This window comes from Lyngbya sp. PCC 8106, assembly GCF_000169095.1.
Lineage (GTDB): Bacteria > Cyanobacteriota > Cyanobacteriia > Cyanobacteriales > Microcoleaceae > Capilliphycus.
Window position 1 is genome coordinate 1 of sequence record NZ_AAVU01000029.1, and the last position, 57671, is coordinate 57671.

47 protein-coding genes (1 of these 47 running past the window's edge) are annotated in these 57671 nt (G+C 40.7%); 19 read left to right on the forward strand and 28 right to left on the reverse strand.

The features are described 5' to 3' along the window. From L8106_RS18440 to L8106_RS18450, 3 genes are all read left to right on the forward strand, one after another. Positions 1-1195: RNA-guided endonuclease TnpB family protein (locus tag L8106_RS18440; RefSeq protein ID WP_071941417.1), on the forward strand; the 1195-nt coding region annotated here is incomplete at its 5' end. Between the two features lie 182 nt (positions 1196-1377). Continuing rightward, entirely contained in the window at positions 1378-1920 is a 543-nt protein-coding gene (locus L8106_RS18445) for an NADPH-dependent FMN reductase (protein WP_009785916.1), read from the forward strand. A gap of 177 nt (positions 1921-2097) precedes the next feature. Continuing rightward, the gene (locus tag L8106_RS18450; protein ID WP_009785917.1) at positions 2098-3690 is read left to right on the forward strand and encodes a heme peroxidase family protein; all 1593 of its coding nucleotides are present in this window, start codon (positions 2098-2100) and stop codon (positions 3688-3690) included. Between the two features lie 149 nt (positions 3691-3839). Here L8106_RS18450 and L8106_RS18455 read toward each other — a convergent pair whose 3' ends face one another. Further along, a complete protein-coding gene (locus L8106_RS18455; protein WP_009785918.1) occupies positions 3840-4580 on the reverse strand; it encodes a hypothetical protein in 741 nt (246 codons plus the stop codon). A 49-nt stretch (positions 4581-4629) separates the two neighbouring features. On the opposite strand from L8106_RS18455, the gene L8106_RS18460 reads away from it, so the two are divergent. Further along, entirely contained in the window at positions 4630-5232 is a 603-nt protein-coding gene (locus tag L8106_RS18460) for a 2OG-Fe(II) oxygenase (RefSeq protein WP_009785919.1), read from the forward strand. 146 nt (positions 5233-5378) lie between these two features. Here L8106_RS18460 and L8106_RS18465 read toward each other — a convergent pair whose 3' ends face one another. From L8106_RS18465 to L8106_RS18475, 3 genes are read right to left on the reverse strand one after another with little or no spacing between them, the layout of a single operon-like run. After that, a complete protein-coding gene (locus tag L8106_RS18465) occupies positions 5379-5795 on the reverse strand; it encodes a type II toxin-antitoxin system VapC family toxin (protein ID WP_009785920.1) in 417 nt (138 codons plus the stop codon). Then, on the reverse strand, positions 5795-6097 hold the full coding sequence (locus L8106_RS18470) for a type II toxin-antitoxin system HicB family antitoxin (RefSeq protein WP_009785921.1): 303 nt from the start codon (positions 6095-6097) through the stop codon (positions 5795-5797). Before L8106_RS18470 ends, L8106_RS18465 begins: the two co-directional genes overlap by 1 nt. Then, entirely contained in the window at positions 6087-8525 is a 2439-nt protein-coding gene (locus L8106_RS18475; protein ID WP_009785922.1) for an NACHT domain-containing NTPase, read from the reverse strand. Before L8106_RS18475 ends, L8106_RS18470 begins: the two co-directional genes overlap by 11 nt. A 143-nt stretch (positions 8526-8668) precedes the next feature. Here L8106_RS18475 and L8106_RS18480 point away from each other — a divergent pair, with 143 nt between their 5' ends. Next, positions 8669-9349 (forward strand): hypothetical protein, encoded by a 681-nt coding sequence (locus L8106_RS18480; protein ID WP_009785923.1) that lies wholly within the window; start codon positions 8669-8671, stop codon positions 9347-9349. Between the two features lie 55 nt (positions 9350-9404). On the opposite strand, the gene L8106_RS18485 is transcribed toward L8106_RS18480, so the two are convergent. From L8106_RS18485 to L8106_RS18495, 3 genes are all read right to left on the reverse strand, one after another. Continuing rightward, positions 9405-9977 (reverse strand): Uma2 family endonuclease, encoded by a 573-nt coding sequence (locus L8106_RS18485; RefSeq protein ID WP_009785924.1) that lies wholly within the window; start codon positions 9975-9977, stop codon positions 9405-9407. Between the two features lie 71 nt (positions 9978-10048). Continuing rightward, positions 10049-11992, reverse strand: a complete 1944-nt coding sequence (locus tag L8106_RS18490) for a sodium:proton antiporter (RefSeq protein ID WP_009785925.1) — start codon at positions 11990-11992, stop codon at positions 10049-10051. Positions 11993-12736: 744 nt separating this feature from the next. Beyond that, a complete protein-coding gene (locus L8106_RS18495) occupies positions 12737-14044 on the reverse strand; it encodes a GH25 family lysozyme (protein WP_009785926.1) in 1308 nt (435 codons plus the stop codon). 159 nt (positions 14045-14203) lie between these two features. On the opposite strand from L8106_RS18495, the gene L8106_RS30795 reads away from it, so the two are divergent. Then, positions 14204-14596 carry a macro domain-containing protein gene (locus tag L8106_RS30795; protein WP_198012974.1) on the forward strand — a complete coding sequence of 131 codons (393 nt, stop codon included), beginning with the start codon at positions 14204-14206 and terminating at the stop codon, positions 14594-14596. A 7-nt stretch (positions 14597-14603) separates the two neighbouring features. On the opposite strand, the gene L8106_RS18500 is transcribed toward L8106_RS30795, so the two are convergent. After that, positions 14604-15263 (reverse strand): class I SAM-dependent methyltransferase, encoded by a 660-nt coding sequence (locus tag L8106_RS18500; RefSeq protein ID WP_009785927.1) that lies wholly within the window; start codon positions 15261-15263, stop codon positions 14604-14606. Between the two features lie 188 nt (positions 15264-15451). Here L8106_RS18500 and trxB point away from each other — a divergent pair, with 188 nt between their 5' ends. Beyond that, a complete protein-coding gene (gene trxB, locus L8106_RS18505) occupies positions 15452-16819 on the forward strand; it encodes a thioredoxin-disulfide reductase (protein WP_009785928.1) in 1368 nt (455 codons plus the stop codon). Between the two features lie 89 nt (positions 16820-16908). Here trxB and L8106_RS18510 read toward each other — a convergent pair whose 3' ends face one another. Both L8106_RS18510 and L8106_RS18515 read right to left on the reverse strand, forming a co-directional pair. Beyond that, entirely contained in the window at positions 16909-18108 is a 1200-nt protein-coding gene (locus L8106_RS18510) for a WecB/TagA/CpsF family glycosyltransferase (RefSeq protein WP_232228524.1), read from the reverse strand. Positions 18109-18648: 540 nt separating this feature from the next. Further along, positions 18649-19776, reverse strand: coding sequence for a HetZ-related protein 2 (locus L8106_RS18515; protein ID WP_009785930.1), 1128 nt, complete (start codon positions 19774-19776; stop codon positions 18649-18651). A 380-nt stretch (positions 19777-20156) separates the two neighbouring features. Here L8106_RS18515 and L8106_RS18520 point away from each other — a divergent pair, with 380 nt between their 5' ends. The 5 genes from L8106_RS18520 to L8106_RS18540 all read left to right on the forward strand — a co-directional run bounded on the left by L8106_RS18520 (position 20157) and on the right by L8106_RS18540 (position 27828). Beyond that, complete coding sequence (locus L8106_RS18520; protein ID WP_009785932.1) at positions 20157-20930, forward strand: hypothetical protein; 774 nt, start codon at positions 20157-20159, stop codon at positions 20928-20930. Between the two features lie 194 nt (positions 20931-21124). After that, positions 21125-24163 (forward strand): SpoIIE family protein phosphatase, encoded by a 3039-nt coding sequence (locus tag L8106_RS29780; RefSeq protein WP_009785933.1) that lies wholly within the window; start codon positions 21125-21127, stop codon positions 24161-24163. 268 nt (positions 24164-24431) lie between these two features. Then, entirely contained in the window at positions 24432-25190 is a 759-nt protein-coding gene (locus L8106_RS18530) for a choice-of-anchor W domain-containing protein (protein ID WP_009785934.1), read from the forward strand. Between the two features lie 151 nt (positions 25191-25341). Beyond that, positions 25342-26868, forward strand: coding sequence for a histidine kinase dimerization/phospho-acceptor domain-containing protein (locus tag L8106_RS18535; protein ID WP_009785935.1), 1527 nt, complete (start codon positions 25342-25344; stop codon positions 26866-26868). Between the two features lie 84 nt (positions 26869-26952). Beyond that, positions 26953-27828, forward strand: a complete 876-nt coding sequence (locus L8106_RS18540) for a tetratricopeptide repeat protein (protein ID WP_050779145.1) — start codon at positions 26953-26955, stop codon at positions 27826-27828. 91 nt (positions 27829-27919) lie between these two features. On the opposite strand, the gene L8106_RS18545 is transcribed toward L8106_RS18540, so the two are convergent. Beyond that, positions 27920-28318, reverse strand: a complete 399-nt coding sequence (locus L8106_RS18545; protein WP_009785937.1) for a response regulator — start codon at positions 28316-28318, stop codon at positions 27920-27922. Between the two features lie 782 nt (positions 28319-29100). Here L8106_RS18545 and L8106_RS18550 point away from each other — a divergent pair. From L8106_RS18550 to L8106_RS18560, 3 genes are all read left to right on the forward strand, one after another. Beyond that, positions 29101-31668: a DNA topoisomerase (ATP-hydrolyzing) subunit A gene (locus L8106_RS18550; protein WP_009785938.1), complete on the forward strand. Its 2568-nt coding sequence runs from the start codon at positions 29101-29103 to the stop codon at positions 31666-31668. Positions 31669-31916: 248 nt separating this feature from the next. Beyond that, entirely contained in the window at positions 31917-33233 is a 1317-nt protein-coding gene (locus tag L8106_RS18555) for an ABC transporter ATP-binding protein (RefSeq protein WP_009785939.1), read from the forward strand. Between the two features lie 155 nt (positions 33234-33388). Further along, positions 33389-33541 carry a hypothetical protein gene (locus L8106_RS18560; RefSeq protein WP_009785940.1) on the forward strand — a complete coding sequence of 51 codons (153 nt, stop codon included), beginning with the start codon at positions 33389-33391 and terminating at the stop codon, positions 33539-33541. Between the two features lie 245 nt (positions 33542-33786). On the opposite strand, the gene rpoD is transcribed toward L8106_RS18560, so the two are convergent. Together rpoD and L8106_RS18570 are read right to left on the reverse strand one after the other, a co-directional pair. Beyond that, entirely contained in the window at positions 33787-34962 is a 1176-nt protein-coding gene (gene rpoD / locus L8106_RS18565; RefSeq protein WP_009785941.1) for an RNA polymerase sigma factor RpoD, read from the reverse strand. Between the two features lie 869 nt (positions 34963-35831). Beyond that, complete coding sequence (locus L8106_RS18570; RefSeq protein ID WP_009785943.1) at positions 35832-36716, reverse strand: ABC transporter permease; 885 nt, start codon at positions 36714-36716, stop codon at positions 35832-35834. Between the two features lie 211 nt (positions 36717-36927). Between L8106_RS18570 and L8106_RS18575 the strand changes: the two genes are divergently transcribed. Continuing rightward, the gene (locus L8106_RS18575; protein WP_050779146.1) at positions 36928-37443 is read left to right on the forward strand and encodes a type IV pilin-like G/H family protein; all 516 of its coding nucleotides are present in this window, start codon (positions 36928-36930) and stop codon (positions 37441-37443) included. Here the strand turns inward: L8106_RS18575 and L8106_RS18580 are convergent. The 3 genes from L8106_RS18580 to L8106_RS18590 form a co-directional block, all read right to left on the reverse strand. Next, entirely contained in the window at positions 37440-37955 is a 516-nt protein-coding gene (locus tag L8106_RS18580; protein ID WP_009785945.1) for a hypothetical protein, read from the reverse strand. The genes L8106_RS18575 and L8106_RS18580 overlap by 4 nt on opposite strands. Before the next feature lie 209 nt (positions 37956-38164). Next, on the reverse strand, positions 38165-38494 hold the full coding sequence (locus tag L8106_RS18585; RefSeq protein ID WP_009785946.1) for a heavy metal-binding domain-containing protein: 330 nt from the start codon (positions 38492-38494) through the stop codon (positions 38165-38167). 104 nt (positions 38495-38598) lie between these two features. After that, a complete protein-coding gene (locus L8106_RS18590; RefSeq protein WP_255348896.1) occupies positions 38599-40101 on the reverse strand; it encodes an RNA-guided endonuclease TnpB family protein in 1503 nt (500 codons plus the stop codon). Between the two features lie 119 nt (positions 40102-40220). On the opposite strand from L8106_RS18590, the gene tnpA reads away from it, so the two are divergent. Then, positions 40221-40625: an IS200/IS605 family transposase gene (tnpA, locus tag L8106_RS18595; RefSeq protein WP_039896665.1), complete on the forward strand. Its 405-nt coding sequence runs from the start codon at positions 40221-40223 to the stop codon at positions 40623-40625. A gap of 1246 nt (positions 40626-41871) precedes the next feature. Here the strand turns inward: tnpA and L8106_RS18600 are convergent. The 7 genes from L8106_RS18600 to L8106_RS18630 form a co-directional block, all read right to left on the reverse strand. Continuing rightward, positions 41872-42102, reverse strand: a complete 231-nt coding sequence (locus tag L8106_RS18600; protein ID WP_009785949.1) for a photosystem II protein, Psb35-related — start codon at positions 42100-42102, stop codon at positions 41872-41874. A gap of 494 nt (positions 42103-42596) precedes the next feature. Then, positions 42597-43676 (reverse strand): Gfo/Idh/MocA family protein, encoded by a 1080-nt coding sequence (locus tag L8106_RS18605; RefSeq protein ID WP_009785950.1) that lies wholly within the window; start codon positions 43674-43676, stop codon positions 42597-42599. A 186-nt stretch (positions 43677-43862) separates the two neighbouring features. After that, positions 43863-44213 carry a phenylpyruvate tautomerase MIF-related protein gene (locus L8106_RS18610; protein ID WP_009785951.1) on the reverse strand — a complete coding sequence of 117 codons (351 nt, stop codon included), beginning with the start codon at positions 44211-44213 and terminating at the stop codon, positions 43863-43865. A 60-nt stretch (positions 44214-44273) separates the two neighbouring features. Further along, positions 44274-44753, reverse strand: a complete 480-nt coding sequence (locus tag L8106_RS18615; protein ID WP_009785952.1) for a flavin reductase family protein — start codon at positions 44751-44753, stop codon at positions 44274-44276. 139 nt (positions 44754-44892) lie between these two features. After that, the gene (locus L8106_RS18620) at positions 44893-46035 is read right to left on the reverse strand and encodes a succinylglutamate desuccinylase/aspartoacylase family protein (RefSeq protein WP_009785953.1); all 1143 of its coding nucleotides are present in this window, start codon (positions 46033-46035) and stop codon (positions 44893-44895) included. Continuing rightward, positions 46036-46458, reverse strand: coding sequence for a hypothetical protein (locus L8106_RS18625; RefSeq protein WP_009785954.1), 423 nt, complete (start codon positions 46456-46458; stop codon positions 46036-46038). 40 nt (positions 46459-46498) lie between these two features. Next, complete coding sequence (locus L8106_RS18630) at positions 46499-46903, reverse strand: NIL domain-containing protein (RefSeq protein ID WP_009785955.1); 405 nt, start codon at positions 46901-46903, stop codon at positions 46499-46501. 267 nt (positions 46904-47170) lie between these two features. On the opposite strand from L8106_RS18630, the gene L8106_RS18635 reads away from it, so the two are divergent. After that, a complete protein-coding gene (locus L8106_RS18635) occupies positions 47171-48991 on the forward strand; it encodes an SLBB domain-containing protein (protein WP_009785956.1) in 1821 nt (606 codons plus the stop codon). 91 nt (positions 48992-49082) lie between these two features. Next, positions 49083-51347 carry a polysaccharide biosynthesis tyrosine autokinase gene (locus L8106_RS18640; RefSeq protein WP_009785957.1) on the forward strand — a complete coding sequence of 755 codons (2265 nt, stop codon included), beginning with the start codon at positions 49083-49085 and terminating at the stop codon, positions 51345-51347. 18 nt (positions 51348-51365) lie between these two features. Here the strand turns inward: L8106_RS18640 and L8106_RS18645 are convergent, their stop codons facing one another. The 5 genes from L8106_RS18645 to L8106_RS18665 all read right to left on the reverse strand — a co-directional run. After that, positions 51366-53177 (reverse strand): glycoside hydrolase family 55 protein, encoded by a 1812-nt coding sequence (locus tag L8106_RS18645; protein WP_009785958.1) that lies wholly within the window; start codon positions 53175-53177, stop codon positions 51366-51368. Between the two features lie 206 nt (positions 53178-53383). After that, the gene (locus L8106_RS18650) at positions 53384-54826 is read right to left on the reverse strand and encodes a hypothetical protein (RefSeq protein WP_009785959.1); all 1443 of its coding nucleotides are present in this window, start codon (positions 54824-54826) and stop codon (positions 53384-53386) included. A 30-nt stretch (positions 54827-54856) separates the two neighbouring features. Further along, entirely contained in the window at positions 54857-56023 is a 1167-nt protein-coding gene (locus tag L8106_RS18655) for a glycosyltransferase (RefSeq protein WP_009785960.1), read from the reverse strand. Then, positions 56024-57187, reverse strand: a complete 1164-nt coding sequence (locus L8106_RS18660; protein ID WP_009785961.1) for a glycosyltransferase — start codon at positions 57185-57187, stop codon at positions 56024-56026. It lies immediately after the preceding gene. A gap of 25 nt (positions 57188-57212) precedes the next feature. Beyond that, positions 57213-57671 carry the 3' end of a glycosyltransferase family 4 protein gene (locus L8106_RS18665; protein WP_009785962.1) on the reverse strand. Its footprint extends 771 nt past the window's final position, so the window shows 459 of its 1230 coding nt (coding positions 772-1230); its start codon lies beyond the right edge, outside the window; its stop codon occupies positions 57213-57215.

The following is a 57671-nucleotide window of genomic DNA, read 5'->3' on the forward strand; positions in this document are numbered from 1 at the left end:
GAACTACACTTACCGCATTTACCCCAGTGCCGCTCAACAGAAATCAATGTTGAGTTGGCTGGAGACTTGTAGACGACTATACAATCGTTGTCTGCGAGACTTGAAAGATTGGATGAATAGTCGGAAGTGTACGATTGATAGGTGTTCTCTGGATAGAGAATACATTATGCCGACCGAGACTCCTTTCCCCGGTTACATAGAGCAAAAGCGACAGTTAACGCAATGGAAAAAGACCAACCCTTACTTAAAAGAAGTTCACTCTCAAGTCACTCAAGATGTAGTCAAAAGATTACATAACTCTTGGGAATCTTTCAGACAAAGAGGACGAGGTTTTCCACGCTACAAGAAATATGGTCGCTATCAATCATTTTTGTTTCCTCAATTCAAAAACAATCCAATCGAAGGGAATCAGATTAAACTCCCTAAGTTTGGTCTTGTAGATATCAACCTGCACCGTGAAATCCCTCAAGGATTTAGTATTAAAGGGGTGCGAGTTGTATCAAGATGCAGAGGAACAAAATGGTTTGTTGTGATCACAATTCAAGCTGATGTTTCGATACCAGATACACCTTCTTTTGGGAGAGCTATCGGGATCGACTTAGGGTTGATCGATCTTGTGGCTACATCAGATGGACTAACCATTCCTAGACCTAAGTTTTTTGTAGAGCTACAAAGCAAGCTTAAATTGCTGCAACGTAGAGCATCTCGAAAACAGAAACGGTCTAAAAATTGGGAGAAAGAACAAGTTAAAGTAGCACGATTACATAACAGAATTGCCAACACCCGCAAGGATTTTCACCTAAAAACAGCCCATCAACTTTGTGATCAAGCTGACTCAATATTTGTTGAAGACATTGATTTTAGAGTGATGGCAAAAGGTTTTCTGGGTAAGCATTCTCTAGATGCAGGGTTTGGGCAGTTCAGAGACTTATTAAAATGGGTGTGTTGGAAACGAGGAAAGTTCTTTTCCGTTGTTGATCACAGAGGAACATCTAAGCAGTGTCCTAGCTGTGGCAGTGAATGGAATAACAACCTTTCAGTTCGTTGGCATACCTGTGATGAATGTGACTATTCAAACAACAGAGATATTGCCTCAGCCGAGGTAATTTGTAATCGTGGAATCGAAAAGTACCCAAGGATCATTGGGGAACGGAAACCGCCTACTGAATGCGTACTGTCGGGGGAGAAATCCTAGACAAGTGCAACGTAGGAAATCTTGATTGCGAGGTCAAGAAGCCCGCGTTATATTGCTAGGCAATTAACGCCGGGAGAATGTCACATAGATGTTAATTGTAGAGATAGCGCAACTACAAACTTGTGTTATATTAAACGTAGTCGGAATGAGTACGACTTAGCAATCAAGTTTGGGATCATAGTATGGTAAAAATTGTAGGAATTGGTGGGAGTCTGCGTTGGGAGTCCTACAGTCAGCAGGCGTTAAAAATAGCAGCGCAACGGGTAGAAGTCTTGGGTGCGGAAGTAGAAATATTAGACTTGCGCCAGATGCGTCTACCTTTTTGTGATGGGGGAAAAGAATATCCCGACTATCCCGACGTGGAAAAATTACGAGAAACCGTTAAGCAAGCAGATGGGTTAATTTTAGCAACACCAGAATATCACGGTAGCGTTAGTGGTGTGATTAAAAATGCCTTAGATTTAATGAGTTTTGAGCAGCTTGACGGTAAAGTAGCTGGTTTAATCAGTGTGTTGGGGGGTCAAGTTAATAGTAATGCTTTAAATGACCTGAGATTAATTATGCGATGGGTTCATGCTTGGGTTATTCCCGAACAAATTGCCATTGGTCAAGCTTGGGGTGCTTTTAACGAAGAAGGAAAGTTACTCGATGAAAAGTTATCTCAACGGTTTGATGGATTTGCTCAAAGTTTAGTAGATAATACCACAAAATTACGTGGAAATTAGTTAATAATTATAGAGACGTTCTCATCGGGGAGCGTCTCCAAAATAGATGAGCATAACCAGACTAAGTACAAGAGCTTACTCCAAATGAGTGACACACAAACGGGCGATGTGCTATCGGACAATTATTGACTAAAATGAGACATAATCTTTTTTGTTCTGATTTTAGGGAAAAAGTCAATGCTAAAAAATATCAGTCATGCCGGGGGAGTCAACCCACAAGCAAAAGAGAGAAGGGAACAAACCGAAGAAATTCTATTTAGTACACCTTTTGGTTATATGTTCCCCGACTTGGTAATGGGGGAAAATACAGAGGCGAATAAATTACCTGTAGCCAGCAACACGGTTCCTGCTTTAAAGATGCTAGGAGACGCCATGGCTGACTTAGGAGAAGCGGGGGCAGAAATGAAGAAATTCAACTCTAATATTCCTTCTGTTTTTACCTATTTAGGTCAGTTTATTGATCACGATATTACCGCTCGAACAGATCGGGAAACAGAGATCAGTATGATTAGTATTGGTGATAATGCCAATGATGAATTAAAACCGATTGACCCACAAATTATTATCAATAAGCTCAAAAATGGGCGGCGTCCTCAGCTTGATCTCGATAGTCTTTATGGTGACGGGCCAGCATTAATACCGGGCGGAAAAGTTGGAGCAAATACAGAAGCTCAGTTTCTTTATGAGGATGAAAGCTTACTGTTAAAAGTTCAAGATTTGGGTAAATTTGTGGATTTACCTCGGGCTGATCGCAAAGCCAAAATTGCGGATATGCGTAATGATGAAAACGTGATTATTAGTCAGCTTCATGCTGCTTTTTTAAAGTTTCATAATGTAATTGCTTGTACTTTACCGAAACATTTATCTCCTCAAAGTCGGTATATTTATGCTCGTCAGTTTGTGCGTTGGTGTTATCAGTATGTTGTCATCAATGACTATCTCAGATCAGTTTGCGACCCCAATATTGTAGACGATATTCTGCTCAACGGGCCGCGTTTTTATCTCCCTGGCTTTAGTGGAAATTCGGTTTTTATGCCGCTAGAATTCTCCGTCGCCGGATTTCGGTTTGGTCACTCGATGATTCGTCCGTTTTATCAACTTAATCGTCAGTCTCAAGTCAAAATTATGAATCTCTTGGGTGTTTCCAAAGATCGACCTCAAGAGTCTGATTTGCTAGAAAAGAACGGTGATAATTATCAACTCAAGAAAAGTTTTAGTGTTGACTGGGAAAACTTTGTCAGATTTGTACCGGATGAACCGATTCCTAACGTCGCTCGTAAAATCGATCCGCAGATTTCTCAAGGCTTATTTGATCTTCAACTCGACGGAGTAAGAGCGAATACATTCATGTCTCATTTAGCTCAACGAAATCTAGTCAGAGGTTATTCATTGAGTTTACCAACTGGACAAAAACTAGCTAAAGCATTTGGTTTTCAACCCCTAACAAGAGAAGATTTAATCGATAAAGAACCGAATGAAAAACTAAAGCAAGCACTTGAATATGGGAATTTTGGAGACAGAACACCTTTATGGTATTACATTCTCAAAGAAGCCGCATTACAAACAGGAGGAAACACGTTAGGAGCTGTAGGAAGTAGTATTGTTGCAGAGACTTTAATTGGGTTAGTCAAACAAGATCCCAACAGCTATTTAAACCATTTGCATAATCCGGCTGTACGACCCAATGGAATTCGCATTCCTCGGCTTTATGGTCGTGCTTCAATCATTAACTCGATTGGAGATATTTTATCCTGTGCAGGAGTTCGTTAGAGATTAATTAAAATCAGTTAGAATCTGAGTTTTAACTCTGTCTATGTTAAAAGTTTGTCTCCTATTCATCTGGATGAAAAAGTTAAAGGTTGTCAAAATCTTTCTCTCATTCAGATGATATTTTTATGGGTTGCTATCTATAAAACCGCTTATAAAATTAACCAAATCGCTAAACCCCAAAAGGGAACAAATCTTAACCCTCGCTTTCGACTATCAACGGGTTCAATACTTCCCATTAAGATGATTTGGAAAATATAAAATAAAACCACATCAACACAAAAAGCAATCGTAACGCGATTACTCATAAAATTTCCGATAAAAAATTCTGTTTTAGCCGGAATATCTCCAAATTCAGGTCGAGCAAAAACAGCCCAAAAAACAGAGACTATTCCCACAATTAAGCCAATATAACCAAATATTTTCGCTAATAAACCTTTAGTTTGTTTTTCTTCGGGTTGTAGTTCAGGAACAGTAAATCGCCACGCCATATAAGGAAGTAAAAAAGTATTGGTGAGGAACATTGCCAAACTCCAAATGATAATTTTTGGGAGTTCTTTACCTTTAGAATCAAGCAGTAATAAAGGCAAAAACATCAAAATCCAGGCTTCCGCAAAGTTGAATAAACTCTCAATCCACGGATGAACAATTGGGGCTTGCATAGATTTAATCCCCACTGCATTGAAAAGTGGTAAAATAAAGAAAAAATTAATTGATTCGTTGACAATTTCCTTAAGAGTTTCCGGTTGAACAGCCCAAATGGGTTCACCAGGAAGGAGTTGTTGGGACGGAGAAAGCAGTAAAATATAAATGTAGATAGCCGAGAGTAGCCACAATAATGCAGAAATTAAACGTTGAGACGGTTGGAGTTTGGTAAAATTTGATTGTGCCATTGAGTAACCTAACTGATCTCTCACAAATTTTAAACGATTCGATCCAGAAATGAACTATTTTTCTCAAAAACAAAATGCTTTTTCTCTAACCTATCTCAACTCGCTGCGCGGAGAAATTCTGGCTTGTCCTTATCTCGCTATCAACAACCTTAACCGTGATTTTATCGACACAAAAGGGTTTTCAGTGGTGTTTAAACGCTCGAAACAGGCGGAAGTCGAACGGCGCTTTCCTTTCTTTAAAAGCTATCTAGAACAGGCGTTAAAGCCTTCTTGTAATGCTTTTTATCTTAACCCTCTGGTGTTACAAGCGGGTTCAAGAGTTGATCCTCATATTGATCGATCTTTACGATCTTATTGCAAAACCGTTGAACCGCCTGCATTTGTGAGTGTTTTATATGTGCAAGTTCCTGATTATTTACAAGGGGGAGAACTGGTTTTACGTTCTTATAAAAAGCAAGTCGGACAGATTAAACCTCAAGTGAATACTTTACTGTTTTTTCAGGGAAATCTCACCCATTCTGTGAATGCGGTTAAAACAACTGGAACTCGTTTGAGTTTAGTTTGTGAACAATATAATTTGAGTGAAACTGAATTGCAAGAAATTCCAGAGTTTACGATAGAATCAAGAGCAGCAAAGACCAAACGGAAGTAAGTCTAGACCTACGCCATTTAATCAGAGTGATTACACATTTATAGAAAACTTATAGAGATCATCTTTCGGGGTTCAATACAACCCATCGACGGAATAGTTCAACGATTATTTTCCAATGATTTCCAGTAAGGTGATGGAATAATATTTTATTCCTCTTGTAATAAAATGATAAATCCCTCTTGGGTAAAATGTTTATCATTGGTTAGCACTTCAATAATATCTAATTGACGCATAGTCTGCATTGAGATACAGTCTGTTAAACTATATCCTTTGTCAGGTCTATTTTTATAGAGATTTAAACCATCCATAAATGATTCGTGTGTTTGTTGAATTACCCGAACATTCGGATTAATAATAATTCCCTCAACCAGTTTAACAATACGTTGACGCATTTGATATCCGTATGTTGAAAAGAAGGTTAGCACTTCAACTAAAACTTCTTCAGTTGTCACCAGATTAGCCCGTTGCAAAGTCTTAGTAATTTCTAAAACTCTGTTATGCCAGTTATCGGCTGGGTTTATTGAAGCAACCCAGTAAAATGTATCAGCAAATATAGTTTTCATCAATCTTGTTTCGGAGTCTTGTAAATATAATGATTGTGTTGTTCAGCACCATCTTTGGGAAGCTGTTTAATTTCCTCATCCGTCATATCACCTGTAACCTGTTCAAAAAGTTCTAGCAAAGATTGTCCTGTTGTTTGAGGTTCGACAGTCTGTTGAACTAAATAAGCTTTGATAGCTTCTTTAATTTGGTCAATTACTCCGTCTAGAGAGTTATCCTCAACTCGACATCCAGCAATTTCTGGACTATACGCAGAATATCCGGTTTCATTTTGTTCGATTTGAATACTGATTTTAGTGTTCATCTTTTCTCCTTGATTTCCACTTTTCAATTTCCTCTATAGGCAATAATAACGTTTCTTCTATCTCTTGTCGAACCTCTCGACTCACATAACAATCACTGTTTAAACATTCAACAAGCAACAAATTAGCATCATAATACTGTTGTAATAGCTTCTTTTGTTCATTATTAAATTTCCAGTTATGTCCAATATTACGCCACAGAATCATTAAGCTTCTGATATCTTCGCACCATATTGGACGAACAGAAGCCCATAATTTTTGAAATTTTTCTTGTTCTTGATGAGGGTCAGGAAACTCTCTAAGCAGATTCTTCAATTTTGTTTTAATAATTTGTAATTTTATTTTAATATCTGAACTAAAAGTATAGTGCTTGCAAATATCATCAATGCTGGTTATGATAGCATCTTTAGGTAAAAAAGATGAAGAATCACGGAATTGATTTAACAGATAAAGCTCATGATCTAAAGAAAGTTCAGGCTCGCACTGAATATCAACATGAAATTCTTTCTGAATATCAACGTGAAATTCTTTTACCATCTCAATAAGTTGAGCCTCGTAAAAAATGCGAAATGAATAAATGAATTCAGCACAGAAGTAAAAAATTCTTATTGATAAATTATGACTGGATCTGATTTTTATAGAGTCTGCTTTGTGATCTAGCCATAGGAGAAATTTCTGTACTTTTTCATTATTCTGTACTAATAAATCTATTGATGTTTTTAAATTTAGTAAAAAACTGTCAGCACTATCTAACATCTGAACGGTCAGAAGAAATACCTCTCGCCAGTTAGGTTCTGTAATATGACTAACTAATTCTCTCAAAGTTGGATCATTAATATCGTATTGATTACAATTGGTGACAATCTTACGAGCAGTTAAATACTCGTGAAATGTTAGATGGGAAAAAGAATAAATATTTCTGGCTCGTTCTACTAATAAGCCGTGCTGTGCTTCTATAGATTTTAACACAGCTTCACTGTCTAACTCTAATGCTTTAGGATCAGTCTTTGCATTGGGTAAATTTTGAATATATTCACTAATATAACGTTCTATTTCCCGTTTTTTAAAAAAGTAGTCACCCGCTTGAAAAGTTGTGTGAGCGATTCGACTCAGTAAGTCTTCCTTCCGTTTTAGGGATAATCCTTTATAAACTTGATCGCGTTCAATATTACGGTTTACATCCCATGTTTTCAGCAAAACATCAAGTCCAATTTCATAAAGTTCAGCACGATTACTGGGAAAACTACCCACATTTTCAAACACCAAACACAACAAAGTTAGGAGTAGAGGATTGGTTGCAAGTTCGAGAATGGGTTCATCTTGTTTTAGCTTTTCGAGAAAACGTTCTGCTTTTACTGGATCGTTTTTACTGTGAAACCATTTTTGAGAAAAATTAGCAATTTGTTCTTCGTTAAAATCAGCAACTTCAACTTCAGTAAATTTTTCAAATGTGTATTCTTTTGCTGCAATCCGACAGGTGATTACAAATTGGTTTTGAGGAAATTGCTGTGAAAGCTGTTTAATCTCTCTCAAGATTCGGCTAGAGTCAATTTCTCTAACTTCGTCCAAGCCATCTAATAAAACGAAAAATTTTCCTGCTTTTAACAGACTTGTTAGAGTTGAAATATCTTCCATTTCATTAGAATAACCTTTCAATAAACGTTGAAGGTATTCCAATAAATTCGGGTGTTCCTTAATATCTGCAAAATCTTTTAACGTGATAAATACTGGAACTCGTTCGGCTTGAAACGCTCCACCTATACACTGAATTGCCAAGTGTTTGAGAAATGTTGTTTTTCCCGCCCCTGGTTTTCCCAATATCATCAACTTCGAGAACTTTTCAGCCGCTTCTATACCGGGAATTCTTTCTTCTTTTACTGTACCCCGACCCCAACGTTCAAAATTTTCTCGACTAACTTTTTCTTGCAATTGGGCGATTTCCCGCCAAGTTCGTCCCGTAATTTTCTCTAAAATATTAACGTTTGTATAGATTTTCCCTAACTCAATGGGTTGCGTCATATCAAGTACCCGCATCGTACCGCAACATTCTTGAATATAGGGCTGAATTTGCTGGCGTGTCTTCTTTACTAATGTTTGGATACTTACGTCTGTGTTCTCAATAAACAATGAGCTATTAGAGTTCTCTGCTTGCCAACGTTGATATCGGTTGGTGAGATAATCCTTCAATCTACTTTCTTTTCCTGGGCCTTTCCCACCAATTTGAAACTTCTTGTAAATTCCACGCAAATGCTCTTTAAGAGAGCCTTCACTAATATTTAATTGCAGTGTAATTTGTATTCTACTCAGATCATCTCCGAACAGTGAAAGAAAAACCTCTTTTTCTTTGTCAGTTAGTCCCTTCTCATCGGCTAACTGGTCTAAAAAGTCTTTTGGGAACCCCATCTGCTGCACCAACTGCTTCTCTAACATACCAGTTTAACTGCTTTTTTGGCTATTAAGTCAGAAAGTCAGGGTAAGTCAGGAAAGTCAGCTTAAGTCAGTTTCAAGTCAGGGAAATAACTCCAAAATAAAAATGCGACAGTTAATTCAGTCGAGTTAATTGCATTAAAAATATGAAAAACCAATTCTGGTCAGATAAACCCCTTCCCCGTTACCCTGGAAAAGCCTGCACTAAAAATGGTCTGGGTGGGATGCAAGACAGTCGGGGAAATTTTCTTCCGAGTTTCACAACAATTAGAGATAAAATGCGATCGCCTGCGGAAAAAGGACGACTCGCCTCTTGGAGAAAAAATAAAGGTTCTCAAGCGAATTTAGCTTGTCAAATTGGCAGACTCGGACATCGCCAAATTGAAAACTATTTCAACAATGGGGATAAATCTTGTCCTGTAATTCTTCAACGTCATTGGGAACAGGCGTTACCCGTTCTCAACAAAATTCATAATATTCGACTGGTAGAAAGTCCGATTTTCCATTATTATGAAGGTTATTCTGGACGAGTTGATTGTGTCGGAAAGTTTGATAATTTACCCGATGAAATGGTTTTTGAGTTTAAATTTTCTGATCGTATTCGCATCTACGATGAACAAAAACTACAAATTGCGGCTTATGCAGGGGGATTAAATCGACATTATGGCCCTCCCCATAACGTGCAAATTAATAGCGGAATTTTAATTACAATTACTCCAAATGAAGTTGATACTACTTTTCTAGACAGTCTAGAAATATACAAATATTGGAAACAGTGGCAAAAACAGGTTAATCAATTCTGGTCACAATATCCAAACATTGCTTAATCTATTTTTGAGTCTTACTTCTCCCTCTCCTCGTCGGAGGGGGTTGAGGTGAGATTTAGGAATTTTGTTTTCCGGGTTTTAACCAATCAAAAACTTGATTAACGGTTAGATTTAGTTCTAAAAAATCTGGTATAATTAAACTGTTTTCACCCATTAATTCAACGGGTTGCTGTTCGGCTTGAAACACCAAAATAAATCGTTCTGTCGGATCAATTAACCAACCCAATTGAGTCCCGTATCGTAAACCGTGTAAAATATTGCGAACGGAACGGGTAGAAGCCTGTTCGGGTGAGAGAATTTCAATCATCCAGTCTGGATGGGTTTCAAATCGATTTTCTATTTCTCCCTCTGCATCAAAAGGAATCCTTTCCCATCTCAAAACAACCACATCAGGAACCATTGAACGTTCGCCAAAGGTACAACGTAACTCAGGAAACGCCAAAGCAACTTTTCCATCTTCTACAACGTCGTTAATAGCATTACAAAGCTTGAGTTGAAGACGAGAATGTTTACCTTGAGGCATAGGTTTTTGATAAATATAACCCTCTACAAACTCACTTGCCGGGGTTGTTTCTGGAAGCTGAATAAATTCCTCTAAGCTGAGAGTTTTCGAGGTTGTGCTAACCATGATTAAAATCAAATACCAGTGTTTAAACTTCTCCTCATCGGAGAGGGTTGGGGTGAGGTTATATTTTCTGTTTACTCAACAGGAACTTCTTCTAACGCTTTGTCTTCTTTATCTTTTTCTTTGGGTGTCGGAGTTGGAATGGGAACCGCTTCAACTACCGGATGTGTTTCTAAGGTTAGAGTTGATTGTTGTGAACCGGATAACCGCTTAAGAAGCTTAGGTTTGGGATCATGGAGAAGATAAATAATTCGATCATCAAGTTGCCAGGTTTCCGAAGCGGGTAAAACTTGTAAATTCCCTTGTCTTTCGATTAATAGCGGAATTAACTCATTAGAACGAATCAAAGCTTGTAAATGCGCTCTTTGAAACTCTAACCCTGGTTGCTTCAGAACTGTTTCTCCTAACTTCACCTCTTGATTTTCCATGAACTTATTCCACTTTTTCAGAGGAACATCGGGAATAAAAGCCTGTTGTACTTTTTCCTTATTTGCTGATGCTTTTGATTGCGGATCACGAGGATACAGCGCCAACACACGCGGCGGTTTAAATTCTTCTGCTGCTCGTTCCGCTAAAACTAAATTAACCTCTCCGTTACTCGTCATGGCTAAGAACGTACCAATTGATTCTAATCCCGCTTCTTCTAACACATTTGGATCTAAAGCACTACTTTGATAAACCCGCAAACCTTCTTTTTTTGCCTGTTCACAAGCTTCAGAATTGGTGTCTATGATGACTACAGATTCACCCCGTTCCTGAAACAAACTTCCAATCAACCGACTCATTGGGTTAGACCCCACAATCACCGCACCCGTCGCCGCACTGGAATTAATCTGTAATAAACCTGCCATCCAACGAGCAGTTAATCCTTGAGTTACAACCGTCATAATAATCGTTAAAAAGACTAAAGCCTTAATCGAATCTCCCCCGTTAATCCCCCGTTGCGTTAACAAAATCGCAAACAGAGAAGAAACTGAAGCAGAGACAATTCCTCGGGGGCCAACCCAAGAAACAAAGGCTTTTTGTCGCCAGTTAAGGTTACTGTTGAACGTACAAAGCCAGACGTTAATCGGACGAACAATCCACATCAACGCCAAAACCGTGAGAACACTTCCCCAACCTAAAGCCACAATACTTTCTAAAGACAGATCAGCCGCCAGCAAAATAAACAACACTGAAACACACAGCATCGTTAACTGACCTTTGAATCGCCTTAACTGTCGCATTTCTGGTACACCAACAGTTCGCACGGTAATCCCTGAAACCACCGCCGCCATCAGTCCAGATTCACTGTAAACCACTTCTGCTAAATCATACAAACCCCACACGGCTGCTAAAGCAATCAGGTTTTTCAACTCCTCAGACAGAGAATGACCTTGCTTCAAACTCCACCCGAGTAAACCCCCTCCCAGCACTCCAATTGCGGCGCCAATTCCCAAGCGAATCATCAATTCTTGAAAGAGTTCTAAAGGATTGGCATTCCCGCTTAAAACGACGTTCAGGACTAATACCGCGAGAATTGCACCGACGGGATCGATCAGAACCCCTTCTCCTTCTAGCAAAGCTGCAACCCGGCGATCAACAGAAACTTGTTTGAGTAATGGCCCGACCACCGTTGGCCCGGTAACGACCACCAATGAAGCGTAGAGAAAGGCGATCGGCCAGGGAAATTCACCTAACCAGTGGGCAGCCATTCCGCCCCCTGTGAGGGTGATCAGGGTACCGACGGTCACTAAATTGCGAATACTCCCAGAAACTTGTCCTAAAGCACGTAATTCTAAGTTTAAACCGCCCTCAAACAGAATGAGAGCAACGGATAGAGAAACAATCACCTCCAACCCTTCACCAAGTAAGTTGGGATGAACTAGCCCTAAGCCATCATTGCCGACTAGGATACCAAATAGTAGTAGGAAGACAATTGCAGGAACTCTTAGATAGTCCGCTAACACTTGAGCACCTATCCCACTGACGATTGTGATCACCATCAGTACGGTAATGTCAAAGGAAGTTGTTTCCATAAGCGTTAGGGGTTCGGCTACTCACTACGGTTGAAATGCCTGGTATTCTGGGCTGCGGTCATATCTGAACCTGTTCGTCAGGTTTGATCACACCGGGACGATCATCTGACAACTGGATTTTCACTTGAAGGTGAAACCCTATTGACGGTTATCATAACTCATTACATACCCTATACCGACGGCCTCAGTTGGTGAATAGAGGTTCAAAGCTACTGGTTTCAGAAGAATTGACACTCCCGGTCGTAAACGACGGGGATTCTTGGTTCAGCGAGTCCATTTAATACAGATAGGCTGCCCTATCTGCACCAGAGATGAATTCTCCCCAAGCGTTTTGCTCCATTTCAGAAACCTGTTTGGGTATGCCCTACCCTACAGTTCAAAACCTAAAATCTTGGTTTCTCTGTACTTGTTGCGTTGCGCTAATAAGCGTACAAGCTTTCCTGTACGGAACCCCATAACTTCAGTGCGTCAAGGTGCGTTGCCTTTCGGTGACTGGGTTTTTAGTGTGGTTGATTACCCTTTCCACAAAAGAAAGTTTAACATAAAGCCGTCCTCAAGGACGGGGCTTGTATCCCAATTTTTTCGGTCAGAAATCAGAAACTATTTACCTCCCCATCTCCCCATTTTTGATATCACCCTGAGTCAAAGGAAGGGTCTATTAGAGATTATTTGCGATCGCGCAGCGTCTCCGCAGGAGAATCGCTTACCAATAACAAAAAACGCCTAATTATCCATAAAATAATTTTATGATCGAGAATTGGGTTTTCGCCAACGTCGAGCAAATTCAGAAAGTGTTTCTGGTGGAAGTTGAGCTTGTAACCATTCAAGTGCTTCTTTTTGAGTGGGAAGTTCTTGATAGTATTTACAGACATCAACTAAGCGAATATCAGGTTTAACGATTGGAACTTGAGGTTGATTCCACTTCTGTTCAAATTCTATCCAAGTTGCAATCGGAATCTGTCGAAATAACCACAACAAAGACTCATCTTGATTCGATAATCCCCGATAATATTTACAAACATCAATCAAATCAATTGAACGACTCGAAGATTGAGATAAATTGCGCCAACGTTGAGCAAATTCCAGCAATGTTGTCTCAGAAATTTGCTGTTGTAACCATTTTAACGCCTCACTTTGGACAGGTTCCCCTTTGTAAGCCTTACAAACTTTGATGAAATCTAATGTCGTTTGTGGAGGTGCAGGCGTCGGTTCTGGTATCGGTTCTGGTGGAGGTGCAGGTGTCGGTTCTGGTGCCGGTTCTGGTGTTGGATTCACTGCTAATTCTAGCTGAGTTAATAGCGCCGTCCAAGTTTTTAAATTCGCAATTCCATCTTCAGCTAATCCCTTAGACTTCTGAAATTTTAAAATTGCAGTTTTAGTCCCATTTCCAAAAATTCCATCAATTGAACCGGGATCAAATCCTCTATTTTTTAATAGACTTTGTAAATCCTGTACTTTTGAACCCGTTGTTCCCACGGTAGAGACTTCAAATAAATTAACATCGACTCCACCACTCACCCCTGTTACTTGACCTCGATCTGTAAATTGCCAAAATAACCAGGTTTTCCAACCGCCAGGAACCATCGGTTGTTCAGCTTGGGTGTAGTGAGCGATCCACAATGGATACTCCGAAAACCGTTTGGTATTTAAACTTTGCCAAAATCCGGGATAAGTGTAAATAATCGGGCGAAATCCAGTTGCTCGTTCAACAATATCGAGCCATTCTTGAGCGCGATCACACAACGTTTGAGTGTCTAAACCATCAGTGGTTTCGATATCTAAAACGGGGGATAAATCTCCGGCTTCTAGTTTGACTGTCTTGAGAAAATTATCCGCTTGTGCTTTGGGATCACTTGCGGGTCTAAAAAAATGATAGGCTCCTCTCTGTAAACCATTGGCTTTGGATTGTTTCCAGTAGGTATCAAATACTTCCGCAACAAAAGTTTGGCCTTCGGTTGCTTTGATAAATGCAAACGTAATCCCCGCATCGACAACGGCTTTCCAGTCTACGTTGGGTTGATAGTCAGAAACGTCAATACCACGAATGCTCATCGATTTAGCAGTTAGAATTGGGCAAGAAAGAAAAAATCTGAGGCTATCCTTATCCTACTCTGAGTTTAGTCGTAATACCGGATAGGGCGATATTTTACCTAGACTATTTGTGATTGTTAATTGATTTAGCCATGTTTCAAATTCAAGTGATTCTAGGCGATATTACTCGCAGAATGTCGTCAGCTAGGGGGTTGTCCGACGGTCGAAGCCAAAATCACCCCAGGTTACGATCTTCGCTGTCGGTGGGTAATTCATACCGTTGGCCCGGTTTGGCGAGGCGGCGCGCGCCATGAAGATGAATTATTAGCCTGTTGTTATCGCAATAGTTTAAAATTAGCTCAACAAAATGTCATAAAAACTATTGCTTTTCCCTCCATTAGTACGGGTGCTTATCGGTTTCCCTTCCAACAAGCAACTCTAATTGCAGTTCGTGAAATTCAACAGTTTTTTAAGAACAATCCTCAGATTTCTCTCGAACAGGTGATTTTAGTTGCTTACACTCAAGAGGATTATCATGGTTTACAACAAGTCGTTGAATCTTCTATAGCCTAATAGCTTCTCAACTTTGATAGGCTCGTTCTGCCGTCCAATGGCGATCGCTAGATTGATAGATTTTGACGTTTTCTAACCCCACTTCTGCGATCATTTGATGAATTTCTTCGAGGGTAAATGCCGCTTGCAATGAATCTCGAAATAGTTGTCTTTGATGATCGTTACAATCTCCGGCATATTGTTCAACTAAATGATCTCTGATGACTTCATCCCCGGGCCGTAATAAATCACGCAAAAATATTCCACCTTGAGGTTTGAGGACTCGTTTTAATTCTCTCAAAAAAGGAATGGGATTGCTCAAATGATGTATAATACTATTAGAAATAATCAAATCAAACTGAGCCTCTATGTAGGGAAGTTGTTTGGCATCCACCCGTTCTAATTTGACTTGAGTTTGTACACCCGAGCGCTCAACGTTTTGCTGACCAATTTTGAGCATATTTTCTGACAAATCAATGGCGATAATTTGCCAGTCTGGGCGCTGTTGAGCTATTAAAATCGGAATACGAGCGGTTCCCGTTCCCGCATCAAGAACTTGGGCGGTTGTTGGCCCTAGAGTAATGGTGTGTTCAGCAAAAGCGGTATTGACTGCGGAGAAGTCCATTGAGTCATACTCAACTGCTTCTTCCCAGGTGTCCATCACTTCTGGTTCTAAGACTCTTTGCATGATCTATTGTTGTAATTTTTCAGTGCCGAAGCGATAAAATTCTCTCAAGAGTTTATCAAAACATCAAGAGTTAAAAGTTTATTCCCTCTTGTCTGAGTATCTTTCCCGTTTCCTCTATTTTGAAATTCTCCTAAAAATTCGCTATAATTCGTTAAAACGAAGTCATTATGAGTTTATATTAAAAAGCAATGAGCAATCCAGCAGTAGAAAACGTTGTCATTATCGGTTCAGGGCCAGCAGGTTACACCGCAGCTATCTACGCCGGACGAGCCAACCTCAAACCTGTGATGTTTGAAGGCTATCAAATGGGCGGAATTCCGGGCGGACAATTAATGACCACCACCGAAGTTGAGAACTTTCCAGGCTTTCCCGAAGGCATCACCGGGCCACAACTCATGGATAGAATGAAAGCCCAAGCCGAACGTTGGGGGGCTGAACTCTACACCGAAGACGTGATCGAAGTCGATCTCAGTCAACGTCCCTTTACCGTGCGTTCAGACGAACGAGAATTCAAAACCCATACTATTATATTGGCAACCGGAGCCACAGCCAAACGTTTAAATCTACCCAGTGAGGATAAATTCTGGAGTCATGGAATTTCTGCTTGTGCAATTTGTGACGGGGCGAGTCCGATTTTCAAAGGCGTAGAACTGGCGGTTATTGGGGGCGGAGATAGTGCAGCCGAAGAAGCGGTATATTTAACAAAATATGGTTCTCACGTTCACTTGTTAGTCCGTCGGGATGAACTCAGAGCGAGTAAAGCCATGCAGCAACGGGTACTCGATCACCCGAAAGTCACCGTTCACTGGAATACAGAAACCGTAGATGTCTTCGGGAATGGCAAAATGGAAGGAATTCGGCTGAAAAACCGCCAAACAGACGAAGAAACAGAACTCTCCGTCGGCGGATTATTTTATGCAATTGGTCACACACCTAATACTCAAATTGTCAAAGGACAGCTCGAACTCGATGATGTCGGTTATATTGTGACCCAACATGGCGGTGTAGAAACCTCTGTAGAAGGCGTTTATGCGGTCGGAGACGTTCAAGACCATGAATTCCGTCAAGCCATTACCGCCGCCGGAAGTGGGTGTATGGGAGCGATGTTAGCCGAACGGTGGTTATCAGCAAAGGGGTTGGTGCAGGAGTTTAAACAAGCTGAAACCGGAGATGCGACCAAAACAGAAGAAACCCCTTCAGAAAGTATCGCGGATACCGAAGAAACCTTTGATCCTCAAGCGACTCATCACGTCGGAGGTTATGCACTACGGAAGTTATACCACGATAGCGATCGCCTGATTATGGTGAAATATGTTTCCCCGAGTTGTGGGCCTTGTCACCGTTTGAAGCCAATTTTAGATAAGGTTGTGTCCGAGTTTGACGGGAAAATTCACTTTGTAGAAATTGATATCGAACAAGACCCCGAAATTGCTCAAAATGCTGGCGTGAGTGGCACCCCAACCATTCAGTTATTCAAAGAAAAAGGTCTTGTTAAACAGCTTAATGGTGTTCAACCTAAGAGTTTGTATCGAGAAGTGATTGCAAGTAACTTATAACCGTTCACTGACAACACCTCAACTCAGGTAAGGGAAGCTCTTATTGAGTTCATCGGGGCTTTCCCTTCTTTTTTTTGAGTCAAGCCACCTTAACTCCGACAAATGGATGATTGCTGAGAATCTTGTTCTGCTACGAGGTCATAATCATAATCTTCGTAAGAGTCCTGTCTTCTTGGAGCTATATATTCAAGTAATAAATTGATGGTCGCGGGCTTAATCCATCCGGCTTGGACTGCTAATTCTCCAAACCGTAAACGGCTATCCTGTTGCTGTTTGAGGATTATCTGAATTTGATCATCATTCAACAACGCCGCTGACTTTAGGTAATAACCAATCGGTTTTTTTTGTTGCTTAATTGCTAGGCGAGGAATTTCTTCGGCGAAAAAGTCTACTGTTTCTGGTTTCAACCAGTTTTGTTGAGCCAGAATTTCTCCAAATCGCTGTTTTGTTCCTTCTGCTTGAGTGTGTAAGATCGTCCGAACTTGTTCAGTGGAGAGTAAACCCGCTTCAATTAAGGTTTGACCCACCGGGCGGTACATTGGAAGTCGAGAAGAAAGTTGATCTTGTTGCGACTCAATCAGGAGTTGTTTGGTGGCTAACAACACAAAGGGAGGAATCGTCTGACTATAGCGTTTCCAAAGCCGATTGGGTTCTTGTACCAAACGATAGAACCATTCAAGTCCAGATTCTCTAACCCACAAGGGGGCGCGAGTTTGCTGTCCTGCATACAGCGGAAAAACGGCTCCGACTCCCAGCATCACGGCTTTAATTTTACCTCGATGTTGAGCCATAAATCGCTCTTGTTTCGGACATCCTAAAGAAACAAATACAATTCCCGCACCACTATCATTAATTTCTTTAATGACAGCATCATCTTCCTCGGGTGTAAGCGGACGAAAGGGTAAAGAACGTAATCCGGCGACTTGAAGTTTAGGAAAATCCTGAGTGAGTCTATTTCCAATTCGGCTTAAAGTTGGTTCATCTGAACCCAAGAAAAAAACGCTAATATTTTCCTCGGGAGCTAACTGACATAAACGTAAAAGGATATCCATTCCAGCAACCCGATCTTGAGGAACTCCCATTTTCTTCAACATCCAAACAAGGGGCATTCCATCCGGTGTAACGATATCGGCATTATGGAGAATTTGAGCAAATTTTGGTTCCCAATAGGCTTCCATGACCATATGAACATTTGCAACGCAGACCATACGGCTTTCATGGCAACTCGCCCACTTTAAAATCGTTCCCATCTGATCTTCAAGGCGTAGAGCAGTAATTGCTGAATTCAATACCCGCTTACTTGGCAAATACATATGTTATATGATGACCATCTACTAAATTTGAACTAATCAAGACTTTTTAGTCTAGCAGAACCCCTTTCCTCTACCTATAAAATAAAATTGTTAGCATTGAGCATAATTTTACTAGCTTTTCATAGATCTAGACAACCACAGTGTTTTATTTCTATGTGTTTTGTAAAAATTATTGTCAATTCTTTACAGCAAAGTCTTAATTATAAAAGTTAGATACTGCTGCAATCAATCGCTTTCAGAATTTAATCTAAGTATCGTTACACAATGAACATCTACATATAAATTAGGTTTAACTCTTATTCATCTCCGTCTGCACTCCGGTAACAACACCCCCCTTTATTGATCGTCTACGACTTAATCTTAGCATGGGTTTTGAACGAGATTATCTTATTTGTTTAAGGTAGATTATCTAAGCGGATTTGTCAACCGTTAACAATGACAAAACGGGCTTCTTCCCTTGCCTATATCGGAATATAAATTAAAATTGATACCAAACCTGACCCAACAATCATGACTTTATCGATTACGAATAGCCTGAGCATTCAGGTAGAGCTTTGTCCATTCACTCAGAACTTGGGTTGTTTTTAACTTCAGATCTTTGGCGATCATTTCAATTGTTTGATTTGCTTGCAACTTTTCAATCACTTGACGTTGCATTGGGCTAAGACTGTCCCAATATTCCTGCCATTGACTCGGAGTTAAACCCAAATGATGTTCTGATAGCGAAGTTCCTAGCCAACCATCTACTAATTCAGGGGAATGTTTCAAGGCAAAATTGCGAACCGCATGATAACTGACTTTCTCACGCAAGCGATAAACTTGTTTAATCGGCAAATTTAATGTCTTCGCGATCGCTTCTTGGGACTCACCTTTCAAGTATAGTTGTAACCAATCCCCTGCCACCGGATCAACCTTTTCTCTGAGATAGGCTTCAAACTCTGCTTGTACCGTCAAACGTTGAACTTGTTGTTCTTCTATGTAATGAGTATCTTCGTATTGGGCGAGGGCTTGTTCATCGAGTAAACTGACTCGTTCTTGGGTGTCATCGGAGACAATTTCTTCTGAGACTTGTCGTATCCATTCACCCGTGGGAACCTGGGTTAATCCTCCTCGCTGAGAACGGCGCAAATAGTTGACAAAGCGGTAAACGAGTAGAGGTTGATTGCGAATTGGTCGCAGACAATATTCTTCTAAACTGGTCAGCAATAGAGAATTTCGCAAGCGAGAATCTGTTGTACATTCAGCGATCCATTGTAGTTGTTGCTGTAAATAGCGATCGCTATTGAGCATTTCTTGAATCACTTCTTGCAAGACATCAACGACATTTCGCTGACGATCCCGACTGGTCGCCACCCAAGCCCGAATTTTTTGACGTAAAATCACTAAACTGCCCAATCGCTTCATCAAACTGCGATAGGCTTGTTCTGGGGAAATATCTAGATATCGTTGTTGCAAAACCCGATAGCGGAAATTTAGCCCTTGTTTAAAGGCGGATTGTTCTGAGGGCGTTAGCCCATCCAACGCTTCCGAATTTGGCCCTAACAACCACTGTATGATACTTTCGTGTGTATTAGGACTGTGATTTGGATAGTCGTTCTGGAGTTGAGAACGCCACTGACTGGTTAGGGATTCTACAAAAGTCATTCGGGAGGTTGATGATGTCACCGTCAATTGATTGAGGCAAAAGTGATACAACGATATTAACATTGTCACTCAAAAGCCAACATTCTCAACCCTGAATTAAGATTTATAGACAAATTAATGAATTTTAGTCTTGACAGTTTGATTTTTTTATGCAGTACCGATAATTCCGAAAAATCTTCTCGGGAAGCTTCCTCAACAGACTCACTTCGTGAATTGAGCAATTAAAAATAGAAATTATTCGGTGAGTTTGAAAGCAAAACTCATTTTTGAATAAACTCTCAACAATAAAATTAAATCCCTTGCCACTTCAAAAAGAGTTCGATAAAATTCAATCAATAACTTCATCTCTATCCCCAAGATCAATTTAACAGCACAAATCAATGCAACAAAAAACAACGCCAGTGTCTGAGGGTGCGGTATTCTCACCTTTTTTAGATGCAGTGAATACTCACTTTCCCGGCTCATTACCCTTAAAATATTATATGAAAAGAACCTATGATTGCTTAAGTCAAAATGGGTTTGAAGACGAAAATACAATGGGAATGATAGCTATTTGTCGAGATGAACTGACAGACCCCCTCTATGAAGAAGTTGTTAAATACTGGGGAAAAACCTTCAATTGTTGCAGTTTAGCCGGATTTATTACCCTGGGAAAAACGGGGTTAGCCGCAGCCACAAATCATACCCCTATTTTCGATAATATCCGTCGTTTTACCTTTTATGCAATGCCTCATATTGCCATCTCCCGTTACGGAGAAATTGGCAAAGTTTACCGAGAAGGAATTCAAAAAGCATCTCACGCTTGTGGAGCCTTAGAAACCATTGTTAAAGAGTTAGAATGCGGACGTCTCAACCTAGAAATGGATTTACAAGATCTCGAACAAAGTATCATTCGTCAAAAAATTCTCTCCTCTTTAAATTATGGCGATAAACCCAATTTAGTCGAGATCACAAAACTCGCTTGTCAGATTATCTCCGAAGATGTAGAACGATTATTAAATCCCCTCGATCCGACCATTTTCAACTATGCCGTAATGACTGGAATTCAGATTCACGGGCCGCTAGAAACCCAATGGATTTATCCGCAAAATTTCTATATCGTCAGTTCCCAGTTTAAACGAACCAAGAAAACCATTGCTATTTTTATAAACTAAGCTCTCCCAAGGTCTAGAGAATAGTCAAAATTAAACAATGAAATCGGATAATCTTGGTCAAAATTAACTCACTCCACTCAATACACACTGGCAGAATCGGATAGCGTTGAGGATAATTGAACATAAGTGAGTTGTATTATTTTAGATTTCCCATTCTAAACTCAACCGCTAAACTTCATTTTTAGAGTTTCCCGATGTTCAAACCTTCCCTTCGCCTCAACAATACCAAAGCAGCTTTCGCCGCTTTCCTCACCGGAATCGCAATTTTAGCAACAGTGGGATGGGTTGAACACGCCGAAAGAGAACGGTTTGAACAACAAAGTCGCGCCAAAGTCCTCGCCCGACTCAGTACAGTCAGAGCTAACCTAGAAAAAGCCCTCAACCAGCGATTATTTCTCTCTCGGGGATTAGTCGCCTACGTTTCCACCGTGAACCCCGACCTTGACCAAGAAACTTTTGAACGCCTCACTCAAGTTATTGTCGCCCAACAGTCGGGAATTCGTAGCATTGTTCTTTACAAAGACAATACCGTTAGCCATATCTATCCTCTCGTTGGTAATGATGCTGCTTTGGGGTTTAGTCCCATGTCTATCCCCGAAGAACGCGAAGCCATTGAACGGGCTGTCCAAAATCGTCAGACTGTTGTAGCTGGCCCAGTCAATATAGTCGGACTTACCCAAATTTCTGATGTCTGTCCGGCTGATGCTCCCCGTCTTCAAATGACACCTGACTCGACTCAAAATCAACAGTCTTGCTTAGTCGAAGGCGGTATTGCTTTTATTGGACGAACTCCAATTTTTCTCACCCCACCCAATGAAGTTCCAGAAAGTGGTGCTTACTGGGGATTGGCAGGGATTATCATTGACCAAAATACTCTGTTTAAAGAAGCCGGACTTTTAGACAAAAATACTGATGTTAAATATGCGATTCGAGGAAAAGATGGACTCGGCGCAGACGGCGAAGTTTTTTTTGGTGAGAGCCAAATTTTCCAACAAAATCCGGTGCTTTCTTCTATTACTTTACCGAATGGGTCTTGGCAGTTAGCAGCTATTCCTCAAACGGGTTGGCTTGATGGTTTTCCCTTGCTTGTTTGGTTGCGCTTGGGAGGAAGTGTTACGGCAGTCTTAGCAGGAGGATTAGTCTTTGTTTTAGTCAGTGCGCCCGCTCGCTTGAAAAAAGCAGTTGAACGGGCAACTATAGCTTTGAGAGAACGAGAAGAAGACCTCGAACGTGCCAATACTGACCTCAAACATCTTGACCAATTAAAAGATGAATTTTTAGCAAATACTTCCCATGAATTGCGAACACCACTCAATGGAATTATTGGGATTGCAGAATCGTTAATAGATGGGGCAACGGGTCAACTTTCTGACTTGACTCAATCTAATTTAGCGATGATTGTTTCTAGTGGTCGCCGTTTATCAAGTTTAGTGAATGATGTGCTTGATTTTTCTAAAATTCGCTACAGTAATATCGATTTACAATTAAAACCTGTTGATTTATATACTATTACTGACTTAGTGATTACATTGAGTCAACCGCTAGTCGGAAAGAAAAATTTACAACTGATTAATTCCATCAATCCTGAGAGTCCTGCTGTACAAGCTGATGAAAATCGTTTACAACAAATTCTACATAATCTAGTCGGAAATGCGATTAAATTTACGGCTGCGGGTCAGGTGGAGATTTTAGCGAAAAAAGTAGATAATTTAGAGTCAGATCAAGAGTTTTTAAAGATCGTTATTGCTGATACGGGAATTGGTATTTCTGAAGATAAGTTTGAACAGATTTTTGAATCTTTTGAACAAGCGTCAGGAACGACTGCGAGAGAATATGGGGGAACGGGATTAGGATTGGCGATTACTAAACAGTTAGTCGAATTACAGGGTGGAAAAATTGAGGTTTTTTCACGATTAGGAGAAGGTTCTCAGTTTAGCTTTACTTTGCCAATAGCAACTGAAAATGTTGGTCTACAAGCTGCAAAAAAATCTTTAATATCTCTATTTGAATTAAGAAAGGAAAAGATATTAAATTCTCAATTAAATCCCGAATTAAAGTCTGAACCTGTGATTTCATCAAATACTGAAAATGGAAAGAATGATATTTTAGTTTTTATTGTGGATGACGAACCGATTAATTTACAGGTATTAATGAATATGTTGTCTCTGCATGATTATACAATTACTCAAGCGAGTGATGGTGAAGAAGCTTTGGCTATCCTAGAGACAGGATACAAGCCTGATATTATTTTACTTGATGTGATGATGCCAAAAATGACAGGCTATGAAGTGACTCAAAAAATTAGAGAACGTTTTACAACAACTGAACTCCCCATTTTATTGTTAACAGCAAAAACACAAGTTCAAGATATTGTTACAGGTTTGGGTTTTGGTGCGAATGATTATCTGAATAAACCGATTGCAAAAGATGAACTTTTAGCTCGAATGAAAACTCAGATTAATATGTGTCGTTTAAGAGCGGAAAATATTCGTTTGTCTGCGGAAGTGGAGGTGATTAAAAAATTACAAAAAATGGTTTTACCAAAAGATGTTGAATTAGAATCAATACAAGATTTAGAAATTGCGAGTTTTATTCAACCCGCCGATGAGGTTGGGGGAGATTATTATGATGTTTTACAATACGATAATCAGGTTAAAATTGGAATTGGAGATGTTACAGGACATGGATTAGAAAGCGGTCTATTAATGATTATGGCACAAACGGCTGTGCGAACATTAATAGAAAGTTTAGAAACCGATCCGATTAAATTTATGGATATCCTCAATCGAACTTTATATGGTAATATTCAGCGCATGAATTCCAGTAAAAATATGACGCTAGCATTATTAGATTATGCAGATAAATCGATTAAACTGAGTGGTCAACATGAGGAAGTGATTTTGGTTCGTGCTGATGGAGAAGTCGAACGCATTGATACTGTTGACTTGGGTTTTCCAATTGGTTTAGATGGAGAGATTGCGGAATTTGTTGCTCAACAAACGATTCCTTTAAGTTCAGGAGATGTTGTGGTTTTATATACTGACGGAATTACCGAAGCTGAAAACCTAGAGGGAGATCAATATGGTTTAGAACGTTTGTGTGAAATTATTGTGAAAAATCATCGACAGTCTGCGGAAAAAATCAAGCAAGCCATTGTAGAAGAGGTCTGGAGGTATATTGGTCAGCAAAAAGTGTTTGATGATATGACTGTTGTTGTGATAAAACAAAAATAAAGTTTGACTTCAATTTTACTGATTTCTTTGTATATACATCATATACATCATATACATCACATATACCTTTCAAAGTGTAACATCCGTCTATTTATCTCCTGGACTCTCACCCCTCTATGCTCTCACCTCAGTGAACAGTCAGATTTCTACTTAGTCTGATGAAATAATCAAACTCTCAGAGATTGTGTAAAGATCACTAACAACAAAAAAATGTCTGAGTCAAAGTTAGCTAAACTTAGGTTTGAGTCGTTAACTTCAAAAAAGTACCATGATCGCTCAAAATCAATCCATGTTAGTTTCTACCACTTTAAGTTTGACGATCGGGAGTTTCTGGCTGACTCAGCCCGCCAACGCCCTCAAACTTGAACCGATAACAACTGTTCCCTCAGACTCGACTTCCCTGGGGTGGAAGCTAGAAGGACGAGCAGGAGTCTTTGGAGGAGCAGACTATGAGTTTGCTATCGGGCAAAATGGAGCGCAAGCCGACAATACAGGTCAAGTCTATTGGGACTGGGAAAATGATGTCGAAGTCAACTGGTTTCTCAATTGGGACGGTACAACTGCCTTATTTAGTGTAGAAAATATTGACCCAGTTTCCTATTCCGTATTCCCCAATTCTGATGCTGTTTTTGAGGGCTTTTCTTTATTCACGGTTGCCAAGACTGAAACGGGTTTTGTTGAGCCGGAAACGGAGATTGAAGTCGCTGTTAATCAAGTTAATGGTATCACCGTTGATCAGATTTTTAGCAAAAGTGTAGCACCGAGTAATGGGGTGGATTTAAACCTATTGGCTTGGACAAGTGATACTTTGATTTCGAGTTTAACTGGAACAGCTCGGATGCGTTGGAATACACTTAATCCAAATCAAGCCCAAGCTCGTTCTCGTTTGGATTTTCAAATTGTCGGATTTGATCTCGATTCTACTCCCAAAACTTCTATTCCTGAACCCTCGTCAGCCTTGAGTTTTTTGACTTTAGGAGTTTTTGCGTTAGGACGTTTATGGATGAAAAATAAAACCGTTATTTAGTTTGATCTTAATTTGTGTTAAAATCCTAGCTTGGAGACAGTATTTTAGGTTGATGTTTATCAAGTTGGGAATACTGATAAATAGAGAAATGAGCTTTTTTATATTTGACCACAAGCTATGAAATTTTGCGAATCTAGATTAAAGCAAATAGATGCAAACACCGACAATTCTTTGTGTAGATGATGAACTATTTTTACTCAGGAGTTTAGCCGAAACCCTCAAGCGGAAGTTTGGCGAAGATTATGCAGTAGAAATTGCAGAAACCGCTGAGATTGCTTTAGAAATTATCGCTGAATTGCAAGCTGAGAAAATCGAGATTCCCTTAATTATATCCGACCAAATTATGCCGGATATGAAAGGTGTAGATTTATTGATTCAAGTTTATCAAGAATCTCCGAAAACCTTGCAAATTTTGCTGACCGGAAAAGCCAGTGTAGATGATGTCGGAAAAGCTGTTAATCATGCTAAACTTTATCGATATATTAGTAAGCCTTGGGAAGAAGAAGATTTAATTTTGACTGTTAAAGAAGCACTTCGTAGCTATTATCAAGATAAAAAATTAGCGGAACAAAATCAGGTTTTGCACCGATTAAATGTGGGTTTAGAACAAAAAGTAATTGAGCGCACTGCTGAACTTGAAAAAGCAAAACAAGCCGCTGAAATGGCGAATCAAGCTAAAAGTAACTTCTTCTCTTTTATGAGTCATGAACTGAGAACACCTCTGAATTCTATTTTGGGCTTTAGTCAATTGCTAGCTGCTGACTCCAGCTTACAAGAAGAACAATGTAAAAATATTAAAATTATTAACCGTAGTGGTGAGCAACTTCTGACCTTAATTAATGACATTCTCGCCATTTCTCGGTTAGAAGCAGGTTTAATGACCTTGAATGAACGTCAATTTGATTTACATCGGTTGCTGAATTTTATTAAGGAAATGCTGGAAGTTAAAGCAGCCGCAAAAAGTTTACAATTAATTTTAGAATGGAGTTCCAACTTACCCCAGTATATCCATGCAGATGATGTCAAACTACGTCATATTTTACTTCATCTTGTTAGTAATGCAATTTACCTGACTGAAACCGGAACAATTACATTACGAGTCTTTGAAAATCGAGTTAAAAATCAGCCTATTGATGAACATACATTGCTTCATTTTGAAGTAGAAGATACAGGATTGGGAATAAATTCAAATTGTATAGATAGTTTGTTATTTAATCCTTTTAAATCAACTTTAAATGTGGATTTAACTGATAAAATAGATTTGAATTGGTCAATTAGTCATGAATTCATCCGGTTAATGGGGGGAGAATTAATCGCTCATCCGGGAGTCAGTCAGGGTTCTGTTTTTACCTTTGAAATCAACGTGAAAGCCTATACAAAAGCTGATCAGACAGTCCCCGACTCAACGATTCAACCCTCCCAGGAGCCAGGGATCGTTTTTACTCCGGAAGTTCTCCATTCAGAAAAACTCTGCGCTCAAAGTTTAGCGATGATGCCAGGAAGTTGGGTTGAACAACTTTATCACAGTGCGGCTCAATGTAGCGATCGCCAAATTCAGTCTTTGATTGAGAGAATACCTCCAGAATATTCTACCCTCGCTCAGGCTTTAAAACAGCTCGTCGAAGATTTTCGATTTGATGTCATCCTAGATCTGAGCGCTCCCTACGTTTATAAATAAGTTCAGATAAAATCAAAATTTTGCGGATTTCTCTAACATGGTATAAGAATAAGAAGAAAACACTTCATTATCTGTTTCAAAGCCGTGCCAAATCGGACTTCCTTCCTGACCGTACTACTCAGTCTCTGCGTGTGGAGCATTCCCAGTCCGGCGACAAGCCAAGCACTGGTGCCCTACACTCTGCAACTGAATCCTGACCAACTCGAACAAACAGGCTTAGGCTTGATTGAAGAAGCAGCCCAGTTAACTCGATTTCAGCAATATCAACTCGCTCTCCCCAGGGCGGAACTCGCAACACAGCTTGCTCCCAAAAGTTACCAGACTTGGGCTTTACTCGGTAGCCTATACATTCAAGTTGATCGCATCGATGAAGGAGTCGCCGCCCTCGAACAAGCACAAAGGCTTGAACCTGAAAACGCTCCAGTGCGGTTTGTCTTGGGAGAAGCTTATTTTCGGAATGGAAAATACCAAGCCGCTATCGATCAAATTGAAGCAGGTCTAAAAGTTCGTTCCGATGTTCCCGGTGCGTTGTTTGATCTCGGTAATGCTTACTATATGTTGGGTAAGTATGACCAGGCGATCGCTCAGTATGAAAAAGCATTTGCTCAAGAGAAAAACCTTTGGCCGGCAATTAACAATATTGGTTTAGTTCACTATGAAAGAGGAGATATTAAAGGCGCGATCAAAAAATGGCAAGAGGCAATCAAAATAGACGAAAAAGCCGCCGAACCGATCCTAGCGATCGCGGTTGCTTTATATACTCAAGGTCAACGCCAAGAAGCTTTAGCCATGGGAGAAACAGCACTCGAACTTGATGGTCGTTATGCCGATCTCGAATTTCTCAAAGAAAACCTTTGGGGCGATCGCTTGCTCAACGATACCCAAAAGTTTCTAGACACGCCTCAGATGCAAGCAACAATCGCCCAATTGGAAGACTCACCTGCATCTGTCTCTCCCTAGTGATTAGTGATTTGACCCACACAGGGGATCACCGGGTTCAAGCGACTCGATCCTTAAAAAACCATCTCTAGTCTTTCATAGAGAACCGTCCTCACTCCTCTGGTAGGAGTGACTTAATCTTGTCTACAAATTGCTGATGATCAATCACAGGCTTAGAAATATAGTCATCAGCACCGCTTTGAGCGAGGAAATCTTCGCGATCGCCAGCCATAGCATGAGCTGTCACTAAGATAATCGGCAACTTTGCCGTTTGAGGATCACCTTTGAGTATTTGGGTAATTTTAATCCCATCGATCGCCTTGCCTTCATAAACACTGCGGGCGAGGGATACATCCATTAAGATGAGATCCGCCTCCCGAGAGCGAGCTATTTTGATCACCTCATCCACATTTTCCGTATGCTTAACAGCTAACCCGCCTCGTTTTGTCAGGATTTTAGAAAAAACACGGGCATTAACCGGATCGTCTTCTACAATCAGAACGGTCTTCATCTAGGTCTCCCGCTGGACAAACTCTCCGATAAATGAACGATGTGTCATCATATCATGCCCTTTTGGAGCAAAGAATAACAGTTTAACCTCATATCCTTGAGCAGATCGAGTGTTGATCACTCTCATCTAATTCTACAAAACTCGGTTTAGAGTTGCAGTTTTCCCTCACCTGATCATAACCTGAAAGCCATCTAGTCTGAGTTTCAGGCAATTGATCAGCGGTTCCGGCCGACAAACCCCAATATTTGACATGATAGTTGACAGCACTTTAAGTCTTGCTTGATCTTAGATTGACAACTCCCGTCACTAAAAGTGAGGGTCTTCTGGCAGGTTAAGATAAATGACTTTTGTTCACCAAACACAACGGAAAAGGTTGGTATTGGACACATTAGCCCCTAGAAACCTGTCTCAACTGTATATTCTTAATCCATTAAGATTATTGAGATCACACACCCTTTGTCAGCGAACTGACAGGATTAACTCAGAACAGTCTAACGAAAAATACTTAAAGTGGCTGTCTAGATGTTTAGTTTGGATGGTTCGACGGAAAATTTTATCTCTTGTTTAAAACCTCTCTAACCTCTGACCAATCAATCGTTTGAGTCCTCTGCGACTCACTTGATCACTCGGATCAAAATTTCAAATCTGGATATTGAGACTCCATAATAGGGAAACAGAGTGCCAAGTGCATTCCCGTTCAACTCCTTTTTCTTCTTGAACTTCTGTTTAGGCGTGCTGTGGTGCGTCTAAGCTCACGCTAAACTCTCAACTTGATCTTCCTCATGGCTAGACAACTCAACCTACTCTCCGGGCAAGTGATCGCTACCCCTCTCCATACCGAGATGCAACAGTCCTATCTCGAATACGCCATGAGTGTGATCGTGGGACGAGCCTTGCCTGATGTCCGGGATGGATTAAAACCTGTTCACCGTCGTATTCTCTATGCGATGCACGAGTTGGGTTTAACCCCTGATCGCCCTTATCGTAAATGTGCCAGAGTCGTAGGTGATGTTCTCGGAAAATATCATCCCCACGGCGATCAATCGGTCTATGATGCCTTAGTTCGGTTGGTACAAGAATTTTCCAGTCGTTATCCCTTACTCGCCGGACATGGTAATTTTGGTTCGGTTGATAATGATCCGCCTGCGGCGATGCGCTACACCGAAACTCGTCTGGCTTCGATTGGCAATGAAGGCTTATTAACCCAAGTCGGAGAAGCCACAGTTGATTTTATTAGTAATTTTGACAACTCTCAACAAGAACCGACTGTTCTTCCGGCGCAGTTGCCGTTTTTACTCCTCAATGGGAGTTCGGGAATTGCGGTGGGAATGGCAACCAATGTTCCGCCTCACAATTTGGGTGAAGTGGTCGATGGTTTAATTGCGTTAATTGATAATAGTGATCTCTCGGATGAAAGATTAAGGTCGATTATTCCCGCACCGGACTTTCCGACGGGGGGCGAAATTGTCAGCACAGACGGGATTGCTGAAGCATATACCCAAGGACGCGGTAGTATTGTCATGCGGGGGGTCGCTAAAATTGAACAAGTTCCCACCGCTCAACGTCGCCGCACTAAAACGGCTATTGTCGTGACTGAGTTACCTTTTCAAGTCAATAAAGCCAGTTGGATCGAGAAAACGGCGAGTTTAGTTAATGCGGGACGGTTAGAAGGAATTTCCGATATCCGGGATGAAAGCGATCGCGATGGGATTCGAGTGGTGATCGAACTGAAGCGGGAAGCTTCTCCCCAAGTGGTGCTACATCATCTCTATCAACAAACGGATTTGATGTCGAAATTTGGAGCGATTTTTCTGGCATTGGTAGACAGTCAACCTCGTCAGTTAACTCTCAAACAAATTCTTCAAGAATTTCTCAATTTTCGCGAACAAACTCTAATTCGTCAGTATACTCACGAGTTAGAAGCGGCTTTGCGTCGGGGTCACATCGTTGAGGGCTTACTCAATGCTTTGGCAAATTTAGATGCAGTGATTGAAATTCTGCGGAATGCTCCCGATGGGGGAACTGCTAAAATTAGCTTGGAAAGTGATTTGCAGATGAGTGAAGCTCAAGCGGATGCGATTTTAGCTATGCCGATGCGACGGCTAACTGGGTTAGAACGACAAAAGCTGCAAGAAGAATTTGAGGAACTCAGCGAACAAATTCGACAATTACGACGGTTGATCGATGATCGTTCTGAGTTGATGAAATCTTTGAAAAAAGAATTGCGATCGCTCAAGCGTCAATACGGCGATCCCCGACGCACTCGCATTATTGTTCAAGATCCCAAAGCTCAACCCGAACAATCGAGTAGCCGAATTCGCTCTGGCAAGCCGAAAAGCAAGGGTTCTCAGACGACTGCTATTTTACAACCTGTTGCTCCTGCCGAAGAAGAAACTTTTCTAGAATTTACCCATCGTGGCTATGTCAGACGTTTATCGGCGAAAACTGGAGACTCGAAAAGCCGCAGTAAAGCTGATAAATCGGAGATCATTGTTGAAGATAGTGATGATTTTAATGTCGGTAGTTACCTGACTAACACCGGACAGAATTTAGCGATTATCACTCGCACAGGTAAGGCTTATCCCCTAAATGTGGGTGATATTCCCACAACTTCTAACCGTTCGCGAGGAACACCGTTAATTACGTTACTCCCGTCTTCGGTGACGAAAGATCCACCGATGAGTCTTCAAGAACTGATTTTGGCTCATTTTATTGTGGCTCAACATTCCGATAAAACGGATTTAATCTTAGTGACGCAACAGGGGAAAATTAAACGATTGTCTTTAACGGAGTTGATGGATCTCACCAATCGAGGGATTACAATTATTAAGTTGAAAGATCAAGATGAACTTGGTTATGCCAGTTTGACTCGCCCTGGTGAACAGATGATTTTAGCGACTTCCGGTGGACGAGTGTTGCGTTTACCTGTTAATGATGAACAGTTACCCCCGATGGGACGTACTGCTCAAGGATCACAAGTCACTCGTTTACGCAAACAAGAACGGTTGGTGAGTTGTCTGACTGTTCCTCCGAAGGCGAGTTTATTGTTGGTTTCGGAACTGGGGTTTGCTAAACGAATTTCTCTAGATCGAGTTCGTTCGACTACTCGCGGTGCTATTGGTACTCAACTGTTTCAGTTTAAAGGTCAAAAGGATGCGTTAGCAGGTATGGTATCTGTTAATTCTCATCAAGAGGCTTATCTGATCACCAGTGAAAGTCGTATTGTGCGTTTTGCGGTTGATGAAGTCAAGCTTCAAAATGAGGAGGCTACGGGTAATCGTTTATTTAAATTGAATACGGGAGAAACAATTATTGGGGTTCGTGATCCGTTATTGCTTCATCATCCTTAGAACATAATTGGGTGGAATGGAGTTAGCCCAATTCTGAATTCTGAATTCTGAAAGGGGGGAATTTATGAGTGATCAATTCTGAATTCTGAAGCGCGAGATTTATTGAGATGGGTACAGAGATTTCTGTTTGACTCTCAATGATCGGGTTTGAATAATTCATTATTCATAAGTTCTCATAATTCGTTTGATTTGCGCCCTCTCTTTCAGGTCATCAATTTATAATTTATAATTTATAATTCATAGAACTGATGGCTCAGGTTGTCTTAGAAAATATTTATAAAACGTTTTCGTCTTCTATTCGGGTGCAAGCAAACCGTCATCGTCTCGAATCGGATGATCATGAACAGGTTTCGATTTCTGAGGGGTTAATGTCTTCTGGGGCGGTTCTCCGACGGATTAACCTGACGATCAATGATGGCGAATTTATGGTACTGGTGGGGCCGTCTGGTTGTGGGAAAAGTACGCTATTACGGTTGATTGCCGGGTTAGAATCGCTCACGGGTGGTAATATTTGGATCGGGGAAGCTTTGGTGAATGGTTTACCCCCAAAAGCTCGAGATATTGCGATGGTTTTTCAAAATTATGCTCTTTATCCCCATCTTAAGGTTTATGATAATTTGGCGTTTGGGCTGCGACGAATGGGGGAGAGGTTAGGGGAAAATCAAGACTTGATCTCAGAGAATAATCAGGATTTTTCTTCGATGCTCAAACGCTTTGGGGAGGAAGCATTGGGGGTGATAACGCGATCGCTAAAACCGGGTTTGCGTTATCGTTCGGCGCAGGAAAAGGCAATAGCGGCGAGAGTCTTTGCGGTGGCGAGGTTATTACAAATTGAATTGCTTTTGGAGCGGTATCCCAAGCAACTTTCGGGAGGACAAAAGCAACGGGTGGCTTTGGGACGGGCGATGGCTCGTAATCCCCAGGTTTTTTTGATGGATGAACCCTTATCGAATTTGGATGCGAAATTACGGACAGAAACTCGCGCTCAAATTGTGGAATTACAGCGTCAATTGGGGACAACGACGATTTATGTGACTCACGATCAAACTGAAGCGATGACAATGGGTTCTCGAATTGCGGTGATGAATCGCGGTCAAATCCAACAGGTGGCGACTCCCCTAGAGTTATATAATCGTCCGGCGAATCAATTTGTTGCTGAATTTATTGGTTCTCCCCCGATGAATTTTTTAACGGTTCAGTTTTCAGCGCCGTTGTTGATTGTACATCCTTTGTTTCGTCTGACTTTACCGGAGCGATGGGGGTTTAATCTTAAGGCTTATCAGCAGCAATCGTTAATTTTGGGCGTGCGACCTGAACATTTGAAAATCAGTTGTGCTGCTCCGAGAAATCTCCCGGTTCAGGTGGAACGAATTGAGAGTTTAGGACATGAAACTCTCTTGTCGGTTCGTCCCTATTCCCGCGAGAACGGTGCTTTTTCTTTACTACAATTACGGGTTCCGGGGGAGGTGTCGGTGAGTCTCGGGGAAAAGATTTGGATGGCGATCGCTATTGACCATATTCACTTATTTGATTCCCAAACCGAACAGGCTATTTTTCCCCGCTAGTTCTCTAGATAGAGGTTATCGACAGATAGAAAAGGTTAATCTGTATCTTAGGACTGAGATTTGACAAAATCATCCTTATCTTGCTTGCACTTTCTTTACAATTTAGTTACATTTATTTACAGAGAGCAATAAGTTTCAAGAAAGGAGATTGCCCGATGGAAAATCAAAATCGTAACAACTGGAACTGGGGCTTCACCACCGGAGCCGAAAACTGGAATGGTCGCCTAGCGATGATCGGCTTTATTTCTGCCGTCGTCATCGAACTCGCTTCTGGACAAGGTTTACTACATTTCTGGGGCTTAATGTAAGCTAGAGCAATGGATAATTTGCATAGAGAGTTGTGCAGTTTTCCATTCCACTAGCCTAGATATTAATAGAGGCTTTAAGTTAGCTAGATTTAAAGCGTAGAGAGATTTTAACACGACTTGGGAGGTTTTATGTAACTCTCAAGTTTTTTGTTGAGTTAAAATTGAGAATTTCCAGAAAAAATAAGGGCAAAGCGGAAACAACCTCCTGACTTTGCCCATTCACGCCTTAGATAGCCTTAACGAAACTAGCGAATGTACTCTTTTAAGATGCTGTTGCGATTAGGATGGCGCAACTTCCGTAAAGCTTTCGCTTCAATTTGACGAATTCGTTCACGAGTGACATTGAAGATTTGACCAATTTCTTCAAGCGTCTTCATGCGACCATCGTCTAAACCGTAGCGCAACCGTAAAACATCACGTTCACGAGGACTTAGCGTATCTAAAACACTTTCGAGATCTTCGCGCAGGAGGTTTTTAGAAACCTGATCTTCGGGGGTTTCACCATCGGACTCAATAAAATCACCCAGGCGAGAATCTTCTTCTTTACCAATAGGCGTTTCTAGAGAGATGGGCAATTGAGCCGATTTAGCAATAAACCGTAACTTCTCAATCGTCATTTCCATGCGAGTGGCGATTTCCTCTTCCGTGGGTTTGCGACCCATTTCTTGGGAGAGTAATTTCGTTGTCTTTTTGATGCGAGAAATGGTTTCATACAGGTGAACCGGAAGCCGAATTGTCCGAGATTGATCAGCGATCGCTCGGGTAATGGCTTGACGAATCCACCAGGTCGCATAGGTACTGAACTTGTAACCTTTTTCGTGGTCAAACTTTTCAGCCGCCCGAATCAATCCAAGACTTCCTTCTTGAATCAAGTCTTGAAATGACAAGCCTCGGTTCATGTACTTTTTCGCGATCGAAACCACCAAACGCAGGTTTGACTGCACCATCTTATCCTTTGCTCGTCTACCTAAGTAAAGACGGCGACGAAACTCAGGCAATGCCATGTCAACAGCACTCGCCCATTCTCGGTCTTCAGGTTCGCAATGGTTATGTTCGACCAGTTTTTCTCGGATGCGCTCTAGCTCTAACAAATCGGCAATTCGACGAGCTAATTCAATTTCTTCATCAGCTCGTAACAATCGAATCCGACCTATTTCTTGGAGGTAGAGTCTAATCGAATCCTCCGTATAGTGTTTTTTCTTCGCCTGAGTCCGACGTCGTGACTTAGCAACTCCTTCGGACTTGCTTTCATCTTCTTCTTCCGACTGAGATTCAACATAGTCTTCTTCTTGAGAGTCGTCATCTTCAATCAAAAGATCTAGTTCATTTTCCGGTTGGGTTCGGGTTGCTTTTTGAAGAAGTTCGATCGGTTCCATCTCCGGCTGAATGGGGGTTGCGAGTCCGTTGTTCGTCTGGATCATGCCGCGTTCCTCATGCTCCTCAATGCAAGAATCAATCACTGTAAACAATTAGTAGTTTGTCTATTTCTAGACAGTTTAGCCAATTCTAACCGCAATTACGGTTTGATGAGAATGTTGCCAATATTTGAGTAAACTCGACTTCACTCAAATTTAGACATTCAGTATTAGACAACACCAATTGGTGTTCGGACAATTGCAGTTAGACCTTTTCGATTGTAGCCTCTCTTATTCAAATTGCACGGCCTCACTACAAGTTCAAGGTTTGTACTGGGATTAAAAGTTGGAAATTCCTCAGATTATGCTCGTTTGGTCTGAGTGTTACACACCTTTAGCATTTTTGGGCTAACCGCAAAATGAGAGCGGTAGGGGTTGTAATTGCTCAATACCAACTGGCTTTTACCTTGGGTCTGACAAGACAGTTTTTCAGATTTTTCCCTTCTCAGGAAATAGCTGAAGCCTCAATGGGCATTTTAGCGAGATTAATTGGTTTGGGAATGTTTGATGATCTTCGACTGTAGATTTTTCAGCCTCCTCCATCATGTTAACCCAACAGAGACAGTTTCTTCAGCTCACCCAGCCTATTGACTGAGGAATGTGAATTGATCTTCACAACTTTTCAAAGAAACGATTTGAACGTAAGTCCTTTTTTGTACGTTAACTCAAATCTCAAAAATTGGATCCTACTCTAATGTTAAATCAAGTTAAGCTATTGACGCCATCTTCTCAGAGTTATTAAGCAAGTTGTTATATTGTTTTAATATTCAACTTGTAAATCTAAAGATAACAGAAAATATACATTTCTTTACAGGAAGTCTGCTAGCAATCCAGCTCTTATTAAGGGAAAACAGCAACTCTAGACCCCATTACACCTAGCGTTGATTTCTCAGTCGTGGATTAACCCAATCATTCAATCCTTCTCCCACCAACGATAACCCCACCACCATCAACGTTAGGGCTAACCCCGGAAAAAAAGCAGTCCACCAAATCCCGGTGGGCAGTGCCTCCAACGCCAACCGTAAATCATGGCCCCATTCTGGTGTTTCTTCGGGGAGTCCCAACCCCAAAAATCCCAAACTGCCTAAAGTTAAAATCGCATCGGCTGCATTCAATGTAAACAAAACAGGTACACTTTGAATGACATTGAGAAACAGGTAACGCGATAATACCGTCCAAGTATTCGCCCCCATCGCCTGCGCCGCTTCAATAAACAACTCCGTTTTCACACTGGTTGTATGATTGCGAACCACGCGATAATATTGCGGTACATAAGCAATACTCAAAGCGATCGCCGCATTGAATATCCCTCGCCCCACCACAAAAGCCAACGTAATCGACAGCAACAGTCCCGGTAAGGTATACACCGCATCCATCAAAAACATTAACCCTCGGTCTAGTTTCCCCCCGAGATAACCACTCACTAACCCCAGAGGTACCCCAATCACCAAACTTAACCCTGTAGCGAGTAACAGCACCTTCCACGCCGCAGTAGCGCCAAATAAAGTTCGAGAAAGCACATCATAGCCCTGACGATTGGTTCCAAACCAATAGTCTAGTCCTGGAGGTTCGTGAATCGGGTTTGACAAAAACTCTGTTGGACTTTGTATCCATCCCCAAGCCAAAAACACCGGGGATAACAACACAATTAAAATAAAAACCAATGTTATCCCCAAACCCACTAACATCATGCGAGTTGAGAGATTGGGTTGTTTCCAAAGGGTTAGAAATTCTAAAAAACGAGATTTAGCCGCCGTCATTGACTCTAAAACAGATGAGTTCGGCTTAATTGTCTCACAAATCCATAAATTTGCAGAAGAACACCGATAGGTAATGAGAAGGGATGAAGAGATGGGAAGACAGTGACCCGTTTACTGACCTGAAATATCTCAGGAATAAATGTTGAGGAAACTGTAGTGGAATTCAACTCCAGGCTAGAGCTTTTTGTTTAGACTTCTATTTTAACGAACCATGAACAAACTTAAACACTGCTTTGAGTTAATAGACTCAATATCTGCTGTGTGGAAAATATTGATTTTTTCTCCCTTGTTATTAACAGGATGTCAACTCAGTATTTCCATTCCTGAACTTGAAGAAATGTCTCCTTTTGAGAGTAGTAATCAAGCGTCTTTTGTGATGCAAACGATGACGGCTGGACAACAAGCCTATTATGAAGTCAATGGTCAGTTTGCTAGTTCTCTAGACAGTCTTTCTGTTGATCTAAATGTCGAAACGGGAGAATATCGTTATCAACTGGTTACTGTGGGAGACTCTGCTCAAACTGTTGTGATGACAGCCGCCGCGAAGACAGGCGAACTTCCCAGTTATGCAGGCGTGGTTACAGTCGGACAAACGGAAGGGGGAGTTATGGCGTTTGCGAACATCTGTCAAACCGATGAACCGTCAACTGTTCCTCCCCCGCTTTCAACGACACCAATTCCCGGTGAGGGGTTAAAATGTCCTCCGGGTTCGAGTCCCGTAAACTAAGCTAAAACAAAATCAACTTCATCTGCGCCATCTGTTTCGCCTTGGCCAGATGCGATTTTTTCGCCATTGACTTCAACTGCAAAAGGTGTATCTTCTAAACCTGGCATATTGTAGTCCGTTTTATCGGATGTATATCCGACACTAGCAATCATTTTACGGCCGGCATCCGTATATTGAAATGCCATCATTTGGTTTTTATCTTGCTTGTTGTCTCGCGCCCAAATGACCATATATTGTCCACCTTGGTAGTCAAAAACTTTAGGTGAACGAGTGGGTTCATAACGCCCCGGATCACCAAAGCTAGCATCTAAAAACGATTGTACCGAATCATCTTGAACAACAGCATAACTAACTTGCTCAGGGGGTGTTTCGGCTTCATCAACATCTCCTTCACTTTCGTCTGGAGCTTCTTCTTTATTACGGTTTTTGAAGTAATCAACTGCCATTTTTGTTCCAACTGCACCGACGGTAGCAATACCTGCACCAGCAAGAATGTTGCGAAGTCTACTCATAGTCTTTTCCGAGGATATACAATGATCTTGTTGGGATTGATTTCAACCAACTAAAGAATTGTATCAAACTTTGCAGAAAAAATCGCTGTTTTCGTAGATAAAAGCCAGAACTCGACAGGCTGTTTACGGTTTTCGAGTGGATGTTTGGTTGTGAACAGTCTGAAATCACCTTCAATTCGCTTTTTGTCGGGGTTAGGAGAAATTTGGGCTTATGGGTTATATTTAACTGCGGTTCCACTCGCGGCCACCATCAACATACTTCCACCGCCACTAGAGTTAATCGTTTCATAATCTAAATCTATCCCAATAATCGCATTTGCCCCTAATGCGACTGCCGCTTGTTGCATTTCTTTGATAGCGGTTTCTTTGGCTTCACGCAAGGATTTTTCATAACCGGCTGACCGTCCACCCACAACGTCTCGAATACTCGCAAAAAAGTCTCGAAAAACATTAGCCCCTAGAATTGCTTCTCCGCTAACAATTCCACAATATTGAGTAATCTCTTTGCCTTGGAGTGTGCTGGTTGTGGTTAAAATCATAAGCTTTTTTGAACACCCATTAAATCCTTGTCTTGATTTTAGATTTTGCCGGGGGAGATTGTCAATCGATGCTGGAGAAATGACAAACTGTTTAAATTTGAGTTTTAAACTAATCCTAACTCTGCTTTAATTTCAGTTAAGGGTCTTTCCCAGTTTTCCTCGAAACGATAATTCAACAAAATTTTTGCTTGCTTTCCTAATTCTCGACCTCGACGAAGGTTCGTAAAAATTTGCGGAATTTGTTGAGGGGCTAAAATTGGATAAAGTAGTCGCGCCATCCTCAGCGAAAGCTTTAAACTAGGGCTGTATTGAGTTCTCCATGCTTTAAAAAACATGGATTCGTGCGCGGAATTGTTACACGGATTAAAATCCGCTTCACAATGCTGCTTACGATATGATCTAGAAAGATTGTCCAGAAAATATCGATGTGGGAGACTCAAGACTCCCCTAACAACCTTGGCTAATTGCTGTGTTGATACGTTTATTTTGCGGATTATATTGGCAGCACCATTACAATCTGCATTAATTAATTGTCCTTTGGAATCTCTGTACAAACCTCTTTTTACTCGCTTTCCTGATGAAATCCACCCTAACTCCTTCGGAGTGGCTTCGCCTACGGGTTTCTCACCGAATGTAGGTAGAGTATCGTTGTCTAAAAAGCTTGACCTCGATGTGTAAGATTCTTCAGTCTCGACAAACTCTATCCCGTGTTGTTCACAAAGTTGAGCGATACGGGATTTTAATTTTGCAGTAGGAACCTGCACGAAAGATTGGTTATTCTTCTTACCGATATTAATACCGTCTTTGTTGCGCTGGTTCCATCCAAATACAATGGTTGAAACCTTGTTTTTGAGACACCAGTTAATGATGAATCTTGCCGCCTTATCAACATTGTCGCGCATTTGACGGTTGCGCTTTTCGGTGACAGCCGCAAGCTGTTCATCCCAGTATCCCTGTAATGCACCAGTCTTTAACTTTGCAACCTGCTTGTTATACCATTGATTTTGAGACTTAACCTTTTTGCCATCAATAATAAATGATTTTCCGGTTGTGCTAACGCAAGTTAACCAATTATTTAAACCCGGGTCAATCCCAAGGATATGCTCAGTTTTTTCAACCTGTTTTACTTTTGGTTGTTCATAGACAAACTCCAAATAAAAGTTGTTGTTTCGAGGCGTAAACCTAAACTCTTTAATGTCATCAAAGCTTAAGTTGGTTGGCATAGGCAGCGTAAAGTTATCAATTCCAAACCAGGCTTTTACTTGCTTGCCCAATGAAAATTGTAACTGACCATCAGTGAACTTTACCCATCGCCTTGAATAGCTTACAACTGCTAAACCCCCTTTCTTTCTGTACTTGGGTAACTTAGGCTTGTTGCTTAACTCCCCTCGCTTGTACATTTTAATTAGCTTTTTATAGGAGTTGAATGACTCAACTACCCCATGTAAAGTTTGTTGAGCGCAAGCTGCTCTCAAGGCTTTAAAATGCGGGTTGGTTTTCAGCATTTTATCAAGGTCATACTTCGACAAAAAGTGATTAGCCTTGAAAAACATTTGACGACATAAATAAATACCGCAGTTTGTTAGCTTATTGGATTCTGAGCAGATCTACTCAAGTATCGCTGCAATTTCTTGACTGGTATTGATTAAGTGTTGCTGGCAACCGTACAATTTCATCACCTCCTGTAGATACAATAGCATCAATAAACTATTTTCAGATACACTTAATGAAACGTCATCCTGATGAATACCGCATAAATCCACACTCGGTAACACTACTCAACTACCATTTTGTCTTCTGTCCAAAGAGGAGAAAGAAAGTATTGGTAGGAGAAGTGGCAATGAGACTTCAAGATATAATCTTTGAGCTTTGTGTGGAAAACAACTGGAGATTAATAGCCTTAGAAGTTATGCCTGACCATGTTCATTTATTTCTAGAGGTTGACCCAACTTTTTCGCCCTCAACAATAATAAAGAGAATTAAAGGAAGAGCCTCACATCATTTAAGAAAAGAATATCCACATCTACTCAAATTACCGACTCTTTGGACTCCCAGTTATTTCTGTGCGACGACCGGGAATGCTTCAACTGAAACCATTAAAAAGTACATCGAAAATCAGAAAGGAAAGTAATGGCAGATTAAAATCTGCCGCGTCGCTATTCGTCCATGTCTTAAAAGACATGGCTAACTTTCTCCCGCATTATTTCAAGGTTTTGTTCGGGTGCAAATGCTAAGACTCCGATTTCTCCAGCATAACTGGTATCAAAGCCTAGCAATACATGAAAAAGATCGTGGGTGATGGAATATAGCGCTACTTGAATCGGGAATAGGGAACAGCGCTTGCCTTGCGGCGGGCGCGGTTTCCGGCGAGACTTAGTTTGCAATCTTAGGGAACAGGGAACAGCAGACTATGAAAGCGGTGTGACCCTGCGGCTTTGTAAGCCGCCAAGGAATGCACACGCCTGAGAGGGTTTCAGAATTTAGAAATGTCCTAACCAATTTGCGTAGTGCTATATCTCCTAAGTAATCTGGGTTTTTGGAAATTTTAAGAACATGAATTAAGGGTTTTATCTTAATTCTCATTGTGCTTTTATCCTCTGATTTATCAATTGAAGTTAAGTTGAATCCAATTGTTTTCTATTTATTTCGCTGTTGAACTTGAGTAATTGTTTGATCTAACTTGTTTAAAAGTCGTTCAGAGAGTTTGTACTGACCGTTGAAAATTTAGTCAGAAATAAGAATTGCACTGAAGATGATTGATAAGGATAAAAATTCCATCATTTATTTAACGTCTGAGTTTACTGTCTATTATCAATGATGACGCTAAAATTAGGATTGAACTCGGGAAAATAAGAAAGTTAAGCCGGAACTTAAGTTCTCGCTCATTGGTCTAAATCAAATTATAGTAACATTTTCGTTAAGCTGGTATCATTAACTTCAGATTCTCAAGGGTTGGGAATAATTTAGGTCAAAATAAAAAGCAGCCTAATGATAGACTGCTAAAGGGAGAGATTTGAAACCATTGTTGTTTCTAGGAGAGAAGAAATCTATTTCATACCACCGTGAATTAAAACAAGTTTTAAAAAATAATTGAAATTAAAGATTCAAAGTGAAAAAGTTTAAGGCAATTACCGAGCAAGTTTAATACTCTGAAACTTCCCTTTAACAGGCGATAACAGATGTTTTAACTTGAGGTAAATCTATCTCCAACATAAGTGTACTTCACCCCGCCCGGCTGTGACCTCAGTCTAGATTTGTTGTGATATCCTTCATTCCACCTAATGAGAGATATCACAACCTAGCTTCTAAGACCTTAACTCTATCCTCAGCAAGCTGTAAGTGCCAAGATGAGGGGCTACACTTTTGTTGTTGCATTTTTAGAACGTATTGCTAGCGTAGGCATCCAAGGCATAAGCCGGAACACGTTCGTTATAGTCAATTTCTGCACCTGTTACAGACTGAGCAATTTGTTCAAAGGAATCATTGTCCCAGTTACGTTGGTGAATTGGCTTGCTTTGTTCGCCTCGGAAATAGGCCATCGTACCGATAACGGCAGCCGCAGACCAACCTGCAATGAATAAAGCCGCTAATGCGATTAAGTAAATCATGTGTGTTAACTCCTTAACTTTTATTAACTTATGTAAACTAATGTAACAGAGTATTACCGAGACTGTCAACTCGACTCGGTAGAGAAAACCGAACCACCCAACCTCACTCGACTTATAATTACTTAAATATTTGGGTGACCTCTGATTGATGGGGTGCAGGGGGAGGTGGGGAGATAGGGAGATAGGGAGATAGGGAGATAGGGAGATAGGGAGATAGGGAGATGGAGAGAAAGATATAGCACTACGCGAATACATGATTGTCATTTCTAAATCCTAAAACCCCAGCCCAGTCTACTGTTCCCTCTCTTGGTGCGCGTTACGCAGAGCGGATGGAACATCGCGCCTAGTCGCACCGCTGTTCCCTGTTCCCTAGTGCGTAGCGCCATAGCAGACATCAACAACAAAGAGCGGGAACTCTGTCCCGCCCTTGATAAAAAACTTGAGATTACCCTATAGTATTGAATGATACTTTCGGCTTCTAGCTGCTGCCTTCTTTAATTGACACGAACGGCTGAGGAATTCAAATGATACTCCAGTTCTTCTAAATTCCAAGCTTGACCTTCAAGAGCCATCTGCTCAATTAAACTTGCCAAACGTAAAGCCTTGAGAGCCTGTTCACCGCCGACAGAGGGTTGATTCCCTCCGCGAACACAATGAACAAAATGTTCTAACTCCGCGTGTAAAGGTTCAATATTACTCGTGTGAACTTTCTCAATCAATCCATCCTGGCGGTAAAGAACCTGGCCATAGTCTGTGACATAATTCGCTGTCGTTTGACGATGAATCAGAATTTCATTATTGAGAAAATCAGCTTCAGTCAGAGAACTTTTACAATGAGCGACAATAGAACGCAACTTCCGATGAGTCACTTTACTCGCAATCAACGTAGCAACAATCCCGTTGGCAAAGCCTAGTGTTGCGGTAACATAATCCAAATAACCCGAATCTGCCGCTCGACTCCCACTGGCTGTCAGTCGCACCACAGGAGAAGCAACCAACTCAAGTAATAAGTCGATATCATGTATCATCAAATCTAAAACAACGGAGACATCGTTAGCGCGATTCGAGTAAGGACTCATCCGATGGGCTTCTAAAGCCAGTAATTCCTCAGTTTTGAGAACTTTACTCAACTCTTGAAACGCCGGGTTAAAGCGTTCGATGTGGCCGACTTGCAAAATCCGTTGATATTTAGCAGCAGCATTAACCAAAGATTCGGCTTCAGCAATACTCGCCGCAATAGGTTTCTCAATTAAAACATGAACCCCCGCTTGTAAACAGCTCATCCCCACAGAATAATGCAAACGAGTGGGAACCGCGATACAAACGGCATCGACGTGTTCGAGTAAATCCTGATAATCTTCAAAAAAATGAACTCGATACTTGCTAGCAGTATCTAGCCCTCTTTCTACATTAATATCCGCAACACCCACCAACTGGACATCCTTGAGTAAACTCAGAACTCGGGTGTGATGTTGTCCCATATTACCAACCCCAATCACTCCAATTCGCAGGGGGTGTGGCTGGCTATGGTTTCCCAGACCCGTTAAATATCCCTCTGACATCCTATTGAGCATCCCTGGACTCTCCTCCACCACAGGCTATAGGCTTGTATCGCCTACTGAATAAGTCGTGCAAATCCATCCAGATACTATCACAGCCTCTTACTTTGTAAAGAATTTCTAAGCCCGATTGAAGTTCCTCAACGGTCGAAATTTTTCACATCAGAGAGAATTGAAGATTTGTTTTCTTGATTTCTCACTTTAACCAAAGGTCGTTCCATTCCAACCCCACAGGGTTCCGGGAGCATTCGCAAATTCAATATAGATGCGATTGACTGGAATATCTAAAGCTTTATTGATGGTTTGGCAAAAATCGGCACTCATCGTCTTGGTTTTACTCTCTGGTAAGCCAATACTTTTAATTTCCATGTAGCAAACGGGGTCTGTTGTCCCGGCGAATGTCATGGGAATATTGGGTTCAAAGGCTGTCATCACATAGGATTCGGGTTTTCCTAAATGCTTGGCTAATGCGGCTGACAGGCTTTTGAGTAGGGTTTCAACTTCCGATTTTTCAGGTGTTGAAACTGAAGTTTGAACTTTGATTAAAGGCATAGTTTAAGTTTTGAGAGGTAGAAAACTAATTTTTGAGGGGGTCTGAGGGGTCACTAATTTTTAACCGCCATAGTTCCAGCCTGTACTAGCCAGTGATAAGATTTCTCCGTCTCGATGTACACCTGCGGCAATGACTTCGCCCACAAAAACGGTATGATCACCTTGAGGTACGCTGCCGACAACCCGACATTCTACATAGCCCAAGGAGTCGGTGATGATTGGACAGCCTGTTTCTCCCAAGTAGAATTCTACGTCTTCAAATTTGTTCCCGACTCGACGTTGAGGTTTGAAGAATTTTTGAGCCATTTCTTTTTGGCCATCTTCTAGAAAACTCAGAGAAAATACTCCACTGGCTTCTATCATGGCGTGGGATTTTGAGTCTTGTTTGACACAGTTGACGACTAGCGGGGGTTTGAAGGAGGCTTGCATCACCCAACTGGCGGTGAAACCGTTAACTTCTTCGCCGTCTTTGACTCCGCAAATGTACAGGGCGTGAGGAATTTTGCGGAGTATTGTGGTTTTGGCTTGTTCGTCTAGCAAGGGTTTGTCTGTTGTGAGTGGTTTTACACGATTTAGTTTACCAATCTTCTGTACCGCATCGCAGAGTTATTTCAATGTTTGTCACCCATCGAAAAATACTGATGAGTAGACTGAGGTATCAAAATATTTTCATCTATCTTTAGGTTGAGACTTGTTCCATGACGGATAATACATAGTCACATTGATTGACGGTATGATTGGTGGAAACATCAAAAATGACTCCGCTTGATTCGGCTTTGATGTCTATAATTTGCGGTAAGTTTTCGGTTTTGTTAAAGCTGAGAATTTGGTAGAGGGTTTCTCCTGTGTTGACGAAGCTTCCCAGTTCAACTCGATTTTGAATCATTCCGCCTGTGGGTGCATAATATCGTTTAGCATGGCTTTTTAGGGTGAGTTTTAGAGGATGGTTTGTGGCTTCTGATAATGGAAAATTGTCGATTTTTAACAAGTTTTTGTGAGCTAAATAGTTTTTGATCCCGCGAATTCCTTTTTCGACTGATTCTGGATTCATTTTCATTCCTGAACCGAGTTCTAATGTCCAAGATTCAATGTCAAATTGAACGGTTTTTCCCAGAGAGGACAATTGCTTTTCTAAGGCTAACCAGGGTTTAAGAAAGGCTTCATCAAAGGCATCTCCATCGTAGTTATTCATCAGAATTCCGTAATCGATCAAGAAGGCTTTTGCACTTTCTTCTCGACTTTTAAAACAGTATAAATAATCAATCGCTTGATTGCTAGAACTGTGTAAATCAATCACATAATCTGCATCCAAACAGAGAGATTGTAAAATCGTGCGATAATATTCTGAATAAGAGCTTTGACTTTGATTTTTTGTATTTTGAATTAGAGTTTGAAAGCGTTCTAATATTTTTTTGCGGTAGTTTTGCTGAATTTCTGGTAAGCTTAAATGCTGTTGCGATCGCGCAAATTCTGCGATATCGACTTCTGTTTTTTCATAGTCCCAAAAGATGCGATTCCAGTCTTTGCCATCATAACTATTATAGCGGCCAGAGGAAAAATGATGAGCGCGTTGATTGACTCCGAGAGGATTACAAACGGGAACCAGCCAAATTTCACCGCTGAGTTGAGTTTGATCTAATTTGATCAAATCTGCAATTAAATGATGAATTACAGCGTTTCCACTAATTTCAGCCCCGTGTAAGTTTGACTGGATATAGGCTTTTTTTCCAGGTGTTGCACCTTGAAATTTGTAAACTTGCAGAGATAAATGATCGCCAGAAGCGAGTTTGATGAGTGGAATTGTTGAAATTTGAGGTTGCATTTAATTATCAATCAAAAAGTGAAATCCTAGTCCTAATCCCAAACCCAAAAGAGAAGTGATCAACAGTATAAAAAAAGCTGACCAATTTTTGATTCCTAAAGTTTGCAGTTCCATCCGAACTAATGTAGTTGCAGAAAGAATTAAGAGAATTTTAGCAAAAGTGTTTAAGTAGGTGGCAATCACAACAATTAGAAAAGAGCCTAACAGTATAGAGATAAAAGTCCCAAAATCGGTTTTAAACCATTTAACAATCGGCTTTTGCAACTGATTGATTGGAGTCGTAAATAATAAGCACAAGATGACAACACTTGTAATAATACCTCCCCATTCATAGAGATTTATTTCCGCTTCAAATAGCGTCCATCCAAAAGTGATATAAGTTAAAATCAACAGGAATAAAGAAAGCCAAGTCGTCTTTTTCACGTTTCAATTCCCAGAATCTCATTGAGAAGATATTTGACGTTTAAAGATTGGTTGAAATTGCCTGGACTGGACAAGCAGAAATACATTGTTCACAAACAATACAGCGTGAGCGAGTAAAGGTCAAATAAAAGGTATCCGAATCAAGGGTTAAAGCTTCAGTCGGACAAACTCCTGTACACAAACCACAATCGACACAAATTTCCTCATCAATGAGAATTTCTCGTCGTTCTAATGAAACCTTAATATTTTTGGATTGCATCCAATCAATAGCAGCTTCAAGTTGATCAATGTCTCCGGATAATTCTACAACAAGAGTGCCAATTTGATTCGGTGTAACTTGAGCGCGGATAATGTTTGATGCTACATTAAAATCCTTCGCCAACCGATAGGTGATCGGGACTTGAACGGAGGTTCGAGGAAATGTCAGCGTGACCCGTTTTTTCATCTGATCAATCTTGGAAACATCGCTCTGATCATATCATTGACTCAGGAGATTTAGCAGTGGACTCTAGCTCTAGTTGTTTGACTATAGAAGAAGCTGAAACATTGTGCTAGCATAGATGCACCCCTTTCTAAGTGCCAAGCACTTCAGGTCTAATTTTGCCTGAGTTTTGAGATCAAATATTCCATATTATTGAGTGAGCAGAGTAGAGAGTCTAATCTTGAAAATACAATGGGTTTTGAGTGGGAAAAATAATCGGCTGCGATCACGATGAACAAGCTAACTCTACGGATTGAACGAAATCAGCCATTTCGATACCTGAGTCTATTAATATTAGTGGTGTTGGCGATTCCCAATCTGGGTTTGGCTCAAGCCTCAGCCGTCCCTCAAACGAGTTCAGTCAACTTGTCATTCAATCCTCCCCAAACAGAAGATGCTTATCGGTTAGGCTCCGGTGATCGCATTAGCATCAATATATTTCAAGCTCCTCAATATAGTGGTGAGTTTGAAGTGTTGGTGAATGGCACAGTTAATTTACCGCAAATTGGGGGTGTTGTGCTAGAGGGGCTGACACTCGAACAAGCTGCTACTCTAATTGCGACTCAATATGAAAGTGCAAGAATTCTTAGACAACCGCGAATTACAGTCAGTTTAGTTACTTCTCGACCTTTAATCATTGGGATAGCCGGAGAAGTTCATCGTCCGGGATCTTATACTCTCAGTCTAGAAGGATCGAAATTACCCACCGTTAGCCGAGCCATTAAAATAGCGGGGGGGATTACTCAATCAGCGAATTTGGAACAAGTTCAACTGCGGCGTCCCCGTCGAGATGGTTCAGAAGAAATCATTAATGTAAACTTATGGCAGCTTTTGCAAACGGGTAATCTCAGTTATGACAGTTCATTGCGAGATGGAGATACAATCTTCATCCCGACGATGAGTCAGATTGATCCGGTAGTAGGTTCTCAACTGGCTAATGCTAGCTTTGCGGCCGATCAAAGTCAACCGATTAGTATTGCGGTAGGGGGAGAAGTTCAACGACCTGGCCCCTATGTGGTCGCTGGAACGGGTGCATCCAGTGGGATTCCGACCATTACCCAAGCCATTCAGCAAGCGGGGGGAGTGAAGTTGATGGCTGATATTCGCTCCATTCAGATTCGTCGGATCACAAATACGGGATTTGAGCAAACCCTGGAGGTTGATTTGATGCCGTTATTAGAAGGGGGAGATCTCGGACAAGATATTCTATTGCAAGAAGGGGATAGTATTTTTGTTCCTTCAGTTGACAATATTAACTTAGCTCAGGTTTCTCAACTCAGGACAGCCAGCTTTGCGGCTTCTCAAACCGAACCGTTGAATATTGCAATTATTGGTGAAGTGTTTCGACCAGGCCCGTATACAGTTACAGGAAGTTCGAGAACGGGTGAAGCGGGCATTCCAGGTAGTGGTGCTAATGGAAATACACCTCCAACGGTTACTAGGGCGATTCAAGTTGCAGGTGGAATCAAGCCGCTAGCCGATATTCGCTCCATAGAGATTCGGCGGGTCAGCAATTCGGGTTTACCAACCGTGATTACGATTAACCTCTGGGAATTGTTAAAACAGGGAGATGCAACTCAAGATACAATTTTACAGGAGGGAGATACGGTTTTTGTGCCAACGGCAACCGAAGTCAATCCCGAAGAAATTGGTCAAATTGCGGAAGCCAGTTTTGCACCCAATACAATCCGCGTTAACATCGTTGGAGAAGTACAAAGACCGGGATTGGTAGAAATTCCACCGAATACCCCGCTTAATGAAGCTCTGTTAAGAACAGGTGGATTTAACTCTCGGGCAAATGAAGGTTTAATCGAACTGATTCGTTATAATCCCAATGGTACAGTTGAGCAACGCCGAGTCCAACTTGACTTTACTCAAAATGCCAACGAGCAGACGAATCCCATACTCCGCAACAATGATGTGGTGATTGTTACCCCTTCTACCTTGGCGAATATTTCCGATACTGTGGATAAAATTGTCACTCCTTTGAATCGTATTCGGTCTTTATTTGTAGTGCCTTCTGCGTTTATTGATGTTTTCAGAAACTTTTAGGGTCTTGAGTTAAAGAATTAACTATACTGGGGCTAGAGTGAGGGTGAAAATGCGGTTATCTCGCAGTTAGGTTATTTTTTTGTAGGAACTTATGATTCCGGTTGGACGAAATTCTCAATCACTACCAACTACCTATGCTCCCCCTCCCGAGGATGATGACGAGGGAGGATTAGATCTTGGTCAACTTCTGGGGGCAATTCGTCGTCGTGTTTTGCTGATTATTGGAATGACGACGATTGTTGCATTAGGGGCGGCTTACAAGGCAGCAACTGAGACGACTATTTATCAAGCCCAATTTGAGATTTTAACAGAGCCAGTTACGATTGAGACTCAAGTGATTTCTTCGACTAACCCAGAAACCTTGAGTAGTCGAGAGGATATCGTTGCAGTGAATGCCGATGCCATTAAACTTAAACTGCTCAAAAGCCCTAAAGTTCTTGATCCGGTTGTTGAACAACTTCAGGCTCAATACCCAGGGATTAACTACAGTGCATTGGCTAGTAACCTCAATGTCAAACCGTCAGATCCAGATCTTTTGATTGTGGGATATCGAAGTCCGAATCCTGAGTTAGTGAAATCGGTTTTAGGCTTAGTGGCTGAAGCTTATCTTGAGTATAGTTTGCAAGTTCGCCAAACTGATATTTTGAAGGGAATTAAGTTTGTTGAAGAGCAACTTCCATATTTACATGATCGGGTGCAAACTCAGCAAGAACGTTTACAAGGACTACGGCAAAAGTATAACTTAGTCGATCCAGCAACGACAGGTCAACAACTAGCGACTCAAATTACTGAGATTGAACAACAGCGTCTTGATGCTCAGTTACAACTACGTCAAGCACAAGCGGTTTATACCAATCTCCAACAACAACTGGCAAATTCATCAACAACGACTGAAACGGCTTCGGCTTCGATACTTACTCAAAGTTCTCGCTACCAAGCAATTCTGAGTGAATTACGAGCGATTGATAATGAGATCGCAAAGGGATCTGTTCTATATTTAGAAGAAAGTCCAGAAATTCAATTGTTGGAAGAACAACGGGAAAGATTACTGCCGTTACTTCGTCAAGAAGGAGAACAAGCTGCCAGGGATTTAGCCAGCCAAGTTCGAGAATTAGAAGCCCGTTATGAGATTTTGACTGATACTCTGAATCGTCTCAATCAACAAGTTAAGCAACTGTCTGTAGTGAGTCGGGAATATACAGATATTCAAAGAGAATTAACGATTGCAACAGATAACCTCAATCAATTCCTGTCTAAACGAGAAGCATTTAAAATTGATGCGGCTCAACGAGAGCAACCTTGGCAGCTACTTACTCCTGCGGGTGAACCAAAACCTTCTTCTTCGAGTGTTAAGAAAAACTTAGTGTTGGGATCGGTTTTAGGGATGCTGCTGGGTTTGGGAGCTGCTTTAGCGCTTGATAAATTGAGCAATATGCTTTATACACCGAAAGAGGTTAAGGATATTGCGAGACTTCCTTTACTGGGAATTATTCCGTTTGATAAAAATCTTAAACGTAACAATCGAACTGTCGATATTGGTAATGTCTTTTTGCAGAGTGATGCCAATGAATTGAGTTTGGGTGTTCAAAATCAACCTCAACAATTAGTTTCTATTTTTTATGAAGCTTTCCGATCCTTATATACAAATATTCGGCTTTTGAGTCCAGACGCTGCTATTGGTTCGGTTGTGATTAGTTCGAGCCAGCCGGGAGAGGGAAAATCAACAGTTGCAATTTATCTCGCTCAAGCCGCAGCAGAACAAGGTAGACGAGTTTTATTAGTCGATACGGATTTGCGTCATCCAAGTCTTCATTATTTTTTAGGACTCGCAAATATGCAAGGGTTAACAGATGTGATTTCGACTGACATTGATTTCAATCATGTCATTCAGCAATCTCCTCAAGAAAATAACTTATTTGTGTTAACAGCAGGTTCAATTCCTCCAGATCCAATTCGAGTGTTAGCCTCTCAAAAAATGTTAGATTTGATGTCTAAATTAAGATCTGCTTTTGATCTGATTGTGTATGATACTCCTCCTTTAACTGGACTGGCTGATGCTTTTTTATTGGCCGCAGAAACAAATGGTTTGATTTTAGTGACAGGTTTGGGTCAGGTCAAGCGTTCGGTTCTTGAAAGTGCTTTAGATCAGTTAAAAGATCGTTCTAAATTTAGCACTCCTATTCTCGGGATTGTTGCCAATCGAGCTAAAAATGTTCCGTTGACTTCCTACGGTCATAGTTATTATAATCAATCTGCTTACAGCCAGAAGCCAATCGGAAAGAATTTAAACAAGAATGGTGGAATTTATCAGGAAGAATCTTCGCTGTTAACTTTCTTTCGGAAAAAATCCAAATAGTCAAAAGTTGAGATAGATTTAGTAACCTAAGTACGGAAAAATTTTCTCTAACTTTCGACGGTTAGGGTTGATTATGTCTTTAGTTGTATTCTCTTTTGTTTCTCGAACTAAGACTTCATATCCGGTTGCTGTGGGTAGATAAGAACGAGTAATAATCGCTACTCTGGAATTATCATTGATATATTGAGCTTGAGGAGGTGTGGTATCTGGAATATCAGAGTTAATATAAATAAATCCTCCTTGGACTACTGTAGAACCATTGTTTCTGGTTTCTAAAATTGTACCGGGTTTCTCTGTTTTGAGTCCTAAAATCCAAAGCTGACCCCCATCATTGAGAATTTTAGGTTCAGAGTCAGTCGGTAATCCTTCTACATTCAAACTTCTAGCCCAAGCATTTTGATGATGAATTTTTACATTTTCTGAGACAATATCTTCTAAAAAAAGATCACCAATACCATTATCTGTATTTTGATAAGACTTTAACCAAGCGTGTTTAATTACAAGGGTACGTTGGGAGTTATGCTCAATGCTTGGCCCTTCCATACGTTCAATCATAACGATGGGTTCATCCCCCTCCTCAAAGCGAAAAATCGGATCAACTGAATCGAGCGAAAAACGCGCTCTCATCCCAATAATTTTCTTGACGCTACCTCGAATAAGTATCGGTTCACTGACTTCATAAGTTTGGTTAGGAAGAAATACCGTTTTCACTCCTGGAGTATCAATAGCGGCTTGAATATCGGCTCCTGTATTCCCTTCTACAACAATAATATTATTCAGGTCATGTGGGATGTCCGGTGTTTCTTTAACAGGTAGTTTGAGCATCTTATTTTGGGTTGAAAATCCGGTTAATGGACTACCACAACTCCATTCTTCAATGTTTCCTTTGAGGGTTTCCAATTGTCCGGTTTCACAGTTATAAATTTCACCTGTATTTTGATATCCACTCTGCTTAATATCAGATAAAAATACGTTGATTGTTCGCCGTTCGCCTGGAGTTTCTCGACCATCTTGACGATATTCTGTAATGATTGCGGTTTCTCCACCTGATCCTTGAAGTTCTGCTCCAGATAAAGTGAATGTTGCTCCATGACCTTTCACAAAAACAGCCGGAACTGAGTTAATACTTTTTAAGTTGCGAATGGTGAGAACTTGCATAACTTGTTCAATTCCCACTTGATTTTGATTCATTAAAGTAATATTTTCCATCGTGAGCGAGTTAGTTGTTCCACCGCCAACTAAAATACCTCGCTTAAATCCTTCTACAGAGACATTTTTAATCAGTAATGGGCCTATTTCTGTAGAAGTTAAGTCCAGACCTCGATCTCCTTGACCATCACCGGAAATAATCGAAACATTAAAGATACCCCCGCCATTATTAGAATTAATTCTGATTCCAATTGCATCTTTATTTCCAGCACCTACATGAACAGTTAGGTTCTCAATACGGTTCCGAAATCCATTGGCTCGATTATCTTTTGTATCTAAAACAGGTTTGCTTTCTCCTGTTGAAAATTTAGGATTATTATTCACAAGCCGGATAATACTTCCTTCTCTGGTTTCACCTAAAAGGGTTGTGCGTTTATAGTAAAGTCCACTATGTGATCCTTTCGGCCATTCTATCGTATTACTTACAATATAAGTCCCATTGGGAACATAGATAATTTTGCTCCCGTTAGCTATTTCATCTCGACTCATAGCCTGTTTAAAAGCTTCAGTATCGTCAGTTACGCCATTCCCTTTTGCGCCATAATCTTTAACATTAATAATCCCTCCTTCTGCTTCTGAAATATTTGGAAAAACTTCTCGTTGAGCTTGAGAAGAACTCATTCTGCTATTCAGTAGAATTCCATTCTGTGATACATCTAATCTTGAATTTTGGAAGAATTTTTGGGTAAAACTGTCTTTCCAGACACAGCTAGAAGTAACAAAAGTTAGTCCAATTAAAAATAGTATTTTGTAAATCATAGTTCACCCTAGAGTTTTATTTAAAAATCAAACGGAAATTGGATGATAATTTCAAGGATTACCAATATTTATTTTAACAGTAATACAATCTGAAATACATCTTTGAGCGATTTAGGACGCTTGTTAATTTGCTGAGGTGCAACAACTTCACTTACTTGATTTTGTTTTTGACAATGATATTCTTGCCATCGAAGTCCAATGATACTGGCAACATAAAGCATATAACCTGGTTCTTCCATTTGCGTAAAAACTAATCCAAAAACTAGAGGAGTAAGAGCTAGAAGTCTAGAAATATCATCGAAACAGAGTCGTCGCCAAACAACCCACCAAATATATAGAAAAGAAATTAAACCGAGCCATCCTACATCTCCCCAGATTCCCGCCCAACCAAACAAGGGAGAAAACATACTGGATTGATCTCCTAACCAACTATCCCCTACTGCTTGCCAAACGGCAATACTTGCCGGATGTTCGGTTGAACCGAGTGGACGCAATAGACTATCATATTCTCGAAGCATCCATCCTCCTAATCGTCCGACTGTATGACCTGGCCCCAAACCCAACAAAGGATGTAAAGGTGAATCATAGAACGTGGGAACAATACGAAAGGTTGCTGTTTTTAAAAGGGTTGCTTCTCCTTCAGGGCCATAAATTTCAGGTCGCATCCAGGTTTGAAAACCTCCAAGAGCTTCTACATTTTCTACAGCCCAAAAGAATACATAAGCGAATATTGTACCTCCAGTTATATATTTAAGTGCTTCTACAATATTCTGAAATTTGCTAATTAACAATATAATTCCTGCTACTCCAAAGACAAGAAGGGCTTGTTTAGCGTCCGCCATATTCATATGCCAAAAAGTAGCCATCGCCACAGCGGCACGAAACAAAATTGGGATTTTTTTAGCCGCAGAAAAATAGTATACCCCAAACGTTAGCGCAACCGAAGCTCCGACAACATGACCCGCTCCCCCTCCAATAAAAACACCTTTTATATTATCTGCGAGACCTTGACGGAGATGTAGATTTAAAACATAGCGTTGCACATAAGCAAATATTGTATTAGTAAAAGAAGAAAAAATAATAAAGGCTCGAAATCTCAATAACTTCTCTGGGGTCAGAGGTAAACAAATAATTGCAATGAGTAAAAGAAAATGCTCACAAAAAAACAAAAAATTTAAACAGGCATTAATTAAACCTGCATTATTTAAAATTGCACTAGCAATATTAACGCAAAAAAAAATTATTACTGCAATTGTTAGTTCCTGAACAATTGCGATTTGTTGACGATCTTTAACCTTACTTTTGAGTAGTATAAATATACACAACCAGGGAATAATAGCCAAATGAGCAAGGTTAATAATAGACGGAAATTTTAATAAGGTTAAAACTCGGGGGAAAAAAGCTGAAGAAAACCCAAAAAGCACTAGAGTAGAGAGTTGAAAATATCCTTTGCGCTTTTTAGGAGGTCGATAATAGTAGTCTATTTCTCTTGTATGATCAGAGGATTTCACAAATTCTAAGCCCCTTACGCCTGACAAACTTCAACTTGATATACGACAAGCAATTTCATAAATTTCCAAAAGCTGATGGTAGTTTTTTTCCGCAGTATATTTTGCCTCAAACTCGGCTCTAGCAGCATGACGCATTTGCATTAATTCTTGAGGGTAACTCAGAGCTTTTTCGACTTGAGTAGCTAAGTCTAAGGGATCGCTCGGACGAAAATGCAGTCCAGTACGACCATTATCGACTAATTCGGCGATCGCTCCTAAATTAGAAGCAATAACCGGAGTCCCTTTCGCAAAGGCTTCTATCGCAACTCGACCAAAGGTTTCATACCATTTTGAAGGAAAAACCAAAAACATCGCTTCTCCCATCATGTCATAAACCTCAGCCATTGGTCTGCGTCCCAACCATTCGACATTAGGCATTCGTTGAGTGGCTTCAACCACCAAACCCGATAAGGGGCCGTCTCCCACTATTTTAAGCGGAATAGGAGTTTTCAGGTGTTCCCAAGCTTGAAGTAAAATATCGAGTCCTTTTTCTACGGAAAGCCGACCGACATACAGCGCATATCCACCGTTTCCCGATCCGATTCCGGGGTCTGGAGAAACAAAGTTAGGTTTAACAACTATTTTCTCTCCAGGCCATCCTGCTTCAATAAATTTTTGTCGAGCAAACTGACTTAAACTGACAAAAATATTCACCTGTTTTAACCAAGTATTAATCGCTCGGTGAGTTGTTAACATGGCAATTGTTCCGGCTGTTGCTAGGCGATTTTCTCGATAGCAAGCGTGTATCAATCCCGGATAAGGAATGGGTTTTCCGAGACAGTCTTCGCAAACTTTACCTTGACGAAAAAAGAGTCCGTTGGGGCAAATTAGGCGATAATTTCTCAAGGTTTGTACAACAGGAACCCCCGCAGAACGAGCCGCATAATAAACGGAGGGAGAAATCAGAGGAAAAAAGTTTTGAACGTGTACAATATCGGTGGGCTTTTTCAGCTTTTGTTGAACAATGTGATAAGATTCTTGAGACCAAATGCTTTTCAGGGCTAAATGAGCGGGATTCAAGCTAGAAATGCGATCGTTGTGTTCTTCGTAGCTATCTACTTCGTGTCCTTGTTCTCTGAGAAGATTGGCTTCGGCTTGGGTAGATTCATCTTCTCCGCCTCGAACTTGATAGTTATTATGGATACTGAGAATACGCATTTAATTGTTCCTTTGATCAAGAATAGATTGATAAATTGTTTCTAACACGGCCGCTTGTTTATCTTGGTTAAAATTGCTCTCAACCTGTGTTCGCCCTCGCTGACTAAACTGTTGCCATAATTCTAAGTTATCTAATAACTGTAAACTATATTCAGCTAATCCTTTAATATCTTTTTCTGGGGTGAGAAAACCTGTTTCTCCATGAATGATTGCTTCTGGAATTCCCGCATGATAGGTACTCACTACAGGAAGTCCCATAGCTTGAGCTTCTAAAACCACATTGGGTAATCCCTCTGAATCCCCTTGAGAAGCAGTTATACTGGGCAATATTAGTATACGAGATCGGTTCATCCAATTTCGCACCGTTTCTGGGGGTTGTGTTCCTAAAAATTGATAGTTTTTAAGTTTTTGAGCAGCTAAAGTTTCTAGTTTAGTTCTTAACTCTCCATCTCCGATGATCACCAGTTTAACTTCGGGTTTTTCGGTTTGAACCTGACTCATGGCTTTGATTAAATATTCACCGCCTTTTTTCTCGGTTAAACGTCCAACAAATAAAACAATTGGTTCTCGCTGTATTTCTGGACTAGGACAAAATTTGTTAATATCTACGCCGTGATAGTGAGGTCTAATTTTTTCAGGAGGAAAGCCATTTTCTAAGAGTTTTTTCTGAATAAATTTAGAAACGGTTAAAAATAATGTTGTTTTTTGTTTCAGTGCTTCTAGACGGTTAAAATAAATCCAATGGTTCAGAGATATATAGCGAGACTGTTCGGGTTTAACGGTAGCATCGGCACCTCGATAGTGAACAATAAGAGGAATATTTAGTGATTCTATCCAGGGTAACATCAAAGCTCCACTCAACCCAAACTGAGCATGAATTAAGACTGGATTTAACCGCTGAATCTGACGATAAAGTTGGGGAGCAAAGCCAGATAGTTTAAATATTTGTTCATCAATTTTACCTTTAAAACTCCCCGAATTAATGACTAAAGTTCGTTCGGTTGGTAATTCCAATCCTTGCACTCGACGAGAACCCACATAATAGGCATTAAACTGTTGCAATTTCTCCGCAGGGTCTCGTATAAAGGTTTGCGAAGGCGGAAGTAAAAGGCTATTAAATAGAATGACTGCGGGTTTACTTTTGAAATTGGTTTTATTGATCATTCAATGAACTCCTATACTTTGAAAATTAACTAATAATTTCTTCGTAAAGTTGAGCTAACTTTTGACCTTTAATGTCCCAAGAAAATTCTTTTTGAACTCGCTCTTGTCCGGCTTTCGCCATCTGCATTCGCAATTCGGAATTTTCAGCTAAAGTTTTCATGGCTGAGGCTAAACCTTCTATTGCCTGTTCAGGAGTCTCGGCAGAGATTTTAAAGCCTGTTTCTTCTGTGACTTGAAGTGCTGGCCCGCCCAGGTTTAAACAGATAACAGGACAACCTGCTGCCATTGCTTCTAAACAAACTAACCCGCCAGATTCATGTAAACTTGGATGAACTAGAGCTACACATTGTTTGAGTTTATCTAAGGTGTCTTGGCGAGAGAGCTTATTCCAAAATTTAACCTGGGTTTGAATGCCTAATGTCTCAACTAAAGTCTCAAGTCTTTGGATCTCTGAGCCATCACCAATTATCCAATATTCTGTATT

What these genes read in the sequence shown, in the direction of transcription:
- L8106_RS18515 (WP_009785930.1), bottom strand. Translation starts at nt 19,776, where the DNA reads ATGACTTTTGTAGAATCCCTAACCAGTCAGTGGCGTTCTCAACTCCAG.
- tnpA (WP_039896665.1), top strand. Translation starts at nt 40,221, where the DNA reads ATGAAACGTCATCCTGATGAATACCGCATAAATCCACACTCGGTAACA.
- L8106_RS18470 (WP_009785921.1), bottom strand. Translation starts at nt 6,097, where the DNA reads ATGAACACTAAAATCAGTATTCAAATCGAACAAAATGAAACCGGATAT.
- L8106_RS18445 (WP_009785916.1), top strand. Translation starts at nt 1,378, where the DNA reads ATGGTAAAAATTGTAGGAATTGGTGGGAGTCTGCGTTGGGAGTCCTAC.
- L8106_RS18560 (WP_009785940.1), top strand. Translation starts at nt 33,389, where the DNA reads ATGGAAAATCAAAATCGTAACAACTGGAACTGGGGCTTCACCACCGGA.
- rpoD (WP_009785941.1), bottom strand. Translation starts at nt 34,962, where the DNA reads ATGATCCAGACGAACAACGGACTCGCAACCCCCATTCAGCCGGAGATG.
- L8106_RS18585 (WP_009785946.1), bottom strand. Translation starts at nt 38,494, where the DNA reads ATGATTTTAACCACAACCAGCACACTCCAAGGCAAAGAGATTACTCAA.
- trxB (WP_009785928.1), top strand. Translation starts at nt 15,452, where the DNA reads ATGAGCAATCCAGCAGTAGAAAACGTTGTCATTATCGGTTCAGGGCCA.
- L8106_RS18480 (WP_009785923.1), top strand. Translation starts at nt 8,669, where the DNA reads ATGAAAAACCAATTCTGGTCAGATAAACCCCTTCCCCGTTACCCTGGA.
- L8106_RS18605 (WP_009785950.1), bottom strand. Translation starts at nt 43,676, where the DNA reads ATGCTCAATAGGATGTCAGAGGGATATTTAACGGGTCTGGGAAACCAT.
- L8106_RS18520 (WP_009785932.1), top strand. Translation starts at nt 20,157, where the DNA reads ATGCAACAAAAAACAACGCCAGTGTCTGAGGGTGCGGTATTCTCACCT.
- L8106_RS18530 (WP_009785934.1), top strand. Translation starts at nt 24,432, where the DNA reads ATGATCGCTCAAAATCAATCCATGTTAGTTTCTACCACTTTAAGTTTG.
- L8106_RS18495 (WP_009785926.1), bottom strand. Translation starts at nt 14,044, where the DNA reads ATGAGCATTCGTGGTATTGACGTTTCTGACTATCAACCCAACGTAGAC.
- L8106_RS18555 (WP_009785939.1), top strand. Translation starts at nt 31,917, where the DNA reads ATGGCTCAGGTTGTCTTAGAAAATATTTATAAAACGTTTTCGTCTTCT.
- L8106_RS18450 (WP_009785917.1), top strand. Translation starts at nt 2,098, where the DNA reads ATGCTAAAAAATATCAGTCATGCCGGGGGAGTCAACCCACAAGCAAAA.
- L8106_RS18475 (WP_009785922.1), bottom strand. Translation starts at nt 8,525, where the DNA reads ATGTTAGAGAAGCAGTTGGTGCAGCAGATGGGGTTCCCAAAAGACTTT.
- L8106_RS18635 (WP_009785956.1), top strand. Translation starts at nt 47,171, where the DNA reads ATGAACAAGCTAACTCTACGGATTGAACGAAATCAGCCATTTCGATAC.
- L8106_RS18550 (WP_009785938.1), top strand. Translation starts at nt 29,101, where the DNA reads ATGGCTAGACAACTCAACCTACTCTCCGGGCAAGTGATCGCTACCCCT.
- L8106_RS18490 (WP_009785925.1), bottom strand. Translation starts at nt 11,992, where the DNA reads ATGGAAACAACTTCCTTTGACATTACCGTACTGATGGTGATCACAATC.
- L8106_RS18640 (WP_009785957.1), top strand. Translation starts at nt 49,083, where the DNA reads ATGATTCCGGTTGGACGAAATTCTCAATCACTACCAACTACCTATGCT.
- L8106_RS18645 (WP_009785958.1), bottom strand. Translation starts at nt 53,177, where the DNA reads ATGAGTTCTTCTCAAGCTCAACGAGAAGTTTTTCCAAATATTTCAGAA.
- L8106_RS18545 (WP_009785937.1), bottom strand. Translation starts at nt 28,318, where the DNA reads ATGAAGACCGTTCTGATTGTAGAAGACGATCCGGTTAATGCCCGTGTT.
- L8106_RS18630 (WP_009785955.1), bottom strand. Translation starts at nt 46,903, where the DNA reads ATGAAAAAACGGGTCACGCTGACATTTCCTCGAACCTCCGTTCAAGTC.
- L8106_RS18460 (WP_009785919.1), top strand. Translation starts at nt 4,630, where the DNA reads ATGAACTATTTTTCTCAAAAACAAAATGCTTTTTCTCTAACCTATCTC.
- L8106_RS18465 (WP_009785920.1), bottom strand. Translation starts at nt 5,795, where the DNA reads ATGAAAACTATATTTGCTGATACATTTTACTGGGTTGCTTCAATAAAC.
- L8106_RS29780 (WP_009785933.1), top strand. Translation starts at nt 21,125, where the DNA reads ATGTTCAAACCTTCCCTTCGCCTCAACAATACCAAAGCAGCTTTCGCC.
- L8106_RS18455 (WP_009785918.1), bottom strand. Translation starts at nt 4,580, where the DNA reads ATGGCACAATCAAATTTTACCAAACTCCAACCGTCTCAACGTTTAATT.
- L8106_RS18485 (WP_009785924.1), bottom strand. Translation starts at nt 9,977, where the DNA reads ATGGTTAGCACAACCTCGAAAACTCTCAGCTTAGAGGAATTTATTCAG.
- L8106_RS18660 (WP_009785961.1), bottom strand. Translation starts at nt 57,187, where the DNA reads ATGATCAATAAAACCAATTTCAAAAGTAAACCCGCAGTCATTCTATTT.
- L8106_RS18600 (WP_009785949.1), bottom strand. Translation starts at nt 42,102, where the DNA reads ATGATTTACTTAATCGCATTAGCGGCTTTATTCATTGCAGGTTGGTCT.
- L8106_RS18575 (WP_050779146.1), top strand. Translation starts at nt 36,928, where the DNA reads ATGAACAAACTTAAACACTGCTTTGAGTTAATAGACTCAATATCTGCT.
- L8106_RS18580 (WP_009785945.1), bottom strand. Translation starts at nt 37,955, where the DNA reads ATGAGTAGACTTCGCAACATTCTTGCTGGTGCAGGTATTGCTACCGTC.
- L8106_RS18500 (WP_009785927.1), bottom strand. Translation starts at nt 15,263, where the DNA reads ATGCAAAGAGTCTTAGAACCAGAAGTGATGGACACCTGGGAAGAAGCA.
- L8106_RS18535 (WP_009785935.1), top strand. Translation starts at nt 25,342, where the DNA reads ATGCAAACACCGACAATTCTTTGTGTAGATGATGAACTATTTTTACTC.
- L8106_RS18620 (WP_009785953.1), bottom strand. Translation starts at nt 46,035, where the DNA reads ATGCAACCTCAAATTTCAACAATTCCACTCATCAAACTCGCTTCTGGC.
- L8106_RS18610 (WP_009785951.1), bottom strand. Translation starts at nt 44,213, where the DNA reads ATGCCTTTAATCAAAGTTCAAACTTCAGTTTCAACACCTGAAAAATCG.
- L8106_RS18655 (WP_009785960.1), bottom strand. Translation starts at nt 56,023, where the DNA reads ATGCGTATTCTCAGTATCCATAATAACTATCAAGTTCGAGGCGGAGAA.
- L8106_RS18570 (WP_009785943.1), bottom strand. Translation starts at nt 36,716, where the DNA reads ATGACGGCGGCTAAATCTCGTTTTTTAGAATTTCTAACCCTTTGGAAA.